The 57,600-nt window shown below is 35.1% G+C and carries 56 protein-coding genes, 1 pseudogene and 1 riboswitch; of the genes and pseudogenes, 33 read left to right on the top strand and 24 right to left on the bottom strand.

What is annotated here, in order from left to right:
• Nucleotides 1–168 precede the first annotated feature (168 nt).
• From AC1DKZ_RS16075 to AC1DKZ_RS16045, 7 genes are all read right to left on the bottom strand, one after another.
• Nucleotides 169–1,107 carry a glycosyltransferase family 2 protein gene (locus AC1DKZ_RS16075; protein WP_002130144.1) on the bottom strand — a complete coding sequence of 313 codons (939 nt, stop codon included), beginning with the start codon at nt 1,105–1,107 and terminating at the stop codon, nt 169–171.
• 92 nt (nt 1,108–1,199) lie between these two features.
• Nucleotides 1,200–3,872, bottom strand: a complete 2,673-nt coding sequence (locus tag AC1DKZ_RS16070) for a YfhO family protein (protein ID WP_002184474.1) — start codon at nt 3,870–3,872, stop codon at nt 1,200–1,202.
• A gap of 322 nt (nt 3,873–4,194) precedes the next feature.
• Complete coding sequence (locus AC1DKZ_RS16065; protein WP_002184476.1) at nt 4,195–5,616, bottom strand: oligosaccharide flippase family protein; 1,422 nt, start codon at nt 5,614–5,616, stop codon at nt 4,195–4,197.
• 93 nt (nt 5,617–5,709) lie between these two features.
• On the bottom strand, nt 5,710–6,690 hold the full coding sequence (locus tag AC1DKZ_RS16060) for a glycosyltransferase family 2 protein (RefSeq protein WP_476996573.1): 981 nt from the start codon (nt 6,688–6,690) through the stop codon (nt 5,710–5,712).
• A gap of 231 nt (nt 6,691–6,921) precedes the next feature.
• Nucleotides 6,922–7,266, bottom strand: a complete 345-nt coding sequence (locus tag AC1DKZ_RS16055; protein ID WP_002143937.1) for a DUF2304 domain-containing protein — start codon at nt 7,264–7,266, stop codon at nt 6,922–6,924.
• Between the two features lie 6 nt (nt 7,267–7,272).
• Entirely contained in the window at nt 7,273–8,001 is a 729-nt protein-coding gene (locus AC1DKZ_RS16050; protein WP_000021472.1) for a glycosyltransferase family 2 protein, read from the bottom strand.
• Nucleotides 8,002–8,219: 218 nt separating this feature from the next.
• Nucleotides 8,220–8,732 carry an acyl-CoA thioesterase gene (locus AC1DKZ_RS16045; protein ID WP_000412118.1) on the bottom strand — a complete coding sequence of 171 codons (513 nt, stop codon included), beginning with the start codon at nt 8,730–8,732 and terminating at the stop codon, nt 8,220–8,222.
• Between the two features lie 366 nt (nt 8,733–9,098).
• Between AC1DKZ_RS16045 and AC1DKZ_RS16040 the strand changes: the two genes are divergently transcribed.
• Nucleotides 9,099–10,412 (top strand): ArnT family glycosyltransferase, encoded by a 1,314-nt coding sequence (locus AC1DKZ_RS16040; protein ID WP_002184478.1) that lies wholly within the window; start codon nt 9,099–9,101, stop codon nt 10,410–10,412.
• A gap of 91 nt (nt 10,413–10,503) precedes the next feature.
• On the opposite strand, the gene AC1DKZ_RS16035 is transcribed toward AC1DKZ_RS16040, so the two are convergent.
• The 3 genes from AC1DKZ_RS16035 to AC1DKZ_RS16025 all read right to left on the bottom strand — a co-directional run bounded on the left by AC1DKZ_RS16035 (nt 10,504) and on the right by AC1DKZ_RS16025 (nt 12,561).
• The gene (locus AC1DKZ_RS16035) at nt 10,504–11,205 is read right to left on the bottom strand and encodes a methyl-accepting chemotaxis protein (RefSeq protein WP_002184479.1); all 702 of its coding nucleotides are present in this window, start codon (nt 11,203–11,205) and stop codon (nt 10,504–10,506) included.
• A 97-nt stretch (nt 11,206–11,302) separates the two neighbouring features.
• A complete protein-coding gene (locus AC1DKZ_RS16030; protein WP_476996572.1) occupies nt 11,303–11,800 on the bottom strand; it encodes a protoglobin family protein in 498 nt (165 codons plus the stop codon).
• A 128-nt stretch (nt 11,801–11,928) separates the two neighbouring features.
• Nucleotides 11,929–12,561 (bottom strand): trimeric intracellular cation channel family protein, encoded by a 633-nt coding sequence (locus AC1DKZ_RS16025; RefSeq protein WP_002016412.1) that lies wholly within the window; start codon nt 12,559–12,561, stop codon nt 11,929–11,931.
• Between the two features lie 495 nt (nt 12,562–13,056).
• Between AC1DKZ_RS16025 and AC1DKZ_RS16020 the strand changes: the two genes are divergently transcribed.
• The 8 genes from AC1DKZ_RS16020 to AC1DKZ_RS15985 all read left to right on the top strand — a co-directional run bounded on the left by AC1DKZ_RS16020 (nt 13,057) and on the right by AC1DKZ_RS15985 (nt 22,350).
• Nucleotides 13,057–14,508 carry an O-antigen ligase family protein gene (locus AC1DKZ_RS16020; protein ID WP_002184482.1) on the top strand — a complete coding sequence of 484 codons (1,452 nt, stop codon included), beginning with the start codon at nt 13,057–13,059 and terminating at the stop codon, nt 14,506–14,508.
• A 95-nt stretch (nt 14,509–14,603) separates the two neighbouring features.
• Nucleotides 14,604–15,713: a glycosyltransferase family 4 protein gene (locus AC1DKZ_RS16015; protein WP_002089874.1), complete on the top strand. Its 1,110-nt coding sequence runs from the start codon at nt 14,604–14,606 to the stop codon at nt 15,711–15,713.
• Between the two features lie 21 nt (nt 15,714–15,734).
• Nucleotides 15,735–16,475 carry a WecB/TagA/CpsF family glycosyltransferase gene (locus AC1DKZ_RS16010; RefSeq protein WP_002016406.1) on the top strand — a complete coding sequence of 247 codons (741 nt, stop codon included), beginning with the start codon at nt 15,735–15,737 and terminating at the stop codon, nt 16,473–16,475.
• A 153-nt stretch (nt 16,476–16,628) separates the two neighbouring features.
• Nucleotides 16,629–17,828: an MFS transporter gene (locus tag AC1DKZ_RS16005; RefSeq protein WP_002016404.1), complete on the top strand. Its 1,200-nt coding sequence runs from the start codon at nt 16,629–16,631 to the stop codon at nt 17,826–17,828.
• Nucleotides 17,829–18,036: 208 nt separating this feature from the next.
• The gene (locus AC1DKZ_RS16000; protein WP_476996571.1) at nt 18,037–18,753 is read left to right on the top strand and encodes a LytR/AlgR family response regulator transcription factor; all 717 of its coding nucleotides are present in this window, start codon (nt 18,037–18,039) and stop codon (nt 18,751–18,753) included.
• A 122-nt stretch (nt 18,754–18,875) separates the two neighbouring features.
• Nucleotides 18,876–20,951 (top strand): carbon starvation protein CstA, encoded by a 2,076-nt coding sequence (gene cstA / locus AC1DKZ_RS15995; RefSeq protein WP_476996570.1) that lies wholly within the window; start codon nt 18,876–18,878, stop codon nt 20,949–20,951.
• Complete coding sequence (locus tag AC1DKZ_RS15990; protein WP_002184484.1) at nt 20,944–21,147, top strand: YbdD/YjiX family protein; 204 nt, start codon at nt 20,944–20,946, stop codon at nt 21,145–21,147. The genes cstA and AC1DKZ_RS15990 overlap by 8 nt, the downstream gene beginning before the upstream one ends.
• A 147-nt stretch (nt 21,148–21,294) precedes the next feature.
• Nucleotides 21,295–22,350 (top strand): diguanylate cyclase, encoded by a 1,056-nt coding sequence (locus AC1DKZ_RS15985; RefSeq protein WP_078213803.1) that lies wholly within the window; start codon nt 21,295–21,297, stop codon nt 22,348–22,350.
• 116 nt (nt 22,351–22,466) lie between these two features.
• Here AC1DKZ_RS15985 and pdxK read toward each other — a convergent pair whose 3' ends face one another.
• The gene (gene pdxK, locus AC1DKZ_RS15980) at nt 22,467–23,291 is read right to left on the bottom strand and encodes a pyridoxine/pyridoxal/pyridoxamine kinase (protein WP_002016397.1); all 825 of its coding nucleotides are present in this window, start codon (nt 23,289–23,291) and stop codon (nt 22,467–22,469) included.
• A 134-nt stretch (nt 23,292–23,425) separates the two neighbouring features.
• On the opposite strand from pdxK, the gene AC1DKZ_RS15975 reads away from it, so the two are divergent.
• The 3 genes from AC1DKZ_RS15975 (at nt 23,426) to AC1DKZ_RS15965 (ending at nt 26,482) form a co-directional block, all read left to right on the top strand.
• Nucleotides 23,426–24,997: a GAF domain-containing sensor histidine kinase gene (locus AC1DKZ_RS15975; protein ID WP_476996569.1), complete on the top strand. Its 1,572-nt coding sequence runs from the start codon at nt 23,426–23,428 to the stop codon at nt 24,995–24,997.
• 20 nt (nt 24,998–25,017) lie between these two features.
• Nucleotides 25,018–25,665, top strand: a complete 648-nt coding sequence (locus AC1DKZ_RS15970) for a response regulator (protein ID WP_002016393.1) — start codon at nt 25,018–25,020, stop codon at nt 25,663–25,665.
• Nucleotides 25,666–25,855: 190 nt separating this feature from the next.
• Entirely contained in the window at nt 25,856–26,482 is a 627-nt protein-coding gene (locus AC1DKZ_RS15965; RefSeq protein ID WP_476996568.1) for an FMN-dependent NADH-azoreductase, read from the top strand.
• Between the two features lie 66 nt (nt 26,483–26,548).
• Here the strand turns inward: AC1DKZ_RS15965 and AC1DKZ_RS15960 are convergent, their stop codons facing one another.
• Nucleotides 26,549–27,778 carry a chloride channel protein gene (locus AC1DKZ_RS15960; RefSeq protein ID WP_002184488.1) on the bottom strand — a complete coding sequence of 410 codons (1,230 nt, stop codon included), beginning with the start codon at nt 27,776–27,778 and terminating at the stop codon, nt 26,549–26,551.
• Nucleotides 27,779–28,094: 316 nt separating this feature from the next.
• A riboswitch (SAM riboswitch) is annotated at nt 28,095–28,199 on the top strand.
• Nucleotides 28,200–28,433: 234 nt separating this feature from the next.
• Here AC1DKZ_RS15960 and AC1DKZ_RS15955 point away from each other — a divergent pair.
• From AC1DKZ_RS15955 to AC1DKZ_RS15945, 3 genes are all read left to right on the top strand, one after another.
• Nucleotides 28,434–29,732 carry a bifunctional O-acetylhomoserine aminocarboxypropyltransferase/cysteine synthase gene (locus tag AC1DKZ_RS15955; RefSeq protein WP_002184489.1) on the top strand — a complete coding sequence of 433 codons (1,299 nt, stop codon included), beginning with the start codon at nt 28,434–28,436 and terminating at the stop codon, nt 29,730–29,732.
• The gene (metA, locus tag AC1DKZ_RS15950) at nt 29,716–30,621 is read left to right on the top strand and encodes a homoserine O-acetyltransferase MetA (protein ID WP_002184490.1); all 906 of its coding nucleotides are present in this window, start codon (nt 29,716–29,718) and stop codon (nt 30,619–30,621) included. Before AC1DKZ_RS15955 ends, metA begins: the two co-directional genes overlap by 17 nt.
• 138 nt (nt 30,622–30,759) lie before the next feature.
• Nucleotides 30,760–32,055 carry a homoserine dehydrogenase gene (locus AC1DKZ_RS15945; RefSeq protein WP_476996567.1) on the top strand — a complete coding sequence of 432 codons (1,296 nt, stop codon included), beginning with the start codon at nt 30,760–30,762 and terminating at the stop codon, nt 32,053–32,055.
• Nucleotides 32,056–32,084: 29 nt separating this feature from the next.
• On the opposite strand, the gene AC1DKZ_RS15940 is transcribed toward AC1DKZ_RS15945, so the two are convergent.
• Nucleotides 32,085–32,711 carry a YczE/YyaS/YitT family protein gene (locus AC1DKZ_RS15940; RefSeq protein WP_002089845.1) on the bottom strand — a complete coding sequence of 209 codons (627 nt, stop codon included), beginning with the start codon at nt 32,709–32,711 and terminating at the stop codon, nt 32,085–32,087.
• Between the two features lie 98 nt (nt 32,712–32,809).
• Between AC1DKZ_RS15940 and AC1DKZ_RS15935 the strand changes: the two genes are divergently transcribed.
• From AC1DKZ_RS15935 to AC1DKZ_RS15915, 5 genes are read left to right on the top strand one after another with little or no spacing between them, the layout of a single operon-like run.
• Nucleotides 32,810–33,787: a LacI family DNA-binding transcriptional regulator gene (locus AC1DKZ_RS15935; protein ID WP_002089844.1), complete on the top strand. Its 978-nt coding sequence runs from the start codon at nt 32,810–32,812 to the stop codon at nt 33,785–33,787.
• A gap of 10 nt (nt 33,788–33,797) precedes the next feature.
• Entirely contained in the window at nt 33,798–34,679 is an 882-nt protein-coding gene (locus AC1DKZ_RS15930; protein WP_002034946.1) for an SGNH/GDSL hydrolase family protein, read from the top strand.
• A complete protein-coding gene (locus AC1DKZ_RS15925; RefSeq protein ID WP_002089840.1) occupies nt 34,676–35,593 on the top strand; it encodes an ABC transporter ATP-binding protein in 918 nt (305 codons plus the stop codon). Before AC1DKZ_RS15930 ends, AC1DKZ_RS15925 begins: the two co-directional genes overlap by 4 nt.
• Nucleotides 35,586–36,578: an ABC transporter permease gene (locus AC1DKZ_RS15920; RefSeq protein WP_002089839.1), complete on the top strand. Its 993-nt coding sequence runs from the start codon at nt 35,586–35,588 to the stop codon at nt 36,576–36,578. The genes AC1DKZ_RS15925 and AC1DKZ_RS15920 overlap by 8 nt, the downstream gene beginning before the upstream one ends.
• A 19-nt stretch (nt 36,579–36,597) precedes the next feature.
• On the top strand, nt 36,598–37,275 hold the full coding sequence (locus AC1DKZ_RS15915; RefSeq protein ID WP_002184493.1) for a uracil-DNA glycosylase: 678 nt from the start codon (nt 36,598–36,600) through the stop codon (nt 37,273–37,275).
• Between the two features lie 38 nt (nt 37,276–37,313).
• Here AC1DKZ_RS15915 and AC1DKZ_RS15910 read toward each other — a convergent pair whose 3' ends face one another.
• The 3 genes from AC1DKZ_RS15910 to AC1DKZ_RS15900 form a co-directional block, all read right to left on the bottom strand.
• The gene (locus AC1DKZ_RS15910; protein ID WP_000953390.1) at nt 37,314–37,607 is read right to left on the bottom strand and encodes a DUF3817 domain-containing protein; all 294 of its coding nucleotides are present in this window, start codon (nt 37,605–37,607) and stop codon (nt 37,314–37,316) included.
• Nucleotides 37,608–37,816: 209 nt separating this feature from the next.
• Nucleotides 37,817–38,638 carry a Cof-type HAD-IIB family hydrolase gene (locus AC1DKZ_RS15905; RefSeq protein WP_002184494.1) on the bottom strand — a complete coding sequence of 274 codons (822 nt, stop codon included), beginning with the start codon at nt 38,636–38,638 and terminating at the stop codon, nt 37,817–37,819.
• A gap of 205 nt (nt 38,639–38,843) precedes the next feature.
• The gene (locus tag AC1DKZ_RS15900; protein ID WP_002184495.1) at nt 38,844–40,127 is read right to left on the bottom strand and encodes a purine/pyrimidine permease; all 1,284 of its coding nucleotides are present in this window, start codon (nt 40,125–40,127) and stop codon (nt 38,844–38,846) included.
• 171 nt (nt 40,128–40,298) lie between these two features.
• Here AC1DKZ_RS15900 and AC1DKZ_RS15895 point away from each other — a divergent pair, with 171 nt between their 5' ends.
• The 4 genes and pseudogenes from AC1DKZ_RS15895 to AC1DKZ_RS15880 all read left to right on the top strand — a co-directional run bounded on the left by AC1DKZ_RS15895 (nt 40,299) and on the right by AC1DKZ_RS15880 (nt 41,388).
• The gene (locus AC1DKZ_RS15895) at nt 40,299–40,400 is read left to right on the top strand and encodes an ion channel (protein WP_002130114.1); all 102 of its coding nucleotides are present in this window, start codon (nt 40,299–40,301) and stop codon (nt 40,398–40,400) included.
• Nucleotides 40,369–40,662 (top strand): annotated as a pseudogene (locus tag AC1DKZ_RS15890) (cation:proton antiporter regulatory subunit); the annotation flags it as partial. The gene AC1DKZ_RS15895 and the pseudogene AC1DKZ_RS15890, both read left to right, overlap by 32 nt.
• Nucleotides 40,663–40,668: 6 nt before the next feature.
• Nucleotides 40,669–40,956, top strand: coding sequence for a YwdI family protein (locus AC1DKZ_RS15885; RefSeq protein WP_001198367.1), 288 nt, complete (start codon nt 40,669–40,671; stop codon nt 40,954–40,956).
• 63 nt (nt 40,957–41,019) lie between these two features.
• Nucleotides 41,020–41,388, top strand: a complete 369-nt coding sequence (locus AC1DKZ_RS15880) for a DUF423 domain-containing protein (protein ID WP_002089827.1) — start codon at nt 41,020–41,022, stop codon at nt 41,386–41,388.
• 31 nt (nt 41,389–41,419) lie between these two features.
• On the opposite strand, the gene gerQ is transcribed toward AC1DKZ_RS15880, so the two are convergent.
• The 4 genes from gerQ to hemQ all read right to left on the bottom strand — a co-directional run bounded on the left by gerQ (nt 41,420) and on the right by hemQ (nt 44,690).
• Nucleotides 41,420–41,848 (bottom strand): spore coat protein GerQ, encoded by a 429-nt coding sequence (gene gerQ, locus AC1DKZ_RS15875; protein ID WP_002184497.1) that lies wholly within the window; start codon nt 41,846–41,848, stop codon nt 41,420–41,422.
• A 27-nt stretch (nt 41,849–41,875) separates the two neighbouring features.
• Complete coding sequence (gene cwlJ / locus AC1DKZ_RS15870; protein ID WP_002089824.1) at nt 41,876–42,298, bottom strand: cell wall hydrolase CwlJ; 423 nt, start codon at nt 42,296–42,298, stop codon at nt 41,876–41,878.
• Between the two features lie 174 nt (nt 42,299–42,472).
• The gene (locus AC1DKZ_RS15865) at nt 42,473–43,750 is read right to left on the bottom strand and encodes a serine hydrolase (protein ID WP_002184499.1); all 1,278 of its coding nucleotides are present in this window, start codon (nt 43,748–43,750) and stop codon (nt 42,473–42,475) included.
• A 196-nt stretch (nt 43,751–43,946) separates the two neighbouring features.
• On the bottom strand, nt 43,947–44,690 hold the full coding sequence (hemQ, locus tag AC1DKZ_RS15860) for a hydrogen peroxide-dependent heme synthase (protein ID WP_002089820.1): 744 nt from the start codon (nt 44,688–44,690) through the stop codon (nt 43,947–43,949).
• Nucleotides 44,691–44,967: 277 nt separating this feature from the next.
• Here hemQ and pta point away from each other — a divergent pair, with 277 nt between their 5' ends.
• On the top strand, nt 44,968–45,939 hold the full coding sequence (gene pta / locus AC1DKZ_RS15855; RefSeq protein WP_002016367.1) for a phosphate acetyltransferase: 972 nt from the start codon (nt 44,968–44,970) through the stop codon (nt 45,937–45,939).
• A gap of 68 nt (nt 45,940–46,007) precedes the next feature.
• On the opposite strand, the gene lipL is transcribed toward pta, so the two are convergent.
• Nucleotides 46,008–46,853, bottom strand: coding sequence for an octanoyl-[GcvH]:protein N-octanoyltransferase (gene lipL / locus AC1DKZ_RS15850; protein WP_002034931.1), 846 nt, complete (start codon nt 46,851–46,853; stop codon nt 46,008–46,010).
• Between the two features lie 127 nt (nt 46,854–46,980).
• Nucleotides 46,981–47,676, bottom strand: a complete 696-nt coding sequence (locus AC1DKZ_RS15845) for an RsfA family transcriptional regulator (RefSeq protein ID WP_002016365.1) — start codon at nt 47,674–47,676, stop codon at nt 46,981–46,983.
• Between the two features lie 289 nt (nt 47,677–47,965).
• Between AC1DKZ_RS15845 and AC1DKZ_RS15840 the strand changes: the two genes are divergently transcribed.
• From AC1DKZ_RS15840 to AC1DKZ_RS15815, 6 genes are all read left to right on the top strand, one after another.
• Nucleotides 47,966–48,190 (top strand): YuzB family protein, encoded by a 225-nt coding sequence (locus tag AC1DKZ_RS15840; protein ID WP_000526075.1) that lies wholly within the window; start codon nt 47,966–47,968, stop codon nt 48,188–48,190.
• 237 nt (nt 48,191–48,427) lie between these two features.
• The gene (locus AC1DKZ_RS15835; RefSeq protein WP_000388282.1) at nt 48,428–49,483 is read left to right on the top strand and encodes a FecCD family ABC transporter permease; all 1,056 of its coding nucleotides are present in this window, start codon (nt 48,428–48,430) and stop codon (nt 49,481–49,483) included.
• Entirely contained in the window at nt 49,480–50,496 is a 1,017-nt protein-coding gene (locus AC1DKZ_RS15830; RefSeq protein WP_002130107.1) for a FecCD family ABC transporter permease, read from the top strand. The genes AC1DKZ_RS15835 and AC1DKZ_RS15830 overlap by 4 nt, the downstream gene beginning before the upstream one ends.
• 15 nt (nt 50,497–50,511) lie before the next feature.
• Entirely contained in the window at nt 50,512–51,324 is an 813-nt protein-coding gene (locus AC1DKZ_RS15825; RefSeq protein WP_000212073.1) for an ABC transporter ATP-binding protein, read from the top strand.
• A 200-nt stretch (nt 51,325–51,524) separates the two neighbouring features.
• Entirely contained in the window at nt 51,525–52,463 is a 939-nt protein-coding gene (locus AC1DKZ_RS15820; protein WP_002184500.1) for an ABC transporter substrate-binding protein, read from the top strand.
• A 145-nt stretch (nt 52,464–52,608) separates the two neighbouring features.
• The gene (locus AC1DKZ_RS15815) at nt 52,609–53,913 is read left to right on the top strand and encodes an HD domain-containing protein (protein WP_002130105.1); all 1,305 of its coding nucleotides are present in this window, start codon (nt 52,609–52,611) and stop codon (nt 53,911–53,913) included.
• Between the two features lie 39 nt (nt 53,914–53,952).
• On the opposite strand, the gene AC1DKZ_RS15810 is transcribed toward AC1DKZ_RS15815, so the two are convergent.
• Complete coding sequence (locus tag AC1DKZ_RS15810) at nt 53,953–54,138, bottom strand: 2-hydroxymuconate tautomerase (RefSeq protein WP_001147172.1); 186 nt, start codon at nt 54,136–54,138, stop codon at nt 53,953–53,955.
• Nucleotides 54,139–54,250: 112 nt separating this feature from the next.
• Here AC1DKZ_RS15810 and AC1DKZ_RS15805 point away from each other — a divergent pair, with 112 nt between their 5' ends.
• Nucleotides 54,251–54,925, top strand: a complete 675-nt coding sequence (locus AC1DKZ_RS15805) for a site-2 protease family protein (RefSeq protein WP_002016358.1) — start codon at nt 54,251–54,253, stop codon at nt 54,923–54,925.
• A gap of 25 nt (nt 54,926–54,950) precedes the next feature.
• Complete coding sequence (locus AC1DKZ_RS15800) at nt 54,951–55,460, top strand: YwhD family protein (protein WP_476996566.1); 510 nt, start codon at nt 54,951–54,953, stop codon at nt 55,458–55,460.
• Between the two features lie 32 nt (nt 55,461–55,492).
• Here the strand turns inward: AC1DKZ_RS15800 and AC1DKZ_RS15795 are convergent, their stop codons facing one another.
• A complete protein-coding gene (locus AC1DKZ_RS15795) occupies nt 55,493–57,544 on the bottom strand; it encodes a transglycosylase domain-containing protein (RefSeq protein ID WP_476996565.1) in 2,052 nt (683 codons plus the stop codon).
• Nucleotides 57,545–57,600: the final 56 nt, after the last annotated feature.

Below are 57,600 nucleotides of genomic sequence, written 5' to 3'. Positions count from 1 at the left end.
TTTGAATTTCGTTAAAAATAATTTTACCCATTCTCCGTACCTCATTTCTATCGTTGGTTCCATTATAACGAGGTTTTTTGATAAAAATACACAAAAACCCCGAATCATGGGGCTTTTTTTAAGTGTCCATGATTCGGGGTACAGTTCAAGGTAGAAGTAACTTTTTTATTATGCTTTTTGTTTGACTTCACTAACTTTCTTTTCAGCTACAATAAAATGTGGTCTACGTTTTGTTTCATAATAAATGCGACCGATGTATTCACCCATAACACCTAGGAAAATGAGTTGAATACCACCAATAAATAATATAGCGGAAATTAAAGTGAAGTATCCTGGGACTTCAACACCACCAACAATAATTTGAATAAATGTAGTAATTACGTATAAAATCCCTAAAATAGTTGTTAATAATCCAAGATATATAGATAGTCTTAATGGTTTATTATTGAATGAGATAACACCATCTATTCCGTAATTTAACAATTTAGAAAAAGTCCACTTACTTTCTCCATCAGAACGTAATACATTTTCATATCCAATAATTAGTTCATTAAATCCAATCCAGGAGAATAAACCTTTTGAGAAGCGATTGTATTCGCTTAAAGATAATAGAGAATCAACAGCTCTTCTACTTAAAAGTCTAAAATCTCCAATGCCGTCTACTAGTTCAATATCTACAAACTTATTCATCACTTTATAGTATAGACGAGAAACGAAAGAGCGAACGGGTGAATCACCTGTTCTTGTTCTTTTTGCAATAACTTGGTCGTAACCTTCGTTATATCCTTCTAACATTTCTTTTATTAGTGTAGGAGGATGTTGCAAATCGGCGTCCATAATAACAACTGCATCACCTGTAGCGTATTTTAAACCAGCTAACATAGCGGCTTCTTTGCCGAAATTCCGACTAAATGATATATAATGAACAGCTGCATCTGAATTTGCCAAATCACGTAGAATATTTAATGTATCATCTTTACTACCATCATTTACAAAAACAAATTCATAATCGGTAGTTAATTTATGAATTTCTAGAGAAGTCTCTGAATAAAAGGCTCGAAGCATCTTTTCTTCATTGTAGCATGGTACGACTATTGAAAGAGTCATTTTTGACCCTCCTTGTTTATAATGGTTAAAACGTTATTTAATATTTTTTATGAAGCTATCCGCTTTGGATAGCTTCATGATTTATTGAGTGCTCATTGCTGCTTTTTAAAAGGCAATTTTCGGCGTCCTTTTTGATTTGTAAAAACTAGTAAGGCTACACAAATAATTAGTGAAATAATTGATATAATCATACCTAATTTAAAGTAAGGTGTAACATAAGTCATTTCGATTACATGTGCTCCTTTTGTAATTGGTACGCCAATAAAGGCCGAATTTGCTTTCGTGAATTCTGTTTCTTTTCCATCAACTTTTATAGTCCAACCTTTACTATATGGAACAGATAAATATAGTAATCCATCCTTTTTTGAGTTGATTTCACCTTTTAAATAGTTGTTTTTATAATAAATATTTTGAAGTCTATTTTCAGTTAGTTTTTTTGTTTCTTTTTGTACACCCTCGTAATTTACGATATTTGCTTGTAAGTCTTCAAGTTCGTATTCACCTGGCGCATCAATAGAAATAGTTAGTTGGTCTGGGCGATCGTCTTTACCTAAATTATAAACAAATCTTTCTAAAGGATATGAGTATGCACCAGTGTCTTCACCTTTCCCCATATCTTTCCCGTTAACTACTGCATGGAATGAACCTTTATTTTTTATCTTTAATTCTACAATTAAATCTCCAGGAGTATTAGGATAATTTATAGGTACAATCATATTTCCATTGCCGTGGACAATGAGTTTATTATTCTCTTTTTCCATATTTTCTAGTTGTACTTTTTCCATATTGATAGATACCGCTTTTGAATTAAGGTTCTTTTTATCAAAATGAGTTAATGAAAAGTCTTTTCCATTATTAACGACTACAGCATGTAATAATAATTGGTCACGCTGAGCGAAGTTTAATTTAGAAAATTCTTCTTCACTTATACCAGAATCATATACATACCCTAACGGTAAAGCATAGTCATTTTTGTAAATATTATATGGTCCTACTTGTTTTAATAGTTTATATCCATATGGGATATTTTTTTGATCTGTATCAGCGCTTAGTACGCGATATTTTACACCTAACATATTTTCAAGTAGTAGTCGACTATCAACTTGGAAGAACATCGAAGGAGTGTCGAACCCTTGGAATACGTTGTATTTATTTTTCATAAAGTCATGAACATAATAATTAATCAAGCTTTGGTACGTACTTGTACCATGATAACCTTGTAACATTGGTGTGTTATGGGCGCTACCTGGGTTAAGAATACGATAAAAGTCCTTATCATATTCTTGTATATAACGAATGGCAGCAATCTCATCTTTGTTATCATAGCCAGATACATGTAAAGCTTCTTTTGTAGCATTGCTTTGTCCGAAAGCGGTACTAAGTATATTATTAGCATACATGTAATTCATGGAAATTGTACTAACGAGTACGTTCACTACAACTAAAAATTGTATGAAAGGTTTAGAAAGATAACGCCATAAACATACTGTAATGAGAGAAAGAACGATAGTTCCGATTAAAATATTGTCAACTACCTGTAAAGGTTTATCACTTACATTTATATTTACTTTTCTATAAAATGCATAAATGAATAATCCTATTGATACTAATGAACTCATTATATAAGGTAATTTATGTTCTTTCTTATGAACAATCATCCAATCTAAGATGTATGCTATAGTTTGAGCAATTACAAATACAAATAAATAAAGCCATCTATATTGCATTGCTGAGAAACCATTAAATACAGAGTATGTATACGGAAGCATAAACAGAATGAACATGAAAAATGTAAAGAATACTTTATTTTTAACAAGTTTATCACGTATAAACATTCCAAATATGATTAGGAATAAAATTAAAGCTGGTAAAGCTAATTGATGATTTTCAGCATCATATACGAAGAAGATAGTTTCCATTAGATCTTTATAAAATGTATCTTCAAAGAATAAAGGTATATCAAATTTCTTCGTTAACCGATCCGCACTAAATACCGCATTGACTGATGGAATAAAGCAAACTGCAGCCAAGCCAAGTGATAGACCGTATAATAATCCAATTTTAATATAATAGGCTAGAAAAGAGACGATTGTTTTATTTTGCTGTGTGGCAAAGTATTGGAAAAATGCGTAAATGAAAATGAAAATACTTGTAATAAAAGCAAAATAAAAGTTCGATGCTAACATTAAAGTAGCAGCTACTAAGAAAAGTCCACGTTTCTTTTCTATAATATATTTATCAAGTCCCCATATTACTAATGGTAAAAATACGATGGCATCAGCCATGAAATCCCAAAGTAATGAATGGCGCATAAAAGTAATACATCCACCATACATAATAGCAGCAATAAAAGATGAGAAGACTGTTTTCTTATGATAACGTAAAGAACCATACATGAATAACATAGCTAAAAAGTTTTTTAAAATACTCATGTATAATTTCATATCATAGATTTGTTCAATATTTAATTTAGGAAGTAACAGCGTAATCCAGAAGAACGGCGCTGTACTGTAATAATAACTAAACTCTCCAAATAAATCTCCACCTAATCCATAATCAAAAGACCAAAAAAGATTACCATCTTTAAAGGCATGTTGCAGGAGAAATGTAAAGAAACCAAATTGGCTTAATGCATCACCTGTACCAGAAAAGACTTGATTAGATGTTAAAAAGAAATAATGAAAAGCAAAAGCACACAATAATAATATCGGAATAATCATTATAGTTTTCTTTGAGAAAATCTTATTGTTCGGCTTTATGCTCATAAAAATTTATAATCCTCCTTCGAAAGTTGTTACATATAAAAACACACCAATTATGAAGGTGTGTTTTTTAGTTTTAGCATAAAAAAATATATATTTTTGTTGTATCATATATATTTTACAAGCATTGAGTTTCATAGTTTACTTGTAATTTAGTATAAAGCATTCTCAGAAAGTAAGTCAATTTGACATGGAATATATAGCATTTTTAACCACTGAAAATTCGAGAATAATGAAGTGCAGTCTTCAGAATTTATGTTCTGTAAATGATGGTATATAAAAAGCCAAAAGCTTTTCCATTCTTAATAGGAAAAGCTTTTGGCTTTTAAGCGTTTTTACGAACTAATTTTTTATTTACAAATCCTAAAATCAACCCGCGTATTTGTGGATCAATTGCAAGGCCAATAATACCGTACAATATACCAGTAAGTGTTAGAGCTACCAGTGGTGGTAAGTTAATTAATACTGTGCGGTATAGGGCGTAACTGATTATAAATGCTAGTGTATTAAATACAATCCCTTTGAATAGTAATGTAAATCCTTTACGAACGAATAAAGTAAATCCGATTAATAAAGTAACCTCAGTAATGATAGCAGCTACCGCAGCTCCCATCATTCCAAATTGGCCACCTAATACGATGTAACTTACGATAGCGACAGCTAATCCAATTCCCATCGTTGTCGCACGCTTCCACTGTTGACCAATAGTTGTTAAATTATCAGCAAGTGGATAGTTGATAGATTGTAAAATAACCATAAAGGCTAAAATTGCAAGAGCATCACCGGCTGGTGCATATTGTTCACCTAATAAAGTAACAATCCAAAAGCTTGGATCAGCGATAAATGGAATGGAGATTCCCATTCCTAAGAAAGACATAAGTTTTAATTCGAACTGTGATAGTTTTCTATGTTCATCAATATTCTTTTCATTTCCAAAAGCAAATAACTTTGGATAAAAGGCTGCTGCAATTACACCAGGTATTTGATAAAGGACAGCAGGTATTTTAGAAGCAGCTCCAAAGAATCCAACTTGCTCATACGTTGAAACTTTTTCTAATATAATGGGCCCTAACTGTGGTAAGAGCATAATGATAATGCCATTGATTGTGAAAATGAGCAATTGATCTAAAATGCCTTTATCCCAGCCCTTATGAACTGTTGTATGGCGAATTACCATTATAAAGGCGATGAGTCCTGTTACGAGACTGGATATCCCGTACATGGCAGCAACCATCATAAGTGACCATTTAAAGGACATTCCTAGTAGAAGAGCAGCTGCGGCTGTTACACCTTGTATTACAGAAATAATCGCTGTAAATTGCATGCGTTCTGTTACTTGGAAGTAAGCCATCCCAACACCTTGTAAAGTGGCTCCAAACATTGTCGGCAGTACAACCCAATATACCATCGCACGTAAGTAAGCATCAGGATAGAAGAACTGAGCGAAAATAGCGAAGAGCACAGAAATTACGATAGCTAATACTAAACGAATACGTAAATAACTACTAATTAGTACGCTAATGTTAGCGTTGCTTCTCGTTCCTTCACGCATAAATGTATGTGTCAAACCTGCATCTGTAAAATAACAAATAACAGCGGAAACTGCTAAAGCAGTTGTAAACATCCCATACTCTTTTGGTGAAACATATCTTGCAAAGAAAATGGTCGCAATAGCAAGTACAAATCGAACAGTAATATTTCCTACAAATAGGTAGGAGGCGTTTTTAAGGATTTTATTTGTTTTCATGGAACAAGACCTTTCTATTTTTCAGGACGCACTTCGTCCTATTTGTAAATTTGATTTGTTTACGGAAAGTATGTTTAAAAGCGTATTCTTTATTTAAGAAAACATAAACTTTATTCGTACAAACCAAAGCATTGCGTATAGCTTTTTGCTTCGTTTTCCATTTTTCGAATAAATTTTGCGACAATATTTATTTATATCGCCCTTGATTAATTGAACTTGTGATTTATCTAACTTAGAGCTTCCTTTAATGTATATACAAGCATTGTTAATGACTGTATATGGGAATAGATAAATTTCAAGGATTTCAATAAGTTCTGTAGAATCATTCACGATTAAGTCTTTTGATTTATTATGAACCCAATCCTTCATTCGATTAAACACTTCTAATTCTTTTGCTGTTTTTAATTCATAATCTTTATACTTTGAAGAAAGATTCCCTTCGGATAAGATTCGATAATATGTTAAATATTCATCTACATAGCATACATTTGTAACGCTCATTAATTTAAATAGAAATTCTAAATCTTCTCCCCAGCTACACCCTGGTGTGAAACGAATATTATGATCCATCACGATAGATCTTTTGAAAATCCAAGTGCTCGTCTGAGCAACAACTTGATGCGTTAAGAAAGCTTTTGTCATATCACCTTTAATAAAGTTTGTCGTGTGCTCAACTTTTTCACCAGTCTCTTCGTAAAAGTTCATATAGCCACAATAACAAGCGTTCATGTTGTTTTTATGCATGCTTTCAACTTGTTTTTCGATTTTTGTTGGATGCCATAAATCATCACTATCAAGAAAAGCAACATATTCTCCGCTAGCATTTTCAATTCCTGTATTACGAGCAACTGAAACGCCTTGATTTTCTTGTGGGACGTATTTTATTTGTCCGGGGTACTTTTGTACAAGGTTTTTTACGATGGAAGGTGATTGATCTTTGCTTCCATCATCTACAATTACAATTTCAATGTTTTTATATGTTTGATCTAGTATTGATTGCATTGTTTCTTCAATATATTTTTCCGTATTATACAGAGGTATGACAACGGAAACGAGTTGTTTTTGTTCCATCATAGAGTTTTTATCTCCTCAAATTTTTTATGTTTTGTACCATATATACAAGTCTTTTGAAAGGAAGAAGACTACAAGAACATCTGTATAAGTTTAACGCATATAAACTTTGTAAATCAACTTTCTATTGTGGTACCTCGTATAATTAGAAAGAAATAATTTGAAATGATAAAAGCTCCTGAATTTTTCAAGCAAAATTCAGGAGCTTTAGTATATTAGTATTTAGTTAGGAAGTTATTCCTTATCTGTTATCTTTAATTTTTGTTTTAATAATGCATAATCTTGCGTTAATGTTACAAGTTGATGGTGTAATTTGGAGATTTTTCTCGTCAGGTCAAAAATTAAGATAAAACAGAATAATAGTCCGAATAAGAATAAAATAGACGGAGGATATTCTACGTTTAATAGTTTTCCAATCCAATTTATAATTTTATCCGTAGAACTTAAAATAGCCATTGTAATACAAACGAAAATCCATAAAATAGCATATTTTGTTTCTAAAGTCCCACGACGAATGGAATTAATAATTGAGAAGAATAGTAATAAAATAAAGATGAATGAAAAGGTAATTATATGCATTCATTATCAACCTTTCACGATTTTTTGCATCAATATAGCAAGACTCACCTTAACCATGTAATATGCAGATTTAAGGGGAGTGATGGAAGATTGTCCACCTTGTCGCTCTTGCATATTTACAGATATTTCATTAATGCGAAGTTTTTTCTTTTTTAAATGAATAAGGACTTCTGGTTCTGGATAATCTTTTGGATAATTGTGTGCAAAAATCTTAATTACTTCTCGATTGATAGCACGATACCCAGAAGTTGGATCCATAAATGTTTGTTTTGTTAGTACTTTCAATAGAGCGGTAAAATAAAAAATACCGATTCTTCGGGAAATACTACCTTTATATGCTGTTTTTTCTGTAAAACGTGAACCCAGCACCATATCGCATTGATCCTCGGCAATAGGCTGTATGATTTTGTATAAATCATCAGGATTATGTTGTCCATCAGCATCGAACTGAATCGCAATATCATATCCGTTCTCATAAGCGTATTTATATCCAGTTTGTACAGCTGAACCGATACCTAGATTATATGGTAAATTAACGAGATGAACAGGGAAATCTTTTACGATTTGAGCTGTTTTATCTTTTGATCCATCATTAATAACGCAAATGCTTAATGCTGTAAAATGCTGTTTTAGTTCTAATAATCTTGTTAATGTATCTGCAATTGCTTCTTCCTCGTTATACGCTGGAATAATAATTAACGTTTTTGGTATTGAAATTGGTACCTCAATAGACATTACCGCACCATCCCTTATATACTTAATCATATTATGGTTATTTTTAAACGAACATTATTTAATATACCATTAATAGCATAACAAAATAAAGGAAAAGCTGATGGGTGATTTTAGGAAACAGGCATCGAATAAAAACGCTAAGGTGTAACACTTTATTATAATAAAAAATACATGCAAGGAAGAAAAAACCTGTGCATGTATAATATAAAATCCTAATGTTACATATTCCAAGGCTTACTTAAAGTTAACACTTCAGCCATTTCTTTACTTTTCAAACGTCCTTTTTTTCTATTTTCTGCACGCTCTGAACCAGTTGTATGTAGCCAATGTTCTTCCTCTGTTTCAGGAATTACTTGTGGTACAGATGAAGGTTTTCCGTCTTTTAATGCGACAAATGTAATGAAACACGTTGCGGCCATTCTACGCTCGCCTGCTAGTAGATCCTCTGCAATTACTTTTACGAAAACTTCCATTGAAGATTTTCCTGTATAACATACGAATGCTTCATAACAAACAGAATCTGCTTGGTGAATTGGAGTTAAAAAATCAACGGAATCGATAGATGCTGTCACGCAATGTTTGCGGCTGTGTCTCGCAGCTGCAATTGAAGCTATACTATCAATTTCTGCTAATAATTTCCCCCCGAAAAGTGTTTGGTGATTATTTAAATCGTTAGGAAAAACACGTGTTGTTTTAATTGCCTTTGATTCTCGCATGAATTTCTTTTCCATATATTCATCCCCTATTTTCTGTTTTCAATCAGAGTGACATGTGTAAGTGGAGTACCCATATTAGATATTTAATGAAGTAAAGTGTTCCAAAAGAGGATTATCCCACTATTTGCGGGCTAATAGTCAGTGGGGGATGAACAAAACCCCCGTGGATTAAAGTTTCACTTTATTGAAATTTCTGTATTTGTATTCATGTAACTGAAAGAAAATTTATCATATATAAAATGTAGTGTAAAAGAGGATTCGCTTACATTGCAAGTGAAAAAGTAATGACTATGTATTTGTCATAGAAATTCCCTATTAACCTTGTGCTTATTCATGATAGAATCGTTTTGTTATGAATGGAAATAGAGGTGCAATGGACATATGAATCATATAAGAACAAATTTTTCGTCTTTCTTCAGTAAAATAATGATTGGTGCGATGCTCGCATTTTTTGCCTATAGTTGTTGGTCGGCTTTTGAAACAAGTAAGCAATTTTTTGGAGGAAGTACAACAAGTATAACAATTGTATTAGTGATTTTTGTTATTCTTATTTTGTTAGTAGCATCAATTTTGCAATATCGTTTTACAGATAAACAATTTCTTGTTTTTCTTATAAGCATATCTACAGTTGTAAGACTTATCACAGTTCTATTTGTAGATGTTCCAATGATAGGTGATATGAAAGCTATGTATGAGTCTGCAAAGCAGATTGCAATTGGCAATAATATAGAAAATATAGCACAGTTACCTTTTATTATTTATGAATCGATCATCATTCGTATATTTGGTGATACGGTATTCGCTTTACAATTATTTAATATTTTATTTTGTACAGGAACTGCATTTTTCATTTATCGCATTGCGTCAATGGTCTTTGGAGAAGAGTGTGGTCGTATTGCATCAATGTTTTACGCTTTATATATTCCAAATATATTTATGAGTTCTGTATTAACGGCGGAATCACTCGCAATATTTTTATTTTATTGTGCTTGTTACATATTTTTATATAAGGGATTAGACCATCCTTATATGTGGGTAATTTCAGCTATTTTATTTGCGCTTAGCAATATGATTTTCCCAATGGGGTTATTTTTACCTATTTTTATAGTTGTATATGTGCTGTTAATTGAATTATTTCAATCAGCAACGAAACAAAAATTACTATTAAAAATGATGGGAATACTTATTCTGTTTTATAGTACTCATTTTGGTGTGAGCTATGGTATCAAGATGATGGGAATGTCACAGTATACGATTTCTAATCAGACTTATGTTCAATCTGTTTTAATTGGAAAAAGTCAAAATGAAGAAAAAACATCCAAAAATAAAAGTGTAAAAGAGCACATTGATCAAGAGTTAAAAGAAATGGAAGTAGAAAGATTTAAACTGTTAAAACCAGTTATTAACCAGCTTTCAGACGAGGGAATAAATTCTATTATTTTTAAATGTGAAAAGCTTATATATATAGTGGTGACATTATTTATGGCCATAGCTTTATTACATTTTCTAATTAAGAAACAGCAAAATGAAGGATATATGTTGTTTGTATTATTAATTACCGGATACGTGTCGTTAAGGCTCTTCCGAGTAGATATGGCATATTATAATATTATTATGCCAGCTTTGTTTATTTTACAAAGCTTTGGTGTTTATATGAGTTATTTTTATTGCCAAAAAATATTTTTCAGAAAATAAAAGAATCCATTTTGGATTCTTTTTTTGTAGATGGATGATAAGGATGAATGCAAAGCGGAGATGAAGAATCTCCACTTTATATCGATTCGTCTTATCGGTTTAGTTCTAGTTGTAAATTATCCGCTGTTAAGGCCATTGTTGAGGAATCGTCTTGAATACTCTTCATTACTTGTGAGATAGTCTCTAATTCATTTTCAATTTTTTTATTTTGTTCTTTAGAGTTAGACATATCTTTTACGATTTCTTGGAAATATTGATCTGTCGCATGCATACTATCTGTCCCTTCAGATACGAGAGAGCTTATTTGTTCCACGGAAGAAGAGACGTGTATAATTTGTTCATTAGTTTTTTCAACGAGTTTTGTAACGTTGGAAATTGATTCTTTCGTTTGCTCTGATAACTTTCGGATTTCTCCCGCTACGACTGAAAAACCTTTACCAAATTCGCCAGCACGTGCAGATTCAATAGCGGCATTTAATGCTAGTAAATTTGTTTGCTCGGCGATTGATTTTACAATATCAATGATTTCGTTAATTTTGTTAGAAATATCAAGAAGTTCATGAGTATCAGTAATGATAGTTTCCATATTCGTTTGGATGCTTTCCATTCGTTTGTTTTGCAAATTTAATTGTTCTTTTCCTTTATTGGCCTTTTCTTCTGATGTCGTAGCTAATGATGTACCTGTTTTTGCAATTCCTACGATACTTTCTGATTTAGATGTTAACTGTTGAATAGAAGAGCTTGTTTTTTCAGATACTGCCGCTAGTTCTGTAGCAATATGTGTAATCGTCATAGTTGTCAGTTCTTTTTCTTTTTCATGTTCTTTTTGGATTCTTTCATATTCGGATTCATAAGCTGCAATAACAAGTTCTTGTTTTAATATGAATAATTTATTCATTACGTTTATATAATAAGAAAAAATCGTCTATCGTTGAAATTTTCGTTTGCAAAATCTTTATGACGGAGCGGGATAATTCTTGATAAGCAGCGGTATACCATTTTCTATGTAAACCAATTTGTACGTGCCTTTTTGCAATTCTAACACGTTGTTCAATAAAATCTTCATTCATATTCCCGTTGAACAATTCTTTAATATGTGTCTTTAAAGTTTGTTTTAATTTGGGAATAGAGCTGTAGCGTTCAATAACAGCAATTAAATTAGGTTGTTTTGTGATGTTGGTGTAGAATTTTTCTGTTATCCAATCTATTTCCTCATAAATAAATGGCTGTAATACTTTAACAATTTGTAAATCTTCCTTTGAAATATGTAGCATATCCATTTGAGTTTTTAGTTCAGAATTAGCAGGCACGTTAAATATGATTTGTTGGCCTTTGCTTAATTCAATTATACTGGTGTTTGTTTTATTTCTTTTAAAAACCCCAAGCATCATTCTTCCCCTTGTTTATAAAACATTTTCATTTTTTTATTCTAATGTAATTATATTATTTTTATATGCAATTACTCTATAGTATATGGAATTGTATATAAATTAAGAGAATTCTATGTAGAATTCTCTTAATGGCCTTTATTAATTTTTGCATGTGTTTTAAAGAAAACTGGGAAATGTACATTATATATTACGGTGACTACACGAATAACGAATGTTATTAATAAACAGACATAGAAAGCTAATATGTGTGCCCCCATTGCATGTGTAATTAAGAAACTAACTGCTCCTAGAATAGAAGCAATTGCATATATCTCTTTTCGGAATACATACGGGATATCTTGAGCGCAAATGTCACGTAAAATACCGCCCCCAATACCTGTAATAACTCCCATTGAAACAACTAAAAACGAGGCGTCAACGTGATGTGACATTGCTGCATTTGCACCAATAGCTGTAAATACCCCTAAACCAACAGCATCAGAAAGCATAATAACGACTTGAAGTTTATTAATGCGCTCAAAAAACATACATGTGAATAATGCTGATAGTACACTTACGAAAAAGTAAATGGGTTTTACAAATGCGACAGGAGGCAGGTTACCAATCATAATATCACGAATAATACCGCCGCCGAGCGCAGTAGCTACAGCTAAACAAAGGACACCAAATAAATCTAGATCTTTTTTTAAACCAACTAATGTACCAGAAATGGCAGCGGCGATAATGCCAAGAAACGTAAATATATCGATTAATAACATGGCTTTAATTCCTTCCTCTTAAAGATGTTCCAGAGAAAAAATATACACTAAAGTTTTGGAAATAACAATTACTTTTCGCTACATGTAGAAAAATGGATAAAATAGCTAAAGAAAGCGTTTGAAAATGCTTGATAAGTAGCAATAAAGTAAAGCGAAAAAGTGTGGAAAGATTAATAGTATAGTTTTTTGATGTAGCTTAGTTGGAGGGATGGTACAATAAGATAAGTCCGTTTTGTACATTTGTATAAAATGATAAAAAAATATTTCTGTACGGTCGAAAATAAGTGCATATGTGTTAGATAGTTTTTATAGGGATAGGGAAGGATAGCTAAAGGACAATGTTTTCGGTTACTAATAATGCTAGACTTGACTAGTTTCGGCATGAAAAATAGTTCTCAATTTAAATATGAGTTATGCTATAATTGCTAGGTGTGTTTAAACAGTAGAAAACTATGATTAAAAGATAATGTGAAGATTTTGTATGGAGGTCTTGGAATGTTAGCAAATCAAGCTAGGGTTAGATTTGAGCATTTTTTGCTCTTTTTTATTATTTTACAGCCTGTTTTAGATTTATTAACGTCTCTTAGCATCGTTTTATTAAAGTCAAATGCCACTGTTGGAATTTTGGTAAGATTTCTTATTATGGCTGTTGGTGGTATTTACATTTTAATTCAGGCAAAAGAGAAGGAAAATAGGAAGTTTTTAATTTACTTAATACTATTAGCAGTAGTTTTAGGGATAGGGTTTATTAATAATAAACTAGTTAAGAATCCTATTGTACTTGGTGAAGAAGTTAAGTTTGTTGCGAAGGCATTATATATATATATCATGCTAGGATCATACATTTTAGCTTTAAAATCATTGAAAAAGAAAGTAAATATTAGTGACAAAGTCAGAAATAGTATTGTGTATTCAACATTAATCATTAACGCTATTATGGTTATTTCTATTTCGACATCTACAGACTTTGGTAGTTATCAATGGATGAAAGTGGGTTCCCGAGGGTGGTTCTATGCAGGTAATGAACTAGGGTCAATCTTAGCTATTATTTTCCCTATTGTGGTACTATATTCTATTCAAAAAACAAAGAGCGTGAAACACGTTTTATATTGGATTCCATCGCTTTTAATGATTTACTCGTTAATTCAAGTTGGTACGAAAGTAGGGATGGGCTCAATTGGTGCTACGTTAGCAGCAGTAATCGGGATTATCGTACTACAATTATTATTTGATAGAAGAAATCCAAACAAAATGTCTCTTGTACTTAATGGATTAATTGCTATTGTCCTATTGGCTGGTGTTGTTGGAACGTTTAAAATGACGCCATTAGCACAAAATATGGGTATTCATAACAACTATTTATCAGAACAAAATGTAGCGCAGCAAGGTCAAAAAGAAAAAGAAATTAAAGAGAAAATTAAAAAAGAAGAAAAACAACATAAAGTTGAGAAACCAGAAGAAAAGGCGAAGGTAGAAGCTGAAGTTAAGAAAGAGCTTGAGAAAGAGCAAAAGAAAGAAAATCAAGAAAATCTTATTTTCAGTGGACGTCAAGTATATGAAGAGAGACATAAGCAGTTCTTTAAAGAAGCGCCAACGTCACAAAAATTATTTGGAATGGGTTACGCAGGTAACTTTAAGTATAATGAACAAAAAGAGCCAGATCCGAAGCTAATCGAAATGGACTTCCATGATTGGTTTTATGATTTCGGAATTATTGGTTTTGCGTTAATGATGATTCCATTTATTTATTACGGCGTAAGAATCCTACTAGCATTTGTTACAAGATTTAAGGAAATATTTAATGTGAAATATGGAATGATTACAGCAAGCTTAGTATTAGCATTAGGTATTGCATATATTGCAGGACATATTTTGACAGCACCAGGAGTAGGGATTTACTTTGTAGTGGTGTTAGCTTGTCTAATTGTAGATTTAGAAATTGAATGATAAAAATAAAAGCTAACTTTTGTTAGCTTTTATTTTTTAGTACAGTAAAATAAAGATAGATGGAAATGTAGCGAGGATTTAAAGGAGGAAAAAATATGAGGATATTGCATATGAATGCAGGGGCAGAAGATGGTGGAGGAAAAACACATATTATTTCACTGCTCGATCAGTTTCCGGATGGTGAAGTAGAATTAGCAGTATTTGAAGATGGAATTGTTGCGAAAGAAGCAAGGGAGCTAGGAATAAAAGTTCATGTGTTTTCACAAAAATCTCGCTATGATTTATCCATTTTAAAGAACATAAGTGAATTCATTAATAAAGAAAAATTTGATGTAGTTCATACACACGGTCCTAGGGCGAATTTCTTTGTTTCTTTAATGAAGAAGAAATTCGCGGCAAAATGGGTTACGACAATTCATAGTGATCCATTTCAAGACTTTACTAAACAAGGCTTAAAAGGCTGGATTTTTACTAAATTAAATTTGAAAGCTTTAAAAAATATAGATTTATTTTTTGTTGTAACGAATAGGTTGAAAAAAAGCTTAGCCGCATTAGGTATTTCAAATGAAAAGATGCATGTTATCTATAACGGGATTGAATATGATCAGGAAAAAGCAGATGGCTATAATAAAAAGGAAATGTTTAATATTGATGAAGATGTGTTTACGGCAATCCAAGTAGCGCGTTTGCATCCTGTTAAAGGACATGAAGTTTTATTCGATGCGTTACAACAAACAAAATTGGAGAAAATTAAAGTGTTATTAGTTGGTGACGGGCCGTTAGAAAGAGAACTAAAGGCGTTAGCTACTGAAAAAGGGATTAATGATAAAGTTGAATTTTTAGGGCATCGTCAAGATGTGAAACAATTATTTGCTTCATCACATGTCAATTTGTTAACTTCCCATAGCGAAGGATTTCCATTAGTTTTATTAGAAGCGGCAAATCAACGTGTACCATCAATTGTGACTAGAGCTGGAGAAATCGAACCGTTAATTGCAGATGAAACTTATGGGTGGATTGTACCAACTGGTGATGGAAAAGCATTGGCATCGGCATTAGAAGAGGCCTATGATAAGTGGAAAACTGGAGAGTTATCAGTAATGGGCAAGCATATTTATGAGCATGCTACTATGAACTTCTCACTTCAAAAATTATATGAAGATACGAAAGAAACATATAAGCAATTAATAGCAAAAAACCTTTAATGATAGAGAGGATAGTTAATTATGGCAGTACAAACGGTTGATATTCTAGGTGTTCCTTTCTCTACAATGACAATGGATGAAACGGTCCAATATTTAAAGGAACAACTAGAATTGGAGCAAACTCATACTTTTCAGGTAGTAACAGCAAATCCTGAAATTGTTATGTGTGCAAAAAAGGATGAAGAGTTCCATAAAACATTACTAAATACCGATTTAATTACACCTGATGGTATTGGGGTTGTAAAAGCAAGTGGTATGCTTGGTACACCTGTAAAAGAACGTGTAGCAGGTTTTGATTTAATGTGTAATTTATTTGCGAAGTTATCAGAAGAGAATAAACCAGTATCTGTTTTCTTATTAGGTGCAAAACCACATGTTGTACAAGCCGCGGCTGATCATTTAACGAAGACATATTCGGCTGCATCTATCGTGGGGATACAAGATGGATATTTTAAACAAGAAGAAGAAGAGAATATTGTTTCACGTATTCAAGAGGCAAAACCAGATCTATTACTTGTTGCACTTGGCTTTCCAAGACAAGAAAACTTTATCCAAAACAATAAGCATCGTTTAGAAACGAAAATGGCTGTTGGAGTAGGCGGTAGTTTAGATGTGTGGGCTGGAGAGGTAAAACGTGCGCCAAAATGGATTCAATCTATTCATTTAGAGTGGTTTTACAGATTATGTAGTAATCCAACACGTTGGCGTCGTCAGTTAGTATTAGCTGAATTTTTAAAAGAAGTAATGCGTTCAAAAAAGTAGCGGAACATCGCTACTTTTTTATTTGTTTATTTTTGATAAACATTTTACTTTTTGGGAATGATGAAGGGGAATTTTTTATAAGAAAGTATTTTACTTATGCAATACACACATGTAAAATGATGTGTAAAGACACCTGTGTAAGGAGGACTTCTTGTGAGCAAGGTAAAAGAAATTTCGAAGCGAAAGCTACTTGGTATAGCAGGGCTTGGCTGGCTATTTGATGCAATGGATGTTGGAATGCTTTCATTTGTAATCGTAGCACTCCAAAAAGATTGGGGATTAAGTACTCAAGAAATGGGTTGGATAGGTAGCGTTAATTCAATTGGTATGGCAGTAGGAGCGCTCCTTTTTGGGATACTATCAGATAAAATAGGACGGAAATCAGTCTTTATTATTACATTATTACTATTTTCTATCGGTAGTGGTTTAACTGCTTTAACGACGACATTCGCGATGTTCCTCGTTTTACGCTTTTTAATTGGTATGGGACTTGGTGGGGAACTTCCAGTTGCATCTACTCTTGTATCAGAAAGTGTTGAAGCGCACGAACGTGGAAAAATAGTTGTACTATTAGAAAGCTTTTGGGCTGGTGGTTGGTTAATCGCAGCTCTTATCTCATATTTTGTTATTCCTAAATACGGTTGGGAAGTTGCTATGGTATTAAGTGCAGTTCCAGCGTTATATGCTTTATATTTAAGATGGAATTTACCCGATTCTCCAAGGTTCCAAAAGGTTGCAAAAAGGCCATCTGTTATTGAAAATATAAAATCGGTTTGGTCTGGAGAATATCGTAAAGCAACAATTATGTTATGGATTCTATGGTTTTGTGTGGTCTTTTCCTATTATGGAATGTTCCTTTGGTTACCTAGTGTAATGGTACTGAAAGGCTTTAGTTTAATAAAAAGTTTTCAGTACGTACTCATTATGACTTTAGCTCAACTTCCAGGATATTTCACAGCTGCATGGTTTATTGAACGTCTTGGTCGTAAATTTGTATTGGTTACGTATTTAATTGGTACAGCATGTAGTGCTTATGTGTTCGGAATTGCGGATTCATTAACAGCATTAATAGTGGCGGGTATGTTACTATCCTTCTTTAATTTAGGTGCTTGGGGTGCATTATACGCTTATACACCGGAACAGTATCCAACAACTATTCGCGGTACAGGTGCAGGAATGGCAGCTGCATTTGGGCGTATTGGTGGTATTCTTGGACCACTATTAGTAGGGTATTTAGTTGCTTCACAAGCTTCACTATCGCTAATATTTACGATTTTCTGTGGATCAATTTTAATTGGGGCACTTGCTGTAGTTATACTTGGTCAAGAAACGAAACAGAGGGAATTAGTATAAAGAGAAACCTTAATCAGTGGTGTTTTGTCCATCAACCACTGATTATTAGCCCGCACCAATCGGGATAAAAGAAAAGGGGAACCAAAGTGGTTTCCTTTTTTCTGTTTTTTTAGATAAATAATGGTATAGTAAGAAAAAGGGAATGTTTCTTACTAAAGCGAATGTATACAACAAGACATATGGACAAAGGAATTAGGTGGCTGGATAAATGAAAATCTTACTTATCATGGAAGAAACAGAAGAGCGAAGAAAATTAGTTGAGAACTTTACTGAAAACATTCGAAATGTAGAATGTTTTGAAGCGAAAACTGGAACAGAATCTTTGCTAATAATGAAAAAACATACACCTGATTTTGTTTTTTTAAATTCGCAATTAATGGATGGTACCGGTTTTGAATATTCGAGTTTGTTACGAGAAGTGAATTGTTATACGAAATTTATTTTTATTGGTGAGGATATAGAAGGGGCAATTACAGCTTTTCGTTTCCAAGCGTTTTATTATTTATTACGACCATTTCGTGAAGAAGATTTACAATTCATTTTATATAAAATGGGAAAAGAACAAGGTGAGAAAGCAAAGAGTCATCTGCGTAAACTGCCGATAGAAGGCCATGAGGGGATTAGATATATTCTCCCGGAGGATATTGTATATATTAGTAAAAATAAGGAAAATAAAACCGTTTCAATTTATACAACGAATAATCAGTATATTTCAACATACACACTCCAGGAATTAGAAAATAAACTAAATGCATATGATTTTTTACGTGTACATAAAAGCTATTTAATTAATATGTCATATGTACAAGAACTTAAACCTTATTATAATGGCACGTATAATTTGCATTTAGACAGGTACGATGAGCAACCGATTCCAGTAAGCCGTAATTATGTAAAACGGCTTCGAAATAAAATTGAGCTATGACAAGTAATGAGAGAATTTTAACATAATAGCCTAGAAATCCTTCATGATAAGGAGGATTCAAATTAAATATTCAGAAAATTTAGTACAATCTCCTCTAAGAAGTAGTAATGGGGGGATTGTACGTGAAAACATTGAAATCAATTTTACTTTGGGGAGTTATTGCAGCGGTAGGAGCATCTGCTTTTGGTGTAATAGCTTTATCACAAGGTGAGACAATTAATGCTGTATGGCTATTAGTTGCTGCTGTATCAGTGTATGCGATTGCTTATCGCTTTTATAGTAGATTTATAGCAAGGAAAGTTTTTGGCCTAGATAATAATAGGCAAACGCCTGCCCATACGTTAAATGATGGGAAGGATTATGTTCCAACAAATAAATGGGTTTTATTCGGACATCACTTCGCTGCGATTGCAGGGGCGGGTCCTTTAGTAGGACCAATTTTGGCGGCGCAGATGGGGTATTTACCTGGAACTATTTGGATTATCGTTGGGGTAGTTATTGCCGGAGCTGTACAAGATTTTGTAATTTTATTTGCTTCAATGAGACGTAATGGTAAATCATTAGGAGAAATGATTAAAGATGAAATTGGTCCTGTTACAGGATTAATTGCGATGATTGGTATTTTAGGTATTATGATAATTTTATTAGCAGTATTAGCTTTAGTAGTTGTGAAGGCACTTGTTGGAAGCCCATGGGGAATGTTTACAATCGCAGCAACAATTCCAATTGCTATTTTAATGGGAGTTTACATGCGTTACATTAGACCAGGGCGAGTAGGGGAAGGATCAGTAATCGGTATTGTTCTACTAGTTCTATCGCTTATTGGTGGACAGTATGTAGCAGAAAATCCAACACTTGCAAGTATGTTTACTTTTAGTGGTGAAACAATTGCTATTATGCTTATCGTATATGGATTCATTGCATCGGCATTACCAGTTTGGATGCTCCTTGCACCACGTGATTATTTAAGTACATTTTTAAAAATAGGAACGATACTTGGATTAGCAATTGGTATTTTAATTGTAGCTCCAGATTTGAAGATGCCGGCAGTATCTAAGTTTATTGATGGAACAGGCCCTGTCTTCTCCGGGAATTTATTTCCGTTCTTATTTATTACAATAGCTTGCGGTGCTGTCTCTGGATTCCACGCTCTCGTTTCATCAGGTACGACGCCGAAAATGATTGAGCAAGAAGGTCATGCACAGCCAATTGGTTATGGGGCAATGTTAATGGAATCATTTGTAGCAGCGATGGCTATGATTGCAGCTTGTGTATTAACACCAGGAACTTATTTTGCAATTAATAGTCCAGCAGCACTGATCGGAACAGATGTATCACAAGYGGCTCAAGTTATTTCTTCGTGGGGATTTGCTATTACACCGAATGAATTAAAAGAACTTGCTGTTAACGTCGGAGAACAGACCATTTTATCACGTACAGGTGGCGCACCAACATTAGCAATTGGTATGGCACATATATTTTCACAAGTAATAGGTGGAACGGCGATGATGGCATTTTGGTACCATTTTGCCATTCTTTTTGAAGCACTATTTATTTTAACAACGATTGATGCTGGAACACGCGTAGGACGATTTATGATTCAAGATATTTTAGGGCATGTGTACAAGCCGTTTGCGAAAACAGATTCCACAATAGCGAATGTGGTTGCTACAACGTTATGCGTATTAGGCTGGGGGTACTTCTTATATCAAGGGGTGGTTGACCCTCTCGGTGGAATTAATACGCTATGGCCACTTTTCGGTATTGCAAATCAAATGTTAGCGGGGATTGCACTATTACTTGGAACGACAATTTTATTCAAAATGGGGAAAAAGGCATACGTTTGGGTAACGCTTATTCCGACTATAGGATTACTTATTGTAACGATGACAGCCGGTTATCAAAAGTTATTTCATGAAAATCCTAAAATAGGATTTCTATCACATGCGAAAGTATTTCAGGGAGCATTAGATGATGGTAAGGTATTAGCTCCAGCTAAAAATGTTGAGCAAATGAAACAAATTATTTTTAATGACTATATTGATGCGGCACTTTGTGGAATTTTTATGATAGTTGTAATTGCTGTATTAATTTCTGCACTTCGAATTTGGATTCAAGTATTAAGAAATAAGCCAATGCCGTTAAAAGAGGCACCATATATTCCAAAAGATGAAAGTGAGTCGAGGAACTATGCTTAAAAATTTACGGAACGTATGGGGAAAGAGAAAGCAATTTATTAGTTTACTTGTCGGAGTTCCAAGTTATGAAACGTATGTAAATCACATGAAATTACATCATCCAGAAGAGAAAATTTTATGTCAAAAGCAATTTTTTGCTGAGGCACAAGAAGCTAGATTTAATGCAAAAGGCGGAAAGATATCGCGATGTTGTTAATGGAGGAGACGAAATTTCGTCTCCTTTTTTATTTTGCTGTTCCACGTGGAACAATATAATAAAAAAGTTTGGGAATTATAGGGATTTCGTAATGAAATAACATATAGAAAGGGATAGATGGAAAAGAAAAAGTAGGGAGATTATTTTATGTTTAGAGATCTATTTGTAAATATGACAATCATTCTGTCCTTTATCTTTGTAGGTGCTCAGCTTTTAAGAGATAAGCCATTAAAAGAAGGATTCTCTTTTTGGCAGAAATGTTTGGTCGGTATTTTAACTGGAATATTAAGTATATTATTGATGCATTTTGGTGTGCATATTGAAGATATTATGTTGGATTTACGTTATTTAGCTGTTGTTTTGGCGATTATAATCGGTGGCCCGATAGCTAGTAGTATAACAGTTATGATCACTTTAATAACACGGGTATTTTTTACTGAATATTCTTTAGCCTCTGAATTGGCCTGCTATACTATCGTGGCAATAGGGATTGGCATTACTCTCATTTGGCGGATGAAGATTTCTATATTTACAAAATGGATATGGTTTAATGTGTACAGTTTGTCTATTTTAATACTACCACTTTATATTTTATTTAAGGATATATATGTAGTGGTATTATATTTAATTTGTTGTATTGTAGCGGCATACATCACATTTGTAAGTGCAAGTTACGTATTGCAATCCAATGAATTATTTCAAACGATGAAGCATTATGCAACGATAGATGCATTAACGAATCTAGGAAATGTAAGACAGTTTGATTTCGAGATGAATCGTCATATTGGTAGCAAGCATATGAAAAATGATTCACTTTGTTTATTACTTATAGATATTGATCACTTTAAGTATGTAAATGATACGTACGGTCATCCTGCTGGAGATGAAGTGTTAAAACAACTAGGGCGTATTTTGTTAGAAAATGCACCATTCCCAAATTTAGTCTTTCGAAAGGGTGGCGAAGAGTTTGCTCTGTTGTTACCGAAAAAAAGGGTAGCATTTGGAACTCGTATAGGGGAACAAATTCGACTAGCAGTTGAAAAGCATTCATTTCAACTGCAAAATGGGGAAAAAATTAAAATTACAGTTTCTGTGGGGCTTTCAGAATATAAAAAATCACCTGAGCAATTTATTCAATCAGCGGATGATGCGTTATATTATTCAAAAAGAAATGGTAGAAACAAGGTTAGTTCAGCATCATAGGAATTCGGGGAGTACTTTAAAAGATTTCTGTAAAGTAATTAAAACCCACAGAACAATAAATGTTCTGTGGGTTTTAATCTATTTTTAAATTTATGAATAAAAAGCTTTATGTTAGATTAGACAAGTTCTTTCGGTGCAACGAATTTGCGGTATGCACCGTGATGTGTTGGTCCTACATATTCGTTAATCTTAAATGAATGACGAATTGCAGCTGTGATGAATTCTTTCGCAGTTTTTACTGCTTCTTTCACCGTTTTTCCTTTTGCAAGTTCTGCTGTAATTGCAGCAGAATATGTACAACCTGCACCGTGTGTATTTGTCGTATCAATCTTTTCTGATTCTAGAAGATCGAATGTTTCGCCGTCATATAACACATCAATAGCAGTTTCTGTGCCTAGTTTGCTACCACCTTTAATCAGTACGTATTTAGCACCTAAAGCATGGATTTTTTTTGCAGCTTCTTTCATGTCCTCAAGAGAATTAATTTTCACACCACTTAATTGATATGCTTCAAATAAGTTTGGCGTTACGACTAATGCCTTTGGAACAAGAACGTCACGTAAGCAGTCATTTGTTTCAGGATGTAACGCTTCATCCGCTCCTTTACATACCATAACAGGATCAACTACTACATTTTCGAAATTGTGCTTTTCAATTGTTTCCGCAACCATTTCGATAATTTCTACTGATCCAAGCATACCCGTTTTTAAAGCATCTACGCCAACGCCTTCAATTGTCGTTTCTAATTGTGGTTTTAATGTAGAAGCTGGGATTGGGAATACGTTATGTGCCCAACCGTTATGTGGATCCATCGTTACGATTGTCGTAAGAGACGTCATTCCGTATACACCAAGTTCTTGGAATGTTTTTAAATCTGCTTGTATACCAGCACCGCCACTTGTGTCAGAACCAGCGATAGTAAGTGCCTTATTCAATGTCATTATGAAAGCCCCCTCAAGTGATATAATGAAAACTATGTTTTCACCATTATATCAATGTTACGAATAAGTACAAAGTGAAAAGTAGATGATTTATGTTAAGTACTATTTAAAATCTTGTATGTAGGAGACGAATTATGTTTCAAGAGAATCGTACAAATGAATTAGTTATATTAAAAGAGATTGCAGAAACATTGAATACCTCAAATGATACATATCACGTACTTCAAGCTGTGCTGGAAAAGCTGTTGAATGTAACTGGTTTAACGACAGGATGGATTTTCCTTGCGGATGAAAATGGTAGATATACAAAATTAATTGATTACCAATTACCAGAGGGATTGAAATTCGAAAATAAACGACCGATGTGTGAGGGGAATTGCTGGTGCTTACACCGCTTTGTGGAAGGAAAACTAGAGCGAGCAGTTAATATTATTGAATGTAAGAGAATTAATAATGCGATTGAATACAACTGGGGAGATACAGAAGGGATTGTACATCATGCGACAGTACCGCTAAAAGCGGGAGAAGATGAATTTGGCGTGTTAAATGTAGCTAGCCCAGGCAAAACGCATTTTTCGGAAGAAGAATTAGTACTATTACAATCAGTTGCCTTTCAAATTGGAACGGCATTAAAGCGTACAAAACTGTATGAAAATGAAAAGAGAAGAGCTCATTATTATGTAAAGTTAGAACGCTTTATTCAAGATTTAAGGACAATTCATAAATTTAATGCATTACCAGAAGAGATTGTAATGCAAATAGGGAGCTTATTTCTATGGGAGCAAGTTGTATTCTTTATTAGAGAAGAAAATGGACTAGCTGTGAGAGCTTCTTATAAGAAAGGTGAACTACAAGATGATTTGAGGGCAGCAGCACAGGAAGCGTTGGAAAAAGAAGAGTCTGTCTTGTCAAAGCGTCAGGTTGGGAATATAGAGCATCCCAATAGGGCAGTTATCGCTATTCCGATACATATTCAAGATCATATATTTGGAGTATTAAGTGTAAGTTCTAATAATGGAGAATTTGATATAAATACGATAGATGTAGTACAAGCGTTAGCAAATCATATTTCATTAATGATAGAGAACTTAAGATTAAATGAAAAACGCCGCGAACTTGTACGAATGGAAGAGCGTAATCGTTTAGCTAGAGATTTACATGATTCTGTTTCACAAAAGTTGTTTTCATTAACGTTTATGACGAAAGGCGCTGAAGCTGTCTTAAAGGGTCAAAATGAAAAGGTAGATCAGTCTTTGTATGAGATGCGTGAATTAGCACAAGGTGCCTTAAAAGAAATGAGGACATTAATTTGGCAGCTCCGTCCGGCTGGATTAGAGAAAGGGTTATTACCAGCTTTAAAGCAATATGGTGAAAGTTTAGGATTGAAAATTCGGGAACAAGTTACAGGTGTACGTGATTTGCCGCGTGTAGTAGAAGAAGCGCTATGGCGAATTGGACAAGAAGCTTTAAATAACGTAAGTAAGCATGCGAATGTAAGAGAAGCGACGATTTATTTCAAAGTGACGGAGAAAAATGTATCATTAGAAATAGTCGATCAAGGAAATGGGTTTGTAGAAAAGGATATAAAAGAGAAGAAATCACTCGGTATGACTACGATGCGTGAAAGAGTAGAATTAGTTGGTGGAACAATTAAAATTGTAAGTAGTAAGAAACGAACGAGTATAAAAGTAAATGTACCATTATGATGTGAAAATGAGGGAAGTTTGTGAAAATAAAAGTATTGTTAGTTGATGATCATACAGTTGTTTTAAAAGGATTAGCATTTTTTCTAAGCACACAGGAAGATTTTGAATTAGTTGGTGAAGCAAATAATGGGAAAGAGGCGCTAGTGAAAGTAGGCGAAACAAGTCCAGATGTCGTATTAATGGATTTATATATGCCTGAGATGGATGGAATTGAGGCAACAGCTTGTATTAAAAAAGAATATCCAAACGTGAAAGTAATTGTATTGACTAGTTTCTCTGATCAAGCTCATGTATTGCCGGCACTAAAAGCTGGGGCGAGCGGTTATATTTTAAAAGATATCGAACCAGATCAGCTTGTTGAAGCTATTCGAAGCGCGTATAAAGGTAATATTCAATTACATCCAGATATAGCAAATGCCCTTCTTTCTCAAACATTACCACAGGAAGAGAAAGAAGAAGAACCTTCCGTTCAAGTGGATGTATTAACAGCGAGAGAAAATGAAGTATTGCAGTTATTGGCGAAAGGGATGAGTAATAAAGAAATTGCTTCTGTTTTAGTTATTACAGAAAAAACGGTAAAAGCTCATATGAGTAGTATTTTGAGTAAGTTACATTTATCCGATCGCACACAAGCAGCATTATATGCAGTGAAAAATGGAATCGTATAAGACAAAAGTCGTAAGACCTAGTTCGCCTTTAGAAGGTGGACTTTTTTTATGGAAAAATACGTCTATGTGAGGACGTAATTGTTTTGATATAAAGATAAAATGTATTTGTAAGCAACAATAATTATAAGGGAGTACCCTTTTTCGTAAGTGATATATAACAACATAAGAGTGAGTAGTAGGAGGAAAAACAATGGCAACAGTTTTATTTGTAAAAGCAAACAACCGCCCAGCGGAACAAGCAGTTAGTGTGAAATTATACGAGGCATTTTTAGCAAACTATAAAGAAGCGCATCCAAATGATACAGTGGTAGAACTTGATTTATATAAAGAAGAATTACCATATGTAGGCGTAGATATGATTAATGGTACATTCAAAGCAGGTAGAGGATTTGATTTAACAGAAGAAGAAGCAAAAGTGGTAGCAGTTGCTGATAAGTATTTAAATCAATTCTTAGAAGCTGATAAAGTAGTTTTCGGTTTCCCATTATGGAACTTAACGATTCCGGCCGTATTACACACGTATATTGATTATTTAAACCGTGCTGGTAAAACGTTTAAATATACAACAGAAGGTCCAGTTGGGCTTATTGGAGATAAGAAGATTGCATTATTAAATGCACGCGGCGGCGTATATTCTGAAGGACCAGCAGCTGAAATGGAAATGGCTGTAAAATATGTAGCGAGCATGATGGGCTTCTTCGGTGCAACAAACATGGAAACGGTAATTATCGAGGGACATAACCAATTCCCAGATAAAGCAGAAGAAATCATTACTGCAGGTCTTGAAGAAGCAGCTAAAGTAGCAAGCAAATTTTAATTAAAATTATAATCGCCACTCGAAAAAACAGCATTAACATTTACATGTTAATGCTGTTTTTTTATATTAATTTGTAGTTTCGTTATGTTTAGGAAGCGGAAATGCATTCCCAATCGCGGCTGCCCCGAGCATCGGTAATAATAAATTGAGCGGGAAAAACATGAGTAATAGTAATGTTATAGCTATTGGTTTTCTTAATGCATAGCTTGAAATAGCTGTCGTGACGATGGCTACAGAAGCTATTGGATCTATAGGGATAATAGAAGCTATAGCATATCCGATACTTGATCCAGCAAATATAATTGGGAAAATATGTCCGCCGCGCCAACCCGTATTTAAACAAACGGCAGTAATACATAATTTTAAAATTCCTGAAAGAAGTAGTACCCAGAAGGATAAATGGCTCCATTCAACGACTAAATCTTTTAATTGATGTTCCCCTGAGAATAACGTGTAAGGAAGAAAAGTTCCTGTAATTCCTAATAAAATACCGCCTATAATTCCAAGTGATACCTTGTATTCTTTGAAGGGGTGGATTAATTTCTCTAATGTGAATTCTAATTTGAAATAAAAGAAACCAACTATAGCACCAATGCTAGCAAGTGGTAGAAAGGCGATCCATTCATTAAGAGCAAGAGACCCTTCCCCAAAATCAACAATAAAGGATCCACGATTATCGAGTTTACTAAGCAATAAGTAAACGGAAAAACCGGCAAAAGTGGTAGCTAAATATACAATTGCTTTTTTTCCTTTCGAAAATTCATTAATTTGTTCACCCTCATTTTCATTCGGAGCTAAATAACCGAATAATGGTGCATTAAAAATAACACTTAAAGTGGCACCAATTCCAACCTCTGTTAGTTCATTCATTCCCTTTAAAGCAAATTTAAAGCGATCTCCTACCCATGTACAAAGTCCACCGATAATTCCAACAAGTGCAGCTTCTGGTCCTAAACTTGCTCCAAATATTAAAACGATAATCGCAGTTAAAGTAGCTTTATGTACAAAACGGTATTCAATTCTACCTGTTTTTTTATATTCAGCCATCACTTCGGGCATAAGACGTGGATATGTACCGAAGTATTTTTGTGTTAAACCAACGAGGATACCACCGATGATTGTTACACAAATGGTGTAATAAGGGGGAGAAGAGAAAAGAGTAGGTAAGTATCCCCAAATAAAGTGAATTCCGATATTTATTGTGACTAAAAATGACCAGACCGTGACTCCGACTATAGAGCCTAAAAGAATGCCATATAGGACGAGTATATGGTGCATGTCCTTTTTATTTGTCATGTTGTACCTCCGTTATGTAAATTTTCATGTAGAAAGGATTAAATATGCTAGTGTGAATTGAATATATATATAGTATCTTTTTGAGGGGGTGGCTTATTCAATATATCGGGATCTCATGAAAATTTGAAACCAACGCGGTTAAACCACTTATTTAATTCTATATATGGATTGGAGTTTTTAAAAGGTCTTTTTCAAATGAATATGGAATATATTTCTTTTATTGTTTGTATTAAATTCCTTGCATTTAATTTAGAACATTCAGAAAAACTATTTGACATCAGGAAATTATTGCTATAAAATCAACGGTAATTGCATAGTCTTATCAAGAAAAGGTGGAGGGACAGGCCCGATGAAACCTTGGCAACAGCCGTATAACGGAATTGTGCCAAATCCTGCAGGTGATAATCCTGAGAGATAAGAAAGAGCCTTAGAGCGTGTTTTCAAACTGCTCCTTTCTTGTTTTCAGGGAAGGGGCAGTTTTTTATTTTGGATAAAGTGAAACTTTAATCAGTGGGGGTTTTGTCCCTCCCCCGCTAATTATTAGCCTTCATCAATCGGGCAGTTATCTCCCACCTAACTTCCTCGCATTTGCTGAATTTGGAGGTGGGAGTCTTACTGCCCGCAAATAGCGGGATAAAAGAAAGGAGAATGAGAGATGGGAGAATCATGGGGGAAAGGAACGATTTGTGTGCAAGGTGGCTATTCGCCAAAAAATGGTGAGACGCGTGTTTTGCCACTTTATCAAAGTACAACGTATAAATATGATACGTCAGATGATTTAGCAGCACTATTTAATTTAGAGGCAGAAGGATATATATATACGCGTATTGGAAATCCTACTCTAGCTGCATTTGAGCAGAAGTTATCAGATTTAGAAGGTGGTGTAGGGGCTGTTGCAACAGCTTCTGGGCAGGCAGCCATTATGCTTGCGGTTTTAAATATTTGCAGTAGTGGAGACCATTTACTTTGTTCTTCAACTGTTTACGGAGGAACGTTTAATTTATTTGGAGTGAGTTTGCGAAAGCTGGGCATAGATGTTACGTTCTTTAATCCTAATTTAACGGCAGATGAAATTGCGGCACTTGCTAATGATAAGACAAAACTCGTTTATGCAGAGTCGTTAGGAAATCCAGCAATGAACGTTTTGAATTTCAAAGAACTTTCAGCGGCAGCAAAAGAATTAGAAGTACCTTTTATCGTTGATAATACATTGGCGACGCCTTATTTATGCCAGGCGTTTGAACATGGGGCAAATATCATTGTCCATTCTACAACGAAATATATTGATGGCCATGCAAGTTCTCTAGGTGGGATTGTAATAGATGGAGGGAACTTCGATTGGACAAATGGAAAATACCCTGAGCTTGTCGAGCCTGACCCGAGTTATCATGGCGTAAGCTATGTTCAAAATTTTGGAGCAGCAGCGTATATTGTGAAAGCACGCGTTCAGTTATTAAGAGACTACGGAAACTGTATGAGCCCATTCAATGCATATATTAGCAACATTGGCCTTGAAACATTGCATTTACGAATGGAGCGTCATAGTGAAAATGCTCTCGAAGTTGCTAAGTGGCTTGCTAATCATGATCGCATTGAATGGGTGAATTATCCTGGATTAGATAGTAATGAAAATTATTCGTTAGCACAAAAGTATTTGAAAAAAGGTGCTAGTGGAGTTTTAACATTTGGTATTAAGGGCGGATTAGAAGCAGCGAAAGAATTTATCGCAAATGTAAAGCTTGCAACTCTTGTAACGCATGTAGCTGATGCAAGAACTTGTGTAATACATCCTGCTAGTACGACGCACAGACAATTAAGCGCAGAAAATCAGCGTTTAGCTGGCGTTACATCTGATTTAATCCGTTTATCGGTCGGTATAGAAGATGTTTCTGATATTATTGCAGATTTAGAAGCGGCGCTAGTCGGAGGCAAACAACATGCCGATCATAATTGATAAAGATTTACCAGCTCGCAAAGTATTGCAGAAGGAAAATATTTTTGTAATGACGAAGGAGCGAGCAGTAACACAAGATATACGTGCTTTGAAAATTGCTATATTAAATTTAATGCCTACAAAACAAGAAACAGAGGCGCAATTACTTCGTTTAATTGGAAATACACCGTTGCAATTAGATGTTCATTTACTTCATATGGAATCGCATCTGTCTCGCAATGTAGCGCAGGATCATTTAACGAGCTTCTATAAAACATTCCGTGATATTGAGAATGAAAAATTTGATGGACTCATTATTACAGGAGCACCAGTTGAAACTCTTTCTTTTGAAGAAGTAGATTATTGGGAAGAGCTTGGACGTATTATGGAGTATTCAAAAACGAATGTAACATCTACGCTTCATATTTGCTGGGGGGCACAAGCTGGTTTGTATTACCACTATGGTGTGCCGAAGTATCCTCTTGCGGAAAAAATGTTTGGTGTATTTGAACATGAGGTTCGCGAGCAACATGTGAAATTGTTACAAGGGTTTGATGAAGTGTTTTTTGCTCCGCATTCTCGTCATACAGAAGTACGAGAGAGCGATATTGAAGAAGTGAAAGAATTAACGTTATTAGCCAATTCTGAAGAAGCAGGCGTTCATCTTGCTATTGGGCAAGAGGGAAGGCAAGTTTTCGCACTCGGACATAGTGAATACAGTTGTGATACGTTAAAGCAAGAATACGAACGGGACTGCCAAAAAGGGTTAAATATTGATGTGCCAAAAAATTATTTTAAACATAATAATCCAAATGAGGAGCCAATTGTTAGGTGGAGGAGTCATGGGAATTTATTATTCTCCAATTGGCTGAATTATTACGTGTATCAAGAAACCCCTTATATATTGTAAATGATTGTATAACACGTGGTAGCGTTTTATTTGTAAAGATTAACCTTTATTTTTCTCAATATTCAAAATACATTGTTTTTCATATTTTTTGTCTATATAATGGCATCTAAACACAATTTTTGAGGGGTGGACAGTATTATGAAAGAAATTCAAGTGGGGTTATTAGGTCTTGGGACAGTTGGTAGTGGTGTAGTTCGTATTATTACAGATCATCAAGAACGACTTATACACCAAGTAGGTTGTCCAGTGAAAGTAACGAAAGTATTGGTGCAAAACATTGAGAAAGAGAGAGAAGTAGACGTGCCTTCTACTCTATTAACACAAGATGTGAATGAAATTTTAGATAATCCTAATATTGATGTTGTCATTGAAGTAATGGGCGGCATTGATGATGCAAAAGCATATATTTTACAAGCTTTAAAAAGCGGGAAGCACGTTGTGACTGCAAATAAAGATTTAATGGCGTTACACGGAGCGGAACTCTTAGCGGTGGCAAAAGATAATCAGGCTGATTTATTTTACGAAGCAAGTGTAGCTGGAGGGATTCCAATTTTACGAAGCATCGTAGAAGGACTTTCTTCAGATCTTATTACGAAAGTAATGGGAATTGTAAATGGAACGACAAATTTTATTTTGACGAAAATGTCAGACGAAGGGAGAGCATATAACGACGTGTTAAAAGAAGCTCAGCAGCTTGGATTTGCAGAAGCAGATCCAACATCAGACGTAGAAGGTTTGGATGCAGCAAGAAAAATGACGATTTTGGCTACTCTCGGTTTCTCTACAAATGTAGAGCTTGGAGATGTGAAGGTAAAAGGGATTACTTCTATTACAGCAGAAGATATTGAATATAGTAAGAGCTTAGGCTATACGATTAAATTAATTGGTCTTGCAAAGCGAGATGGCGAGAAATTAGAGGTTACAGTTGAGCCAACGCTACTTCCAAATGCACACCCTCTTGCGGCAGTGCAAAATGAATATAATGCTGTGTATGTGTATGGTGAAGCGGTAGGAGAAACGATGTTTTATGGTCCGGGAGCAGGAAGCTTACCGACAGCGACAGCTGTTGTTTCTGATCTAGTTGCTGTAATGCAAAATATTAGGTTAGGTGTAACAGGAAATAGTGCTGTAGTTCCGCAATATCAAAAGGTACTAAAAGAGCCAGATGAAATTATTGTGAAAAAGTTTTTAAGACTTCATGTGAAAGACGAAATTGGTGTGTTTGCAAAAATTACATCATTGTTCTCTGAGCGCGGTGTTAGTTTTGAAAAGATTATTCAAATGCCACTTGAAGAGAAAGGGAAAGCAGAAATAGTAATTGTAACGCATCGTGCTTCTCTTGCGGATTATGAGTACATTCTACATACATTGCAATTGTATGAAGAAATAGATTGTGTGAAAGCAAATTATCGAATTGAAGGAGATGCTAAGTAGTATCTCTTCTAATAAAACGAAAAAACCTATTAAGCGGCTTGCTTAATAGGTTTTTTCCTATTTAAAATTTGCGTACCAACTTGAATAAATGCTTGAATAATCCAACCTGTTGTAAAGGATAAGATAATTGTTCCAAAATAGATCGGCCCATCTAATAAGAAGCTTAATGTTAAAAATAAAAAAGCTAATGAAATTTCTGTTCTTCTAAATGTCCATTTCTTTTTCTCAGCAACAGTTAAAACGAAAGCCTCTTGAGGTGCTGCGCAAAGGTTAGTAGAGACGTAAAGACCAATTCCGGCTCCGACGAATAGGTTTCCGCAAATAAGTGTTATATATTTTGGAAGAGAGCGGATAATGTCCATAATGGTCGTAATAGAACCAACCCAATCAACAAAAAGAGAAATAAGAATCATCGTTACAATTGTGCCGATTGTAATTTGTTTTTTGTCCCAAAAGAGTACGATCAGGGTAAAAACAAAGTTAATCATGAAAATCCAAAAACCAATACTTATCCCAAAATTTTGATATAGTGCAATAAAGAAGGAATCATAAGGGCTAAGTCCAAAGGAAGTAATTGTCGTCATCATATTAATACCGATGGCGAGAATGAGTAAACCGCCAATGAAAAATATATATTCTAGTTTGAATCGAAGCATAGTTGTATATCCTTTCAAAATGTATTTGCTAAGAAAGGGTATACTGTGGAAAGCTTACCAGGTCAAGCGAGAATTTTTGAGGGGAAGGGGAGAATGAGATGACTAATATAAGAAAGATTGCTGAACTTGCTGGGGTATCTGTTTCAACTGTTTCACGTGTACTCAATAATCATCCGTATGTGAATGAACAGAAACGAAAAGAGATTTTAGCGATTATTGAAGAATTAAATTACACGCAAAATGTGAATGCGATTCATTTAGTGAAAGGAAAAACGAATGTAATTGGCGTTTTATTGCCGCACGTAAATGATCAATATTACAGTGCTATTATTGGGGGGATATCAAAGGAAACCGCAAAGAACAATTATAATATGATGCTTTGCCAGACAAATTATAGCGAAGAAAAAGAGCTTGAAATTTTACATATGTTAAAAATGAAAAAGCTTGATGGAGTAATTATATGTTCACGGACAAATAGTAAGGAAAAACTTGAAGAGTATACGAAGTTTGGTCCAATTGTGATGTGTGAAGAAATAGATTCGAATTTCATTTCGAGTGTACATATTGATTACTACAAAGTATTTTTGCGCGGGATGAAAAGCTTAATAGATGCTGGTCATACACGTATCGGATATTGCATTGGAAGAAGTAATAGTATTAATAGCCAGAGGCGAAAAAAGGCGTATGAGGATTCACTTCAACAGATTGTTGTAACACCGTTAGATGCCTGGAAGTTTAAGGGCTGTTTTACGGTGGAAGATGGGCGCAATGTAGTCAGGGAATGGGCTCGTATGTCTGTAAAACCGACGGCTTTTCTTGTATCTTGCAATCATATTGCTGCAGGAATGGTAACGGAGGCGAAAAAACAAGGAATTCGTATCCCAGAGGATATTACGATTATCGGATGTGATGATCAAGAGGTGGCAAATATATTAGGTATTACGACGATTTCGCATTCTAGTAAAAATGTTGGTGTAAAGGCATTTGAATTATTATATGAAAAGATTAATGATGAGGAAATAGATGTGAAACATGTAGAGTTATTACCAGATTTGGTAGATAGGGAAACGACATAATAGAGAAGGTGTGAAAATCGCTTTTCGAAAATTCGTTTGGTATAATTATGGACAATCTATAGGGGCTAAAAGGGGTTTTGATATGAGATCAAAATTAGTAAAAGTAATTCTACTCATTACAATTGCGTCTTTCTGTTTATTTGCATACGGTTTTGTTTCGGGTGTAAATGATGTATTAAATCCGAAAGCTTCAAAATTAATTACGAAGACTGACGTAGTGGCAAAAGAGAAAAAGAAAACGGGAACGTTACAAGTAGTTAGTTTAGGTGATTCGTTAACGCGCGGCGTTGGTGATAAAGAAGGAATTGGCTATATTGGACGAATGAAAGAGAATTTACAAAAAGATTATAAACAAAAAGTTGCACTAAGCAATTTGGCAGTTAGTGGTGCGAAAATGCCTGATTTATTAAAACAAATCGAAAGCAGCGGAGCTCAATATTCAATTAAGCAAGCAGATGTAATTGTTTTAACAATTGGAGGAAATGATTTATTCCCAGGATGGGAATCGCTCGGAAAGATAGATTTAGAGACGTATCGTCCTGATACGGAAACGTTTCAAAATGAAGCGAAGAAAATTATAGAAGAAATTCGTAAATTAAACACAGATAGTCCTATTTTTTGGCTAGGTTTATACAATCCTTTTGAGGATGTAGAAGATTTAAGAGGTTCATCAAATATTGTTGTTGATTGGAATGCTTCTTTAGAGAAGTTAGCATTAAATGATAAAAATGTATATATTACACCGACATTTGATTTATTCCAAAATCGTGGAAAAGATTTATTATACTCCGATCATTTTCATCCGAATGAAGTAGGCTACACATATATGGCAGAGCGATTAGTCCAAAACGTCGTAAGTAAATTAAAACTAGAGCAAGGAGGGATAAAATGACGACGATACTTTCTGTACGAGACTTGAAGAAGGTAATTGGAAAGAAGACGCTTGTAGAGGACATTTCATTTGATGTAAAACAAGGAGAAGTGTTTGGCTTTTTAGGACCGAACGGAGCCGGGAAAACGACAACAATTCGAATGTTAGTTGGACTGATTAAAGCGACAGAAGGTACTATTTCTATCGGTGGTTATTCTATTAAGGAAAATTTCAGAGAAGCGATGCGTCAAATTGGAAGTATAGTTGAAAACCCAGAGCTTTATACATATTTAACGGGATGGGAAAACTTAAAGCAATTTGCGCGCATGCTTGGTGATATATCAGATGAACGTATTATTGAAATTGCAAAAATGGTTCATTTAGATGAGCGTATTCACGATAAGGTAAAAACATATTCCCTTGGTATGAAGCAGCGCCTTGGAATTGCACAGGCGCTACTTGGAAACCCGAAATTGCTCATATTAGATGAACCGACGAATGGTTTAGATCCAGCTGGGATTAGAGAACTTAGGGAATTTATACATAAGCTTGTAAAAGAAGAAAATATGAGTGTATTTATTTCGAGTCACTTGCTAAGTGAAGTGCAACTGATATGCGACCGTGTTGCTATTATTCATAAAGGAAAAATGATAACAGTTGCACCTATTGAAGAGTTGATCAAAACAGCGAGTGATCGTGTGGAATGGGTCGTTACACCGATTTCCAAAGCGAAAGACATGTTAGACGCTGCTGAAGAGATAGAGGAAGTTAGTGTAGAAGATGAGCGTTTATTATGTCGTATGGATGTTGCGTCTATTAATGTTTGGAATAAGCATTTTGTAGAAAACGGAATAGATGTACATAGCGTCAAAGAGCTTGTATTTACGCTAGAAGATTTATTTATTGAACTCACAAGGGGTGAGCAACATGCGTGAATTTGCGAATCTAGTTTTAAATGAATCAGAAAAGATTTATCGTAAGAAACGAATTGTTGTTGTCATGCTTATTTTAGCAATCTTGATTCCACTTTTTGTGTATGCTCAGTATCGTGAAATAGAAACGACGCAAAAAAGGCTTGGTACGACCGATTGGAAAGTATCATTACAGCAACAAATTGTTGATTCACAAAACCGCTTGAACAATTCTAGATTGCCAGAAGAATGGCGGGATTGGTTAAAAGTAAGAGTGGAACAACAACAATATTATTTAGATCACAATATTAATCCGACTGCGCCAGGAGCACCGACATTTGTGAGGGCGTTTATTGAACAAGGAATAACGTTATTTATTCCATTGCTCGTTATGATTGTCGCCATTGATATTGTTTCAGGAGAACGAAGCGATGGTACGATGAAAATGCTTCTGACGAGGCCAATTCGGCGCTGGAAAATACTCCTTAGTAAATATGTGACGATGTTATTTTTCATTTCGCTCATATTGCTTCTTGTCGGTTTGTTTGCTTACGCATTATCAGGGCTTGTATTTGGATACTCTGGATGGAATTTACCTGTGTTAACAGGATTCGTCATTGATAAGGAAACGTTAAATACAAACTTTGTACACCTTATTCCGCAGTGGCAATACATTTTAATGGCGTACGGACTAGCTTGGTTTGTTGCTATCGTTGTTGGAACTATATCATTTATGGTCTCTGTTTTAATTCGTAATACACCAGCTGGTATGGGCGTTATGTTAGCTGCGTTAATTGCAGGCGGCATTTTAAGTTCATTCGCAACGTCTTGGGAAGGTGCGAAATACATTTTTAGTGTCAACTTATCGCTAACGGATTATTTATCAGGAAAACTTCCTGCATTACAAGGGTTATCAATGGGATTTTCTTTAATAAATTTAACGGTTTGGGCAGTAGTATCTCTTATCATTTCGTTTGTAGTATTTACAAGGCAGGATATGGTGAATTAATTGGATAGGAAGTGAAGGCATGGAAAACATTTTGCAGAATGATTGGGGACCATTACTGGGGCCAGAATTTAAGAAAGAATACTATCAAAATTTAGCTAACTTTTTAAAAGAAGAGTATGAGGAGCATGTGATTTATCCAAAGGTAGAAGATATTTTTAACGCTCTTCAGTATACAAGTTATGAAAATACAAAGGTCGTTATTTTAGGACAAGACCCATATCATGGACCGAATCAAGCGCATGGTTTAAGCTTTTCGGTACAACCGGGTATTAAAACGCCGCCATCATTGCTAAATATGTACAAAGAACTTCGAGATGAATACGGTTATGAAATTCCGAATAATGGTTATTTAGTAAAATGGGCGGAGCAAGGGGTTTTACTATTAAATACTGTGTTAACGGTTCGTCAAGGTGAGGCGAATTCTCATAAAGGAAAAGGATGGGAGCATTTCACAGATCGCGTAATTGAGCTATTAAATGAACGTGAAAAGCCAGTTATTTTCATATTATGGGGACGCCATGCTCAGGCGAAGAAAAAGTTAATTACGAATACGAATCATCGTATTATCGAGTCCGTACATCCAAGTCCATTATCAGCAAGACGAGGTTTCTTTGGAAGTAAGCCGTACTCTAAAGTAAATACGATTTTAGCTAATATGGGCGAAAGAGAAATTGATTGGGAAATTCCAAATTTATAAATAGAAAAGGTAGTTAACAGTTGTTAACTACCTTTTTATTATTGTTGTTCGTTCTTTAGTTTTGCATCTAGTACAAAAGTACCGAATGGGATAACTGATGAAACGAATGCCCCAAGTGCCCATAAAATTGATTTACGGTGTACGATTGTTACTTGAATTACCGCAAAGATGAATAGAATAAATAAAACGCCATGAGCCATACCTGTAATTTTAACAGCTGTTGCAAACCCTGCAAAATATTTTAATGGCATTGCTACAAATAATAGTAATAGGAAAGAAATCCCCTCAATTAAGCCGATTGCTCTTAATCTTCCGATTGGTGTAGATAACATGAAGTAGCCTCCTTTAATGTATGCTTGTATATAGTAAATTTGTATTCTTTTTCAAAATGAAATAGTCTATTTTGTTTAATTATATACAAAAAGAAAGTTTACACTACGAGAATAGTGCAAAGTTCAAAATATAGTCACAAAAGCATTGCAATTTAAATAAAAACCTATTTGAAGTATTTGACTTCAAATAGGTTTTATGAATGAAAATATTAAACAAGCGCTTCGCTTTTTAGTACAAATTTCTCTACAACTTTAGCAACACCATCGTTCATATTTGTATCTGTCACATAGTTTGCGATTTCTTTAATATCATCGGGTGCATTGCCCATCGCAACGCCAAGACCAGCAAATTCAATCATCGCTTGATCGTTATAGCTATCGCCCATTGCGATAACTTCTTCGCATTTAATACCAAGTTTTTGGATTAATTGGTTTAAGCTCGTTCCTTTCGTAACACCATGTTCAGTAAATTCTAAGAAGAATGGTTTAGAGCGCATAACGCTTAATTGACCTTCTAGTTGTTTTTGTAGTTTCTTTTCTACTTCAACAAGGCGTTCAGCTTCTTTATTCATTAATACTTTTACTACAGGCTCTTTAACAGCAGTTTTAAAATCATCTACTTCAATAATCGGCATACCAGTAATTTCGCCCTCAATTTTAGTATAAGGATTATTTTCTTCTGTTACGATATCATCGCCAATATAAGTATGAATCCATACATCTTCAGTTTTACTAATTTCAAATAGGTTGTGAACGATTTCAGGAGATAGCGTGCTACTGAAGATTTCTTCATTTGTTTTACAGTTAATAATTTTTGCGCCGTTAAAAGATAGAATGAAGCTACCGTATTCCTCTAAACGAAGTTCTTTTGCAACATTGCGCATACCAAACGTTGGGCGCCCAGAAGCAAGTACAACTTTAACTCCTTGCTCTTGTGCTGTCATTAAAGCCTCTTTCGTACGAGGTGAAATTGTATGGTCGTCGCGTAATAAAGTATCATCTAAATCTAAAACAATCATTTTATAAGTCATATAGAAAATTCCTTTCTTTGTTGAAATAGAGATAAATTTTTATGAAGATAGTGGGGAATATATAGTAAGACATCGAAATTCTTTGCATGAAACTAGGAGAAGTTCTGCATTGTTAGTATAAATTATCATGAGCGTGTTGCCCATGATAATTTATCATTATCGTAACAACTCTAAAGATAGAGTGCAATAATGGAAGTTTTCCAATTTACGATGGTTGTTTTTCGTGCGAACGAGAAAATAATATTTCCAGCAAGATAGCCATTACAGATCCAAGAACAAGACCGTTACTTAAAAATGATGCTAAAAATGGTGGTAGCGTAGAAAACGCTCCTGCTGGAACGAACATAACGCCGACTCCTGTAAAGATTGAAAGACCTGCTACTTTAAATAATTGTTCTTTATTTTGTACAGTGTCATATTCGCGGAAAGCGAGACCAATCATGCTTGCAAATACAGGATAAATCGCAGCATACCCAACTGCAACGGGGATGGCTGCAAAGAATGAAGTAATCTTTGGGAATATACTAACAAGAATGATAAAGCTTGACCCTAACATAAATGGAAGGCGCTTATAAATATTTGTCGTTGCAATAAATCCTGCGGATCCAGAAATGGCAACAGGGCCAATGGCTGAAAATAGACCGCCTAGCAATTGATTTATTCCTGTTATAATGCCAGCTTGTTTGAAGCGATCTGGAGCAGCATTTTCTTCATACTTAGAAACAACCTTTTGTACAACGCGAATACTTGCTAACATATTTGTTAGAAGTAGTAGTGTGACGAAAACTACCGTAATTGCCATGTTCCATTCAATGCGAGGCATTCCGAAAACAAACAGAGATGGAAGACGAATTATATCTGTCACAGGTTTTACTGGATTAGATAATCCGAAGCACGCAAATAATATCCAGCCGCAGACGATACTGAAAAGAACGGAATATTGTCCAATAATAGGTAGCTTCATAATGAAAAAAGATAGTAAAATAACAATGAGTGAAAGAATAAATACCTTTGGCTGTACTTCTGTATGTTGTCCATCAAGGCCAAACATGCCTTTTAAGAAGGAGCCACTAAGTTGTGCGACCAAAAGGAATAAATACGTTCCAATTACTGTCGGTGTAAAGTAACGAACTAGTTTATCAATAAGTCCAAAAACACTAAGAATAATACAAATGATGCCACTTAATAGGAAAGCGTACTGAAGGACCTTAAGTGTTTCATTGCTTGATCCAAATAATACGACGCCTAAACTTGCATACAAGGAGAAAATTCCCCACCAAAGGCCGGCAGGGCCTTCTTGGATAGGAAGTTTATGACCAAATATAGCTTGCAAGAGACCGGCAAAACCGAGAACAAATAATGTTCTTTGTACAAACGCGATAGCTTCAGCGCCATCAAGGCCGTAACTAGTTGCGACACTAATTGGTACAATAAGACTTCCAGCTAAAATAAATAGTGCCCATTGTAAGGCAGAAAGAAATAGCTTCATTATATCAACCTCTTTCATAGATTCCGTTTTCTAGTATATACGTATTTCATTTCCTCTGGCAAAGATTGTAGATAGAGAAAAGAGTTGAAACATAATATGAATGCACGGAAGCAATTATGGATAGCGGTTATATGTATGACTTTTGTTGTAATTCTAGGAATGCTATGATTTATGACAATTGAAGAGATTAGCTTGTTTCAAGCATTTTGGATGACGATGATTACTGTATTAACGGTTGGATATTGCGAATCCGTTAACAGTGCATTATATTGATACAGTATTGTATGGAATAGAGCAATCATTTGTAATTGAAGAAATTCAAGTTGGTAAAGATTCTAACTTAGCCAGTAAATCTTTATTAGAGAGTAATGTGAGAAATCAATTTGATGTAACAATTTTAGTGATTTTAAGAGATGGGGATATTATCCATAATCCAACGGGGCAGGAAAAACTGCAAGAACATGATATGATAATAGTATTTGGTTCAGTGGAGAAACTGAGGCAATTTGAGAAAGAACTACAAAGTAAGAGGTGACAAGGAATGCAAGTATCTAGCGATAAGGTTTTAAATAAAATGGCGAGTGAAATTGCAAAGGCAAAAAGTAGTGAAGGACAAAAATCAAAAGAGCATTTATTAGTTGTGCGTGCATTATGTGATTTATTATTAGATGAACAAGTTGAGCCTTCTACGTATAGAGAACCACAAGTTCAATCACAAATAATCGGATCTCAGCCTATAACAACAGTTCAACCGGTTATGCCAGTTTCTGGAGAACCTGTGTATATAAAAGAAGAAGGTGCAAATGGTAATTCTTTATTTGATTTTTAGGGATTAAATCGTTTGGATTATATGTGAAAATTGCTTATGATAAAAATAAAAAGGGGAATTAAGATGAAAATTTTCTTTTTACTAGGTTGTATTGCAGCGGGGCTATCTGTTGCATTAGGGGCTTTTGGAGCACATGGTTTAGAAAATAAAATTTCTGCAAAAATGTTAGAAGTGTGGAAGACGGGCGTTACATATCAAATGTTTCATGCAGGTGGCTTATTCGTAGTTGCTCTATTAATGGACAAAATGCAATCATCACTTTTAAACACTGCAGGTTGGCTTATGGTAGCTGGGATTATTATGTTCTCAGGCAGTCTTTATGCATTAAGTACAACAGGTATTAAATTCTTTGGCCCAATTACACCCCTTGGTGGTGTAGCGTTTATTGTGGCGTGGATTTTAGTCGGAACTGCAGTTGTAAAAGGGTTATAAAAAACAAAAGCTGGCATTCGCCAGCTTTTTTTTATGGTCTTGGAGCATAAGTTGCTTGTTGACCAGGTAAATACGTAATTTCTCCTGGGAATTCTACATAATCTAAATAAATCATTAGTAGTAAAAAGCGTTTTCCAGATTTCGGCTCACTAATTACGATATGATCACGGCCAGCTGCCTCGATGATCCCTGTATAAGATTGTGTTCCAAGCGAACTACCGCGTTCATAAGTCATTACAACTGTAGCTGGCTTACCCTTATTTAAACGAAGGATGTTTTCAATATACGATTGCTCTAGTGGTAACATACCTTGAGAAACTGCAAGTTGAGCCTGAGCAGCTTGTTGTTGCATCGCTTGCTGTTGTTGCTGTTGCTGCGCGGTCATTTGTTGCGGTTGCACATAAGTTCCAGATGGTTGATAAAAACCTGTTCCGTAGTACGGGTTTTGTTGCTGTGTCATTCAAAAATCCCTCCTCATTTTCATTCCTTAATATACGCTTGGACAATCCTCCCCGGATGGTTGGAAGAAGCAGTGCTTTTTAAAACGTCCAGAGTTTTGCTGGTTATACCAAGTTGGTGGGCAAGGACCTTCAGGTCTAAAAAACCATAAAGCGAAATTTGCAGGCCAAAAACGTTGCCCTTGAATTGTTCGACGGGCTAAGGCAATATCTTGTTCTCTTGCTCGTTGATAAAAATACCCTTTTTGAGTAGCTTCAAAACCACCAGGATTTTGATAAACCATCTGACGTAAGTTCCGTACTTTTTTAAAATCTAAACAATTTCCGCGGACACGATTTACACCGACATTTCCAACCATTAGCATGCCTTGTTGTCCTTCTCCTTCAGCTTCAGCACGCATGAGTCTAGCTAATAACTTTACATCTTCTTCTGTATGTGCGATAACACCCATTATGTGTCACCTCTCTTTTTGGAATACCCTTTGGAAAGAGGTTTTTCTTAGATGAAGTGTGGAACAATTACTAGTTCATACGTATGAGAAAAAGGACGCAGATATGACAACCAAACGAAGTTTTACATCTAGAGGGGAAAATAAAAAAAGCTAGCGTGAGCTAGCTTTTCATCATTAAAATACTTTAGACCATAAATTTGAGAAGAAATCGCCAATTGAACGCATTGTTAATACGAACCAATTTGCTTTTTCTACTTCTTCAGTCGTTTTTGCAGTAACTTTTATACTTTTATTTCCGTCTAAGAAACCATATTTATCAGATGGTTCTAAGACGATTGAACCTACCTTTGCATCTTTCTTAATAGGAGCAACTAAATGCCCATCTTCAGTAAGTGATTTATCTGCTTCAGTAGAAATTTTGTAAGGTGATTTGCTACCTTTTGCAGTAACTACTGTCACTTCTTTTTCTGGTGCAACTGTTACGTAGTCTTCTTTTCCTTTTACTACAGAAATTTTGTTATTTTTATCTATTTTTAATTTCTGTTTTTCGAAGTTATTAAATCCATATTCAATTAATGCGCGAGATTCTGTGAAACGTTCGTCCATTGATTTCGTTTTAATAATAACAGATATAAGACGTAAATCACCGCGTTTTGCTGTAATGGTAAAACCATACCCAGCGGTATCAGAGCTTCCTGTTTTTAAACCATCTGCTCCTTCATAAGAGAAAGCAGCACCTGGTAACATCCAGTTCCAATTTTCCATACGAATTGGTTTTGGATGATTATCTGGGAAGTTTCTAAATCTTTGTTTTGTATCCTCTAGCATTTCTGGATACTTTGTAATAATTATTTTTGAAAGAATACCCATATCGCGAGCTGACATGGAGTTTTCTCCATTCGGATCAGTTCCTTCAGGATGTTTTCCTTTTAAATCAGCGTTATTTAACCCAGTAGCGTTTACAAATTTATATTTCTTTAACCCTAGTTTTTTCGCATGTTCATTTGCGAGATTTAAGAAGTTCTTTTCACTTCCTGCAAGTAATTCTGCTAAAGCAATACTAGATCCATTTGCAGAGAAGATAACGATAGAATGGTATAATTCTCTTACAGTATATTGACGTCCTTTTTCGAACGGCACGTTAGAGAATTCATTATTACGTGAAACTTCATAAGCGTAATCAGAAATAGTTACTTTCGTATCCCAAGTGATTTTTCCTTCTTTAATTGCTTCTAATACGGCATAAATAACAATTAATTTTGACATACTAGCGATAGCTAGTAATTCATCTGGATTTTGTTCATGCAGTATTTTTCCTGTATCCGCATCAAATAGAAGTGCAGCAGCTGCCTCTATATGTATTTTTTCTTCTGCATGGGATGTTGTTACTCCTAAGGAAGAAAATGACAATAGAGATACTAGTAAAATAGACAAGATTTTCTTCATATACATTATCACCTTCGCATCGTTATTAGCATATAGCTCGTACCATTTTAGCATAAATTTGGATATAGAAAGGTTACAATTTTGTAAGGAAATTGAAAAGAATTTGTCGATTTTTGTTCAAATTTGCAGAGAAAAGAAGTTTTTTGAGGAGAAATATAGAGGGTAATAAAAAAAGGAACGAAATTCGTTCCTTTTTTACGATTTATATGTGTAAAAATTTCTCTACCTTTTCGTCTGGTAAAATGTTTCCGACGAAAAATGTTCCGAATTCACCATAACGAGCACTTACTTCATCGAAGCGCATTTCATATATAAGTTTCTTAAATTGAAGAACATCGTCAGCAAATAATGTTACGCCCCACTCAAAATCGTCAAATCCAACTGATCCTGAAATAACTTGGCGCACTTTACCTGCGTACTGGCGACCGATTTTGCTATGGCTGTACATAAGTTTCTTACGTTCATCCATAGGAAGCATATACCAGTTATCATTACCTTGGCGACGCTTATCCATTGGATAGAAGCAAATGTGATTTGCTTTCGGTAACTCAGGATATAAGCGAGCTAAGATTTGTGGGTTTTGGTATGGGTCTTCATCAGCTGGAAGATAGTTACTTAGTTCAACAACAGATACGTAAGAATATGCAGGAACTAAATATTCAGCTAATGTTGTTTTATTTAATTCTGTTTCGATTTCATTTAACTCTTCCATTGTTGGACGTAAGATCATAAGCATAATATCTGCTTTTTGACCAACAACTGTATACATTGCATGACTGCCTTTTTTTGCAGTAGCTACTTCGTTCCATTTTTCAACGACATTTAAAAATTCAGACACTGCTTGTCCGCGTTCGTCACTAGATAATGTTTTCCATGCTGCCCAATCAATAGAACGTAAATCATGTAAACAATACCAGCCATCTAACGTTGTTGTTGCTTCACTCATTCTATTCACCTCAGTTAATGATATTTTACACGTTAACTATAGCATATATAGGATTAAAAACATCTAAATAAAGTTTCGGCGCATAAAACTGTCACATTTATATTTACTGGAAAACGGGAGAAAATAAGGCTTAAGTAGGCTTATTTTTCCGGCTGAATTTTATGAAAATATAATCATTTTCATTTTATCTATTTTTTGGGAGCTATAAGTTTAAAATATAGCTGAAAAGAAGTATTCTTAAAGGTAGAGTTTTTAACATTTGTAGGAGGGTTTATTCGTGAGCAATTTATTTACAGCAGTAAAAGAAAAAGTTCAAGGAAAAGGCATTTCTATCGTACTTCCTGAAGGAACTGATGAAAGAATTTTAGGCGCTGCAGAGCGTTTAGCAAAAGAAGAGTTAGTAAAACCAATTTTAGTTGGTAATAAAGAAGAAATTAGCGCAAAAGCTGCTAGCATGAACTTAACATTAGCAGGCGTTGATATTTACGATCCAGCTACATACGAAGAGATGGATGCAATGGTAGCATCTTTCGTTGAACGCCGTAAAGGTAAAGCAACAGAAGAAGATGCTCGTAAAATTCTTAAAGACGAAAACTACTTCGGTACAATGCTTGTATACATGGGCAAAGCACAAGGTTTAGTAAGTGGTGCAGCTCACTCTACAGCTGATACAGTTCGTCCAGCACTTCAAATTATTAAAACAAAACCAGGCGTTACAAAAACTTCAGGCGTATTCATCATGGTACGTGAAGAAGAGAAGTATGTATTCGCTGATTGCGCAATTAACATTGCACCAAACAGCCAAGATTTAGCTGAAATTGGTATCGAAAGTGCGAAAACTGCTGAACTATTCGGTATTGACCCACGCGTTGCTATGTTAAGCTTCTCTACAAAAGGTTCTGCGAAATCTCCAGAAACAGAAAAAGTTGTAGAAGCAACTCGCATTGCAAAAGAAATGGCTCCTGAATTAACTTTAGATGGAGAATTCCAATTCGATGCTGCATTCGTACCATCTGTAGCTGAGAAGAAAGCTCCAGGTTCTACAATTAAAGGTGATGCTAACGTATTCGTATTCCCAAGCTTAGAAGCTGGTAATATCGGCTACAAAATCGCTCAACGCTTAGGTAACTTCGAAGCAGTAGGACCAATCTTACAAGGTTTAAATATGCCTGTAAATGATCTATCTCGTGGATGTAACGAAGAAGAAGTGTACAAGTTAGCTTTAATTACAGCAGCTCAAGCACTTTAATTCTATAACGAATTAATATGAAAAAAGACCATCCTATTTCTTTTGAAATAGGGTGGTCTTTTTGGTTTCTATTTTTCTAAACCAAGTGCCTTATTATTACGGTCAATAATACGTTGTAAATTCGTCTCATATAAAGGAACTTCATCTACTGTTAGCTGAGATGATGTTAACTTTGGAGTGAATTGTTGCAACGTTTTTAAAAGGCGCATCATTAAATCTTGCACTGTAATTGTTTCGCCAAGTAATTCAGATAGTGAAGCCATCGTACTCGGTACAATTTCAGGATACGTAAATCTTGTTTCTTCGCCTTGAATTGCTACGTTGTAAAAATCACGAACGAGTGCGGCACGCTCAGATCCGCTTCCTGTCGCACATAAGTAAATTTGTACAGCAACGCCTCCGCGAATACGGCGCTGAGAAATACCAGCAAATTTTTGATTGCGAATGCTCAAATCGTAGCTACCAGGACAATAAGAACCAACAATTTCTTTTGCTTCGATAGTCACATCGTAATCTTTTAACATTTCCTTAATTAAATGCCACATCGTATCGTATCCAAGATCGATATCGATACCCTTTTCTGTTTCTTGGAATAAAAGTGATACGTTTAAAACACCTTCATCAAGTACGACAGCAAGTCCACCAGAATTACGAACGATAACATTGAAGTCGTTTTCTTTTAAAAAGGAAATACCTTCTTCTAAATGTGGTAGGCGTGAATCTTGAATGCCAAGAACAATTGTATTGTGATGAACCCAAGAGCGCATTGTTGCAGCGGATAGACCATTTCCAATACTTGTGCATAACGTGTCATCCATTGCGAATGACTGAAGTGCATGGAAAGTTGGTCCTAAACTAGACTGATCTACAATACGCCACTCTGGCTGAGATAAAATCGAACGGGAATTGCTCATATAACTAACCCCTTATTTTTAAAATGACAATCTCTATTATAGCAAAAAATGTAGAAAGGGGTTTTTTCATATATAAAGGGAAGTTTAGAGGTGAAAGAATAAAAAGGATGCATTGCATGCATCCTTTTTATTCTGCAATTTTTTCTAAGTTACCGTTTCGATCCATGCGGAAAGATGTTTGTGAGCGTTCCTCATCATCCATTACTGCTAATTTACGAGCACGGTTCATAATATTCATAAGTGTTTCGTAATCCTCTTGTACAGTATGAGATTGTTGTTCTAATTTTTCTAGTTTCTTTTCTAGTTCTTCATTTCGCAGGATTTGCGTTTTAATTTCTTGTTTCAATCTCGTATTCTCGTTTTCAAGAGCTGTTACTTTTATATTTGAAGATCCAACTGTTTGTAAAAAGTAAATAACATCTTGCATTGTTATTGAGCTTTTTGGAGCAGGGACAGTCGGCTTTTGATATGGAGTAGCTTCTGTATATTGAACAGCTGTTTCATACGGTACGTGTTCTTCATAATCAGTTATCGCCGCCGCTGAAGCTGGTGGTGTGTAAAGCAAACGTTTTTTTGTCTGTTCACCGCCCGCAGCACGCATTTTATCTTTACGATGTTTTTTTGCTAGTTGAAGAGCTTGTTCATAGCTATAGCGAACAACAGCATTCCAGCGGAAACCACAAGCAGCAGATGTGCGATTTAACTGATCTCCTACTTCTTCAAAAGCATTTAATTGAGTACTTCCTTCTCGAACATGGCGAAGCACCGTTTCAGCAAGTAATAAATCGTCCTCGTCTGTCCAAGCATCTTGTCTTACTTTCATAGATTCAACTCCCTTTCTTTTTATGAACTTCCTATTTTTATAATGGGCAAAAAAATGAGCTTTTATACAAAGCTTTTAAAAATATGGTAGATTTCAATGAAGAGAAGAAATGTGGCTATGAATGATGAAAGCTTTTGAAGGAGAAAATATAAAAAATAGGTAGCTTTATATAGGAATAGGGCTACGCCCGGAGACTTGCAACAAGCTTCAAAGAGCGGTAAAATACCATTTAGTGTTTATTTTTAAATGTACTTGTGAAAAGTTTAAAATAGAGGAAGTGTTATATATAATGGGAAACGAATTTCGTGTGTGTGATGATTGTCAGGCAACGAACGTTAAAACGTTGATTCCGAAGTTAAAAAAAGTAGATTCATGTGCAACGATTGAGGTTGCATGTCAGTCTTACTGTGGCCCTGGTCGTAAAAAATCATTCGCGTTTGTAAATAATCGTCCAGTTGCGGCTCCAACAGAAGACGAATTAATTGTAAAAATTGAAGCAAAATTAAATAAGTAAGAAAAAGAAGAGTGAACAGATTACTCTTCTTTTTTTATGTCCATAAGATAGCGTTTTGTATGAATTCGTATTTCAAAATAATGGTTGACAGTCTTTTGACGTGGTAGGTAGAATAGAAAGTGTCTGATTCTGATAATCATTATCATGAAAAAGGTCAATTCACCTAATTTTTTTATTATTATTTGAGAATAAATTTCATTTTATTAAATATATGTTGTTGGTTAGGATGGTTGAGGGATGGAAGCGAGCGCAAGGAGTATAGAACAGCAAGATGTGAATGTTAAAGAGATTAAGAGCAGACCGCTCGTTGCTTCTATTATTTTAATAGCAGGCACAATTTTGTTAGCTTTAAGTATGGCAGTTTCTATTTCGTTTGGTGCAGCAGATATTAGTTTAAAGACCGTTTGGCAAGCTGTATTTCAGTTTGATGGTTCCATAACGCACCATAACGTAATTCAGGAACTTCGCATGCCTAGAGCAATAGGGGGCGTAGTTGCAGGTGCTTTTTTAGCGGTATCAGGTGCAATTATGCAAGGTATGACACGAAATCCACTTGCATCTCCATCGTTAATGGGGATTACAGATGGTGCTGTATTCGGAATTGCAATTATGTATGCATTCTTCCCTAATTCACCTTATTTAATGTTTGTTATCGCATCTTTTATTGGAGCTGCGTTTGGAGCGAGCATTGTATATGGTATTGGGTCTTCTTCACCAGGTGGATTAACGCCTGTAAAATTAGCTTTAGCAGGTGCAGCAATTAGTGCTTTATTAGGGGCAATTTCATCTGGAATTGCATTGTATTTCAACCTTGCCCAAGAGGTAAGTATGTGGAATGCAGGCGGTGTTGCCGGAGTGAAATGGCAAAGTATTAATATGTTAGTACCGATTGGTCTTGTTTGTCTCATTATAGCAATTATGATGTCGAGATATATCACAATTTTAAGCTTTGGTGAAGAAATTGCGATTGGACTTGGTCAAAATACGACATTAATTAAATTTATCGGAACAGTACTTGTTCTTGTATTAACAGGTTCTGCGGTTTCTATGGCAGGATCAGTTGGATTTGTTGGACTTGTAATTCCGCATATGACTCGTTTCCTTGTAGGCTCAGATTATAGATGGGTTATTCCATGTTCTGCGGTCTTAGGTGGATTGCTAATTGAATGTGCAGATATGTTATCTCGCGTTATTAATCCACCATTTGAAACGCCAATTGGAGCAATTACAGCGCTAATTGGGGTGCCATTCTTCCTCTACTTAGCACGTAATGAAGGGAGAGGAAAGATGTGAGGACGAGCGTCTTAACAAAAAAGAACGTTTCTATTTTAACGATTTTAGTAGGATTAATTGTTGCTGTATTTTTAATAAGTTTAAATACAGGAACATTTAAAATTCCTCCAATAGATGTATTAAAGTCATTGGTTGGATTAGGTGCAGAAGATCAATCTGTTATTTTATTTGAATTTCGTATGCCGCGTATGGTTATTGCTATATTAGTTGGTTCTGCATTAGCTATGTCAGGTGCAATTTTGCAAGGGCTATCACGAAACCCACTTGCTGATCCAGGTATTATAGGTATTAACGCCGGAGCGGGATTAACAGTTGTTGTATTCGTCTACTTTTTCTTTGGAAAAGTTGGAACTGGTACATTTTTATCTGTATTTATCCTTCCATTCTTCGCGCTAGTTGGTGCGATATTAGCAGCGGTTATTATTTATTTACTAGCATGGAAAGACGGTGTTTCATCAACTCGATTAATTCTTGTTGGTATCGCTGTTGCAGCCGGATTTGGTGCGGTTAGTTTAATTTTCTCTATGAAGATGACATCTAACGACTTCCGTTTTGCAACGATTTGGTTGGCAGGAAGTTTATGGGGAACAGATTGGAAGTTCGTACTAAGTGTACTGCCATGGATGATTATTTTCTTACCACTTGCCATTAGTAAAGCGCACATATTAAATGTAATGAATTTAGGCGACTCTACAGCAGTTGGCCTTGGTGTAAACGTAGAAAAGGAAAGACGTAAATTATTATTTATTGCAGTTTGTTTAGCTGGTGCATCTGTTGCGGTGGCGGGAGGTATTGGTTTTATCGGTTTAATGGCTCCGCATTTAGCGAGACGCCTCGTTGGTGGTAAACATCAAATTATGTTACCAACGGCTGCATTAATAGGAACGTTCTTGCTTTTATTTGCAGATGTAATTTCAAGAAGTGTGTTACCAACTTCAGAAATACCGGTCGGTCTTGTTATTTCTGTAATTGGTGCACCATATTTCATATATTTACTTATGAGGACAAAATAAAGGGAGGCTTTTTGTATGGCAACTTTAGCAGTTGATGCGGTATCTGTTGGGTATAATGAAGGGTTAATTATAGATGGATTAACAGTTGAAATTCCGGAAGGACAAATTACAACGATTATTGGACCAAATGGTTGTGGGAAATCCACATTATTAAAAACGGCTTCTCGTATTTTGAAAGCAAAACGAGGTACTGTTTATCTTGATGGAAAAGCAATTGAGAAACAGCCAACGAAAGAAATCGCAAAGAAAATGGCGATTTTACCACAAACTGCAGAAGTGCCAACAGGCCTTACTGTGTTTGAACTTGTTTCATATGGACGTTTTCCTCATCAAAAAGGATTTGGAACATTGAAAGAAGAGGATTATCGCTACATTCATTGGGCACTTGAAGTGACGGGGATGACAGAATTCGCAAATCGTCCAGCAGAAGCTTTATCAGGTGGTCAACGTCAACGTGTATGGATTGCGATGGCTCTTGCACAAGGAACAGATTTACTTGTGTTAGATGAACCAACAACATACTTAGATATGGCTCATCAACTTGAGGTATTAAACTTACTGAAGAAGTTAAACAAAGAAGAAGGCAGAACGATTGTTATGGTTATTCACGATTTAAATCATGCTTCTCGTTTCTCTGATCATATGATTGCATTAAAAGCAGGTAAGTTAATGAAACAAGGAACGCCAGATGAAGTTATGACGAGTGAAACACTTCGTAACGTATTTGAGATTGAAGCGCAAATCGTTCCATGTCCAGTAAATTGTAAACCAATTTGTTTAACATACGATTTAGCGATGATTAATAATCAATTGCGTAAAAAAGCATAATTAATAGAATTTCCCCCTCTTAAAGAGGTGAGAGGGGGAGTTCTAATGGACGTTGAGCTCTTACCCACGGATGGGAAGTTGAACGCCCGTTAGAACGGGTTATAAACAACAACTAATAAAAATATATTAATTAAATGTTGTTTCGTTTCTTATAGTTACATGCAAATTATAAGAGAAATACAGCTAGAAGGAGTCGGAATATGAAGAATTTTAAAATGGCACTATTAGCAATGGTACTAGTTGTTACTTCTGTACTATTTGCAGCTTGTTCTAACAAAGAAGAAGAAAAGAAAGCAGATGCGAAAACTGAAGAGCGCACTGTACAACACGCAAAAGGGGAAATTAAAATTCCTGCAAATCCAAAGAAAATTGCTGACCTTAGTGGTTCAACAGAAGAATTATTAATTTTCGGTATGAAACCGATTATTACTGCAAATACAACACAAGAAAAAATTGATTCACATATTGAGAAGAAATTGAAAGATGTAAAACCGGTTGGTTCTGCGTGGGGCGATAAAATTAACATCGAAGCAGTGGCTGCTGCAAAACCAGATTTAATTATTGTAAACAATCGTCAAGAAAAGATTTATGATCAATTATCTAAAATTGCACCAACAGTTATGTTAAAAACTCCATTAGACCAATGGCGTCCAAAATTCGAAGAAGTAGGTCAAATCTTAGGTAAAGAGAAAGAAACAAAAGAATGGTTCAAAAAGTATGATGAAAAAGCAAGCAAATTACATGACAAAATCGTTGCTAAAACTGGCGATGCAACATTCATGAAAATGGCTGCATATCCAAATGCATTCCGTGTATACGGTGACTACGGTTACGGTAGCGTAATCTTTGGTGATTTAAAATTACCAGCAGTTAAAGGTACACCAACTGATAAACCGTTAGTACAAATACAAAAAGAAGCTTTAATTGATTACAACCCAGATTACTTATTCGTATTTACAACTGGTGACGGTTCTCAGCGTCTAAAAGAATTCCAAGAAGAATCAATTTGGAAAAATATGAACGCTGTTAAAAACAACCATGTATTTACAATCAGTAATGAAGATGTAAACAAAGGATACTTCCCACTAGGTAAAGAAATGATCCTAGACGAAGTTACTGAGTTCATTTTAGGAAAATAATATATAAAGAAAAATCACCTTTGCTTTGGTAAAGGTGATTTTTCTTTATATAACAGGAATTAATATAGTCTTTCATTTCTTTCTGTTTCCTATATCGTTTATAATATATAGTAAGAATGCAGTAAAGAAAGGGGGATGTCGGAAAGTGGTATATTTAAACGACAAACTCAGCGAAACAAAAGTGTTTAAAGACCCAGTACATAAATATGTACACGTGCGTGATCGCGTTATTTGGGATTTAATCGGAACGAAAGAATTTCAACGCTTGCGCCGTATTAAGCAGCTTGGTACGACATTTTTTACATTTCACGGTGCAGAGCATAGTCGCTTTACTCATTCGTTAGGTGTATATGAAATTATTCGTCGTATGATTGATGATGTGTTTGATGGCAGACCGAACTGGAATGCTGAAGATAGATTGTTATGTTTATGTGCGTCATTACTTCATGATGTCGGTCACGGCCCATTTTCTCACTCGTTTGAAAAAGTATTTTCGTTAGATCATGAGAAATTTACGCAAAAGATTATCGTTGGTGATACGGAAATTAATCGTGTGTTAAGCCGTGTGGATAAGGATTTCCCGCAAAAGGTAGCAGATGTAATTGCGAAAACATCTACTAATAAATTAGCGATTAGTATGATTTCGAGCCAAATTGATGCCGATCGTATGGATTATTTATTAAGAGATGCATATTTTACTGGTGTAAAGTATGGGAACTTTGATATGGAACGTATACTGCGTGTCATGCGCCCGTACGGTAATCAAGTTGTCATTAAAAATAGTGGTATGCATGCTGTAGAGCATTATATTATGAGCCGTTATCAAATGTATTGGCAAGTATATTTTCATCCGGTAACACGTAGTGCAGAAGTAATTTTAACGAAGATTTTACACCGAGCTAAATCGTTGCATGAGAAGTATTATGCGTTTAAAAATCATCCTGTTCATTTCTATTCTTTATTTGAAGAAGAAGTAACAGTAGAGGATTATTTAAAGCTAGACGAGAACGTAATGTATTATTACTTCCAAGTATGGCAAGAGGAAGAAGATCCGATTTTAAGTGACTTATGCCGTCGTTTTATGAATCGAAATCTATTTAAATATGTGGAGTTTACAGATAAGCACGGTTTAGATAATTGGATGGAGCTAAGTAGCTTATTTAAAAAAATTGGACTAGACCCAGAGTATTATTTAGTTGTTGATTCAACATCAGACTTACCGTATGACTTTTACCGCGCAGGAGAAGAAGAAGAGCGTCTGCCAATCTTACTTCTTATGCCGAACGGGGAACTTAGAGAGCTTTCGCGTGAATCGGATATTGTTGAGGCGATTACAGGTAAGAAGCGAACGGATCAAAAGCTATTCTATCCGCATGATTTAATCTATGAAGATGGAAGAAAAGGAAAATATAAAGAGAGAATTATCGAGTTGTTAGAAGGAAAGAAATAAGAAGCAGCTAAGAGCTGCTTCTTATGAAAAAACTTGAAATTATTTGTCGCTTAAGCGTTTTCCGCCAACTGCATAATGGTTTTTAGACATTTCTTCGATGAAAACAACGATGTTTTCTTCAGGAGCACCAGTTGTTTCGCTTACTGCTGTTGTTACTTTCTCAGCAAGAGCTTTCTTTTGTTCTTCTGTGCGTCCTTCTAGCATTTTCACTGTTACGTATGGCATATATAATCGCTCCTTTTATGTAAGTTACACTCTTATTATAGCGGATTATGAGGAAGAACAATCGGAAAAACAAATAATTTCTTTTTTTGACATATTGAAGAGGAGATGAAGTATGGATCAGTTATTTAGATACCCATTGCAACAAATTCCGTTGGTAGCAATGGCGATTATTATTGCGCTATCTGTGCATGAATTTGCACATGCGTATGTTGCATATAAATTTGGAGACGATACAGCGAAAAAGCAAGGGCGTTTAACGTTATCACCGATGGCTCATTTAGATCCTATCGGTATGATTGCTGTATTAATTCTTGGATTCGGTTGGGCAAGACCCGTGCCTGTTAACCCATATAACTTTAAAAGACCGCGTCTTGCAGGAATATTAGTTTCTATTGCGGGACCGATAAGTAATCTTATCTTAAGTGCAATTGGTTTAATTATTTGGTATAGCTTAATAACATTTGGTGTGTTAGATGCGATGCCACTTGCAGTAGCAGATACGCTGGATCAATTTTTCCAAATTTTTATTATGCTTAATATTGTTTTACTTGTATTTAATTTATTACCAATCCCGCCACTTGATGGTTATCGCGTTGTGGAAGATTTAGCACCAGCAAATATTCGTGCGAAAATGACACAGTATGAAAAGTATGGATCAATTGCGTTATTAATTCTTGTTATTACACCGCTTAGCAATTACACAATTCAACCTATTTTCAATGTTGTTATTCCATATGTATTAGTATTTTTACAAAATATCATTGCGCCTATTTTCAGGCTTTTTTAATCATTAAGCGAGGAGGAGTTTACATATGACAGAGAAAAAGAAAAAAATCGGTTTTAATATCGTGAAAAATGATTCAACAGATGGACATGGTGGTTTTGGCGTTGGGGCATTAAGTTTAGAAAATATTTCTCCTGTATTTGTTGATGTATTAGAGAAAACTGCGTTCGTTGATATCGGTGCGATGCATGCGCGTAGTACAGTAGAAAAAGGAATTAAGTTTTTAACAAATAAAGATGAAGTTCCAAACGGAAAACCGTTTTGGCTTGTTTGGGTAACAATTGAAAGAACACCAAACGGTGCTTATTACGCAGGTGCAACAGCCTGTGAAATGACAGTTGATCGTGAAATTCGCCGCGGATATAAATCACTTCCAGAGCATGTAAATAAAATGGATAAATCACTAAAGCGTCACATCATGATTGGTCATATGGATGAATCATCTAAAAAAGTACTTGGTACATTCTTAAAAGAGCATAATGAAGCAATTTGGAACGAATCTAGTGAAGAATTGCGCCACGCATTATTAGGCGAATAAAAATAGCTGACGGATTTCCGTCAGCTATTTTTTTACCACGGGAGATATTTTTTCCACCAACCCGTCTTTTTCTTCTCTTCACTAACCTTTTCGAACTCTTCCTTATCATCAACGTGATCCATACAATACTCTGTTGGCTCTGTACCCTTTGCGAAATACATTTTCACAGAAATGGGACAATTTTTTGTAGCAATCTTACCGTTTTCAGGATTAACATCGACTGCAACAACATCTGCTGGTTGTTTGAACTCTTGTTTAGGCTGTCCATCTAATCCTTTTTCCATTGTATCGGTCCATATTTTTTTTGCGTATCCTTGTTCTGCTACGTTTGAAATGGATTTAGGTTGATCGTATCCAATCCAAACCCCTGTTACGAGCTGCGGGGTAAATCCAATCATCCAACTATCAGTTTCTGTAGAACCAGACTTTCCAGCATATGTTCTTGATAGTTTTGATAACATCGATTGACCGGTCACAGCGGCATAACTGCTTAGTTTTTTATTAAACATGCCTGCCATCATTTCTTCCATCACAAAGGCTTTGCTTTTATCTAGAACTTGTTTACTTTCTAAATGAGCGTCGTATAGCATATTTCCTTCATGATCAACGATGCGTCTTATAAAGATTGGTTTTACTTCTTTCCCGCCGTTTGCAAACATGCTATAAGCATTGACCATTTCAATTGGTTTTACAGGAGATGTGCCGAGAGCAAGAGACGGAACATCTTTTAATGCGCTAGTAATACCGAATTGCTTCGCTGTTTTTGTAAGAATGTCTTCGCCTAAAAATAGATTTGTCTTCACAGCATATACGTTATCAGAAACAGCGAGTGCTTGTGCCATTGTCACAAAGTCGTCTGCATAATAGTTTTTATAATTTTTCGGTTTATATTTGGAAAAACCGTCACCTAAAGTGAATACAGTGTATTCGCTTTTTAAGCGTGTGGCAGGGGTGAATCCTCGTTCTAAGGCTGCATAATATAAGAACGGCTTAAATGTAGACCCGGGCTGACGAGCGGCTTGTGTAGCCCTGTTAAATTGACTCGTATTATAATCAGTTCCACCAACAAGGGCAGCCACTTCACCCGTTTTTGGATTCATAGAGACGAGGGCAGTTTGGATGTTTGTTGTTTCAGGTATATGATTTTTTACAGCTTGCTCTGCTACAGATTGTAATTTAGGGTCTAGCGTTGTATAAATACGTAAGCCACCTCGCTGTAAGGCTTGCTCATCTAATCCGATATCACGAAGAAGAGAAGCTTGTACAGCATCTTGGAAATAAGGCGCGACCTCTGCCACTTTTTTCGTATCTAATGAGGCGAAAGTTAGCGGTTCCTTTTTTGCCGAGGCAGCTTGCTGTTTTGTAATATAACCTTGTTCTACCATTTCATCTAGTATGAGAGATTGACGCCCTTTAGCACGCTCTTCTTTTAAAAAGGGAGAGTAGAAGCTAGGTCCTTTCGGAATGCCTGCGAGCATACTAGCTTCCGCTAATGTTAATTCTTTTGCAGTTTTATCGAAATACAGGCGAGAAGCAGCTTCGATTCCGTAAGCACCATGCCCGTAATAAATTGTATTTAAATATCCTTCTAAAATATGATTTTTATTATAGTTCACTTCAAGGCGAACGGTATACATTGCCTCTAATAGTTTACGCTTCCACGTTTTATCATGATCTAAGTATAGGTTGCGAGCATACTGTTGTGTAATAGTACTAGCACCTTGTACTTTTGCCATTGCTTTTAAATCGGCAACAATGGCACCAACAATGCGCTTTATATCAAATCCATGATGTTTGTAGAATCGTTGATCTTCAATAGATAGTGTTGCCTCTTTTACATAAGGAGAAATTTCATCAAGAGATACATTATAGCGCTTTTGTGTTTCATTACTTTGCCCTATAACAGTGTCATCATTAGCGTAAAAGACACTCGTTTGCGGCACTGCAACAGGGGGAGGCCCCATAATTTTTGCAGCTATAATGATAATAAAAAAGGAAAAAACGAAAAAAAGAACACAAGAAAACATTACGGTGAAGAAAAGACGTTTATATTTTTTAAGTTTTGGATTCATAGTTTGATCCATCTTTTTCAGCCCCTCATTAATACAAGCATTATTGTATTAGTATTGAGGGTTTTCGT

Source organism: Bacillus sp. 05T21 (assembly GCF_056396785.1).
Note: the sequence above shows the minus strand (reverse complement) of the source record. Positions and strands in the feature narration are given on the sequence as shown.

Coding starts and splice junctions, on each gene's coding strand:
- AC1DKZ_RS15985 (WP_078213803.1), top strand. CDS start 21,295: ATGTTTAGAGATCTATTTGTAAATATGACAATCATTCTGTCCTTTATC.
- AC1DKZ_RS15825 (WP_000212073.1), top strand. CDS start 50,512: ATGGCAACTTTAGCAGTTGATGCGGTATCTGTTGGGTATAATGAAGGG.
- AC1DKZ_RS16065 (WP_002184476.1), bottom strand. CDS start 5,616: ATGAAAACAAATAAAATCCTTAAAAACGCCTCCTACCTATTTGTAGGA.
- AC1DKZ_RS15935 (WP_002089844.1), top strand. CDS start 32,810: ATGACTAATATAAGAAAGATTGCTGAACTTGCTGGGGTATCTGTTTCA.
- AC1DKZ_RS15800 (WP_476996566.1), top strand. CDS start 54,951: ATGACAGAGAAAAAGAAAAAAATCGGTTTTAATATCGTGAAAAATGAT.
- metA (WP_002184490.1), top strand. CDS start 29,716: ATGCCGATCATAATTGATAAAGATTTACCAGCTCGCAAAGTATTGCAG.
- AC1DKZ_RS16055 (WP_002143937.1), bottom strand. CDS start 7,266: ATGCATATAATTACCTTTTCATTCATCTTTATTTTATTACTATTCTTC.
- AC1DKZ_RS15925 (WP_002089840.1), top strand. CDS start 34,676: ATGACGACGATACTTTCTGTACGAGACTTGAAGAAGGTAATTGGAAAG.
- AC1DKZ_RS15965 (WP_476996568.1), top strand. CDS start 25,856: ATGGCAACAGTTTTATTTGTAAAAGCAAACAACCGCCCAGCGGAACAA.
- AC1DKZ_RS15810 (WP_001147172.1), bottom strand. CDS start 54,138: ATGCCATACGTAACAGTGAAAATGCTAGAAGGACGCACAGAAGAACAA.
- AC1DKZ_RS16070 (WP_002184474.1), bottom strand. CDS start 3,872: ATGAGCATAAAGCCGAACAATAAGATTTTCTCAAAGAAAACTATAATG.
- AC1DKZ_RS15920 (WP_002089839.1), top strand. CDS start 35,586: ATGCGTGAATTTGCGAATCTAGTTTTAAATGAATCAGAAAAGATTTAT.
- AC1DKZ_RS16075 (WP_002130144.1), bottom strand. CDS start 1,107: ATGACTCTTTCAATAGTCGTACCATGCTACAATGAAGAAAAGATGCTT.
- AC1DKZ_RS15895 (WP_002130114.1), top strand. CDS start 40,299: ATGACAATTGAAGAGATTAGCTTGTTTCAAGCATTTTGGATGACGATG.
- AC1DKZ_RS15900 (WP_002184495.1), bottom strand. CDS start 40,127: ATGAAGCTATTTCTTTCTGCCTTACAATGGGCACTATTTATTTTAGCT.
- AC1DKZ_RS16000 (WP_476996571.1), top strand. CDS start 18,037: ATGAAAATCTTACTTATCATGGAAGAAACAGAAGAGCGAAGAAAATTA.
- AC1DKZ_RS16010 (WP_002016406.1), top strand. CDS start 15,735: ATGGCAGTACAAACGGTTGATATTCTAGGTGTTCCTTTCTCTACAATG.
- hemQ (WP_002089820.1), bottom strand. CDS start 44,690: ATGAGTGAAGCAACAACAACGTTAGATGGCTGGTATTGTTTACATGAT.
- AC1DKZ_RS16045 (WP_000412118.1), bottom strand. CDS start 8,732: ATGGAAAAGAAATTCATGCGAGAATCAAAGGCAATTAAAACAACACGT.
- AC1DKZ_RS16050 (WP_000021472.1), bottom strand. CDS start 8,001: ATGTCTATTGAGGTACCAATTTCAATACCAAAAACGTTAATTATTATT.
- AC1DKZ_RS15915 (WP_002184493.1), top strand. CDS start 36,598: ATGGAAAACATTTTGCAGAATGATTGGGGACCATTACTGGGGCCAGAA.
- AC1DKZ_RS15945 (WP_476996567.1), top strand. CDS start 30,760: ATGAAAGAAATTCAAGTGGGGTTATTAGGTCTTGGGACAGTTGGTAGT.
- AC1DKZ_RS16035 (WP_002184479.1), bottom strand. CDS start 11,205: ATGACGATTACACATATTGCTACAGAACTAGCGGCAGTATCTGAAAAA.
- AC1DKZ_RS15885 (WP_001198367.1), top strand. CDS start 40,669: ATGCAAGTATCTAGCGATAAGGTTTTAAATAAAATGGCGAGTGAAATT.
- AC1DKZ_RS15845 (WP_002016365.1), bottom strand. CDS start 47,676: ATGAAAGTAAGACAAGATGCTTGGACAGACGAGGACGATTTATTACTT.
- AC1DKZ_RS15990 (WP_002184484.1), top strand. CDS start 20,944: ATGCTTAAAAATTTACGGAACGTATGGGGAAAGAGAAAGCAATTTATT.
- AC1DKZ_RS16025 (WP_002016412.1), bottom strand. CDS start 12,561: ATGTTATTAATCGATATATTTACGTTTCTTGGCATTATCGCCGCTGCC.
- AC1DKZ_RS15880 (WP_002089827.1), top strand. CDS start 41,020: ATGAAAATTTTCTTTTTACTAGGTTGTATTGCAGCGGGGCTATCTGTT.
- AC1DKZ_RS16015 (WP_002089874.1), top strand. CDS start 14,604: ATGAGGATATTGCATATGAATGCAGGGGCAGAAGATGGTGGAGGAAAA.
- AC1DKZ_RS16040 (WP_002184478.1), top strand. CDS start 9,099: ATGAATCATATAAGAACAAATTTTTCGTCTTTCTTCAGTAAAATAATG.
- AC1DKZ_RS15835 (WP_000388282.1), top strand. CDS start 48,428: ATGGAAGCGAGCGCAAGGAGTATAGAACAGCAAGATGTGAATGTTAAA.
- AC1DKZ_RS15955 (WP_002184489.1), top strand. CDS start 28,434: ATGGGAGAATCATGGGGGAAAGGAACGATTTGTGTGCAAGGTGGCTAT.
- AC1DKZ_RS16030 (WP_476996572.1), bottom strand. CDS start 11,800: ATGCTTGGGGTTTTTAAAAGAAATAAAACAAACACCAGTATAATTGAA.
- AC1DKZ_RS15905 (WP_002184494.1), bottom strand. CDS start 38,638: ATGACTTATAAAATGATTGTTTTAGATTTAGATGATACTTTATTACGC.
- cwlJ (WP_002089824.1), bottom strand. CDS start 42,298: ATGGGTGTTATCGCACATACAGAAGAAGATGTAAAGTTATTAGCTAGA.
- AC1DKZ_RS15975 (WP_476996569.1), top strand. CDS start 23,426: ATGTTTCAAGAGAATCGTACAAATGAATTAGTTATATTAAAAGAGATT.
- AC1DKZ_RS15910 (WP_000953390.1), bottom strand. CDS start 37,607: ATGTTATCTACACCAATCGGAAGATTAAGAGCAATCGGCTTAATTGAG.
- lipL (WP_002034931.1), bottom strand. CDS start 46,853: ATGAGCAATTCCCGTTCGATTTTATCTCAGCCAGAGTGGCGTATTGTA.
- pdxK (WP_002016397.1), bottom strand. CDS start 23,291: ATGACATTGAATAAGGCACTTACTATCGCTGGTTCTGACACAAGTGGC.
- AC1DKZ_RS15960 (WP_002184488.1), bottom strand. CDS start 27,778: ATGACAAATAAAAAGGACATGCACCATATACTCGTCCTATATGGCATT.
- AC1DKZ_RS15865 (WP_002184499.1), bottom strand. CDS start 43,750: ATGTATATGAAGAAAATCTTGTCTATTTTACTAGTATCTCTATTGTCA.
- AC1DKZ_RS16020 (WP_002184482.1), top strand. CDS start 13,057: ATGTTAGCAAATCAAGCTAGGGTTAGATTTGAGCATTTTTTGCTCTTT.
- AC1DKZ_RS15795 (WP_476996565.1), bottom strand. CDS start 57,544: ATGGATCAAACTATGAATCCAAAACTTAAAAAATATAAACGTCTTTTC.
- AC1DKZ_RS15805 (WP_002016358.1), top strand. CDS start 54,251: ATGGATCAGTTATTTAGATACCCATTGCAACAAATTCCGTTGGTAGCA.
- gerQ (WP_002184497.1), bottom strand. CDS start 41,848: ATGACACAGCAACAAAACCCGTACTACGGAACAGGTTTTTATCAACCA.
- AC1DKZ_RS15840 (WP_000526075.1), top strand. CDS start 47,966: ATGGGAAACGAATTTCGTGTGTGTGATGATTGTCAGGCAACGAACGTT.
- AC1DKZ_RS16060 (WP_476996573.1), bottom strand. CDS start 6,690: ATGATGGAACAAAAACAACTCGTTTCCGTTGTCATACCTCTGTATAAT.
- AC1DKZ_RS15940 (WP_002089845.1), bottom strand. CDS start 32,711: ATGCTTCGATTCAAACTAGAATATATATTTTTCATTGGCGGTTTACTC.
- AC1DKZ_RS15820 (WP_002184500.1), top strand. CDS start 51,525: ATGAAGAATTTTAAAATGGCACTATTAGCAATGGTACTAGTTGTTACT.